This is a genomic window from Actinomadura chokoriensis (assembly GCF_041463665.1).
Lineage (GTDB): Bacteria > Actinomycetota > Actinomycetes > Streptosporangiales > Streptosporangiaceae > Spirillospora > Spirillospora chokoriensis_A.
This window is the reverse complement of sequence record NZ_JAXCEJ010000004.1, coordinates 112,377-168,688: the sequence shown is the minus strand read 5'-3', so window position 1 is coordinate 168,688 and position 56,312 is coordinate 112,377. Positions and strand designations below refer to the sequence as shown.

Below are 56,312 nucleotides of genomic sequence, written 5' to 3'. Positions count from 1 at the left end.
AAAGGTGGAAGCACGAGGAGTGAGGGCTGTGGAGACGGGTCGGGAAGCTGAGCGCCGCGGACGGCGACTGCAACACCTGCAGGAGTTGGGCGACTTCTTCGATAACTCGATCGCCGCCTGCGAGGAAGTGCGTAGGACGGGCAATCGCAACCGACAGGCGATCCGGGTCCGCAACGGGTACATCACCAGCGACGACAAGGCGCCCTCACCGCCGCCGATCACACGACTTCTTCCTCCCCGCGGCATCCCGCTCCAGGTGCATCTGCTGGCCTTGTACCAAGCTCAGTGCCGGTACCCGGACGGAAGGCAGGTGGGCCCGAACGAACGCCCCGTACATCCCAACGGCCGGGAAAGAGCCATAAGCTGGTCCGACCTCATCCTCTCCGGCTCTGCACCTTCTGTCCGCACCAACCTGGCACGTCAGTTCAACAGCGCAGTGCTATTTTTGGAGCGGAACCGCCTAGTCAGGCTTCTCCGGACGGGCAACGGCCGGTTCGGCGGATTCCAGCTGCTGTACGAGGACGGCCGGTCGCAGAGCGACGCAGAGGAAAGCATGTCATACACCACACCTATGGCCGACGAGCACGCGGTGAGGCTTCCCTGCGAATTCTTCACCAAAGGGTGGGTGCATGTGCTCTCGCCAGCGGAGATTTCTGTGTACCTCATGTTGAGGCACCTTAGGGGTCGCTATTGGAGGGAGCACGATGAGAACGGGGTTTACGCGACCGACTCAGTCAGGAGAGCGGCTTACGGTGTGCGTCCCGATAGCTACGAGCGACACCGCGAACTCGCCGCCTATGGGCTGATCGAGACCATCCGAGAGTCAAGGCGGCGACCTGACGGCAGGATCGCCGGGTTCGGGAAAGTGGATGGGGCCGACCGGCCCAAGCCTTATAGGTTCAAGCTTGCCTCAGACTCTTGCTTCAAGCGCAACGCCCGGGAGGTTGTGATGTCGGCTCTCATGAGTCTCAGCTCTGTCCGCTCGGTCTAAGGCGTCGAGTAGTGAGCCGCCGCCCGACCGCGGGCGTGCCTCCGATCCCCCGGCTCGGACGGCGTGCCCTCTCCTTTGGGGAATGAGGGTTAGTCAATCCTCCAAGCGAGCCAGTCTGTAGAAGCCGGGTGAGAGGGTGGGGTCGTCTTCGTGGGTGCGGATGAGCCAGCCCTCATCGATGAGTTCGCGGATGTCCTGACGCCACGTCGGCTGACCGGCCACGCGCTCGAGCTTCTGCGGGCTGACCGGCCATGGGCTGAGGTGGAGCAGGTACTCGAGGACCCGCTCCTTTGAAGTCTTGCCCTTAATGGCGTCGGCGACCTTGTCACCCTGCGCGGCCTCTTCGCCGAGCTGGTCGCTGACGAGCCGATATTGATCTTTCTGAATCTCGGCGGACCATGTACCGCTCTCGACCGCCCAGCCGAAGGGATCACGAAGCTCCCGGACACGGCGGGTCCAAGCCTGGATGGCGGCTACGCCCTCCAGTGCGTCGGCGGGCACCGGTTCCCCGACATGGGTACGCAGGTAAGCAAGCAGGGCTGTACGAGCCGACCCTAGAAGGGCCTGGCGAACTCTGGCCGCAGCCTCGCGCGCTTCGGCCTGCCGCTCACCCAACTCCGCGGCCGAATCCAGCCACCGCGCCGCGGTCAGGTCCTCGCGTGGAGTGTTCCGCACCACCTCGAGCGCTCGCTCCAAGGCCAGCTCGATGTCACGGAGTTCCCTCTCGTACGAGCGTGATGCAGAGGTCATCGGGCTCTCGACTCCTTGGCTTCGAGTGTTCAGGCGGTGTCGTGACATAAGCACGACGAGTTGGGATTCTCAACGATACCCGCGGAAATCCGTTCCAGCGGGGCACCCCGGCGCCTGCCGTGGATCGCGTACGGTTCGAGGTGTGACGGCACCCTTTGCTCACGAGCTCCTCGGCTGGCGGAAGCCAAGGCAAGCAGATGGGCGTTTTGTCCCCAACTGCGCGGATTCAGATTCCGTTCAGTCCATCGCCCTCGCGGGCGGCATGCTCGCCGCATTGGGGATCCAGGCCGATGCCGGCCAGAAGGTGCCCACCGATCCTGGGCCTCGTCTAGAGGAACTGGTCCGGAGCGACCTGGCCGACGTTCTGGGGAGTGGGGACCGGAACCGAACATGGGACATCGCACGTGGGCGAGTCATCGCGGATTTTTCGCAGTATGAGCACCTCAAGCGCGTCGATAAAATGGTTCAAGACCACGCCGAGCTGCGCGTCACGCTCGGGCAGGACTATTTGATCAAGCCGGACGTCACCGTCGGCGTCGTCGATACGGACAATCTGCTGGAGAGCACTCCGTTCCTCCACGCCGCGGTCTCCTGCAAATGGACCATTCGGTCGGACCGAGTCCAGAACATCCGTCACGAGTTCAACCAGATGATCAGGCACCGACGTGGCAGACAACCTCACCTGGTGACGGTCACGGCGGAACCTCTACCGAGCAGGATCGCATCCATCACGCGCGGCACTGGTGAGATCGATGCCGTGTATCACATCGCCTTTGACGCCCTCGACCAGTCCGTGCGCGACAACGGCAATCCAGCGCAGAAGGCTGCGTGGAATGAGTGCGTCCAGCAGCGCCGGCTGCTCAGCTACCGGACCTTGTCCGAGACCCTGCTTCGCTGGTGACAATCGTGTAGGGCCGGAGCCCCGCCCGACTTTCACCCATTGGACCGGAGCAGCCTCGCGCCCACTTTGCGGATGTCGGAACGGGGGACGAGCCACACGGACCCGAACCGGTCTCTGCTAGGGAGTTCGATCGTCTCGAAAGTGAACGACGGCGATGCTCCGCCCAAGATCTGCTCGGCGAGGGGCTTCCGGCCAGCGGCACCGACCTGCTTGTACTCCGGGTTGCCGATGTAGAGGCTGATCGCGGTGCGCTCGTACCAGGCATCGACTCGGAAGAGTGCATCTGCGAGGGGATGGAACCGAACATCGATGCCCTGTTCTCGCAACACGGCAATGACGTGGAGCTCCCGGAGAACCGAGTAGTAGTAGTTGCCCACCCGCCACCGCATCGCCTGGTAGGTCTGTACTCGGCTGTACTCTGCTTCCAACTCGTTCCGCAGCTCTTGGGCGGGGTCCCAGAGCATCGCTCTGGCTCTGAGGTCGAAGTAACAGTGCCTGCGGAACTCTTGCCACGTGGGGACGTGACCGGTCGTCTCCAGGATGTAGTGGAACGTGTGTACGAACGCGTAGTCGGGATCCCAGTCGACGATGCGCCGTACCGACTCACCAGCCGTTCTCTTGATCTCGCCGAGTGCGTGCTCGTCCTTGTCGTCCAAGTCGCGTATGCGTTCGATGTCTTCGGGGCGGATCTCATAGAGGAACCGCGTTCGGTGAGCCAAGACGTCAGGAACGACCGTGTCCTTGCGCTTGCTGCTGGTCGTCCAGCTCTCGAACTCCACTCGGGCTCGGTTCGTGACCTTGAACATGGACAGGACTTCTTCGGCGGTGGTCACCAGCGAGGTCACAGCGGACACCTCGATCGACGGGAGAGATCAGGACCGACTTCCGGCCAACATATGCGATCATTCCCGACATTTCCCGATGCCGCCTCGGCTAGGGATCAAGCAGTATCTCAGCCGCCCCCGCGCACCTCCTTGGCGATACGCGCAGCCGCCTCACGAGGATCCTCGTGCTCCCAGACACGAATCGTTCGCCAACCGGCCTCGTGTAGCATCCGGTCGGTCTCCGCGTCACGTTCTCGGTTGCGGCGGACCTTCTCCGCCCAGTAGTCGGCGTTCGTGGCGGACTTCGTGTGGTGCTCCGGACACCCGTGCCAGAAGCAGCCGTCCATGAAGACGGCCACACGAGCTCTCGTGAAGACCATGTCGGCCGTGCGCCGCACGGAGGGCAGAGGTCGCAGCGAGACGCGGTAGCGAAGTCCGAGGGCATGGACCGCGCGCCGTAGAGCTAGTTCGGGCTTGGTGTCCCGGCTCTTGTTGCTCTGCATGCTCTTGCGCACGCCCGGGCTGGACGCCTTCAGTGGGCGAGGGACGGACATGACACCACCGTACGAGTGGTCGCCAGGGTATGCGCGACGATCCCTCGAGCCGAGATCTTCGGAATGTAGTGCCGCCCGTGTGCCGTGCGGAGGCACGCGAGTGGGATTGACGAGTCGGACCGGGCTCGTGACACTGAACGAGTCGCTTGCTGCGCCTACCTTCTCGGAGGGCGGTCGATCCGATCGAGTCGAGAGTGCTCTCGATTCTGTCGCACCCCTGGTGTTGAGTGTTCAGACGGCTCCTGTCGGTCACCTCCACGGTGTCGGAAGTGAGACTCGTGAGGCACTGGTAGTTTCATGGATGTAATTCCGTCACGGAGGTGACTTTGGCCAGGGGGGTCATCCGCACCGTCGACCTGTTCGCAGGCGCAGGCGGACTGAGTCTGGGCTTCGAGCTCGCAGGCAAGGGCTATCGACCCGTGTTCGCCGTCGAGATCGATGAAGCGGCGGCCCGGACGTTCAAGCGGAACTTCGACTGTGACGTCTACTCGGGTCCCATCGAGGTCGTCGACACGTTTCCGAGCGCCGAGGTGATCATCGGCGGACCGCCCTGCCAGGGCTTCAGTCCACTCGGGCGGGACCGGGACGACGCAAGCCGAGCACAGCTCAACGAGCTGTGGCAGCAGTACCTCCGTGCTGTGCGCCAGGTCAAGCCGCAGGCGTTCGTGATTGAGAACGTCCCCGAATTTCAGAAGTCCGCCCAGTTCGGGAAACTTCTGCAGATGATGGACGAAGACCCTGTGCTCAAGGAGTACGGCTATGGGTACGGCGTCCTGAACGCAGCTGACTACGGCGTTCCGCAGAGGCGGCGTCGCGGTATCTTCATCGCGGTCAAGGGGATCCCCGAGGTCCCGTGGCCCCCACCGCCCACTCACGGTCCCGACTCTGAGGGGCAGCAACCGTACGCCACTCTCCGCGATGTCATCGCGGACCTGCCGGCGTACCCAGAGCTCACGGACATCGAGTTCAGCGACGACGGCAGCCAGCACCTGCACTTCCGCCGCAACCCGACGGAGAAATCCCTCGCGAGGTACCGGGCGATCCCCGAAGGGGGCAACCGCTTCGACCTACAGCGCAACAGGCCCGACCTACTGCCCGACTGCTGGAAGAACAAGCCGACCGGCACGACGGATGTCATGGGCCGGCTCTGGTGGGACAAACCCGGCTTCACGATCCGCACGGAGTTCTACAAGCCGGAGAAGGGGCGCTACCTACACCCCACCGCCGACCGGCCGATCACCCACCGTGAAGCCGCTCGCTTGCAGTCCTTTCCCGACGAGTTCGTATTCGAGGGCAGCAAGATCCAAGTTGGTCGGCAGATCGGAAATGCGGTGCCACCGGGCCTCGGGACGGCCATCGCTCAGTACGTTCACGAGCTGGCCTTCGCCCTAGACCGTACGAAAGTGGAGCGGAGTCGTCTCTTCTGACGCCGCCGCACGTTCGAGAGCACGTCTACGGCATGAATTTACCGAGTCCACACATTCAAGCATCGTCCTTGCCGGCCACGAGGCGTTGGAGGTCGGCGGTGACTACTCGGTAGGTGGCGCCTATGCGGATGACCTTGCAGGGGAAGCGGTTCTCGCGAGCGAGCTGGTAGGCGCGGGTTCGGCCAAGGCCGAGGGCTCGGGCGGCGGTCTCGATGGTCGTTGTGGTGGGGAGGGCGGCGAGTTCCTCGTGGGTCATCGGCTCCATGCTCAGGCCTCCGGAGTGTTCGTGCGGCGGGTACGGAGGAAGCGGCTTCGCTCGCCGGTAGGAGGCGGTGCGAGAAGCGTCGGATCGGTGATCGGTCTGGGGAAGTCGTTGGCCGCCGCTGCTACACCGGCGTCGTCCACGCGTGTTCTTCCATCGATCGTTGGGGGTGCTTCACGTCCGTGGGCTACGCGGGAGTGGACGGCGTTGATGGTCGATTGGGCTTCGCTGAGGGCCGCGCAGAGAGCTCGGGCGTGCTGCCTGGCTTCGGCTAGAGCTTGGCCGTGGCGGCTAAGGACGTCGGCGAGGTCTTCGGGCTGGTCGTGACCGAGACGGTCGGCTTGCAGTTCCCGGAGGAAGAAGCGGTTGATCTGGTCGAGCACCTGATCGAGGCCATAGGTGGCTGCACTGAGGTGGCCGAGGATGGTGTACGCGGTGCCGGGGAGGGTGAGGCTCGGAGGGCCAGCCGTGGCGTGGTTGAGCTGGCGGACGTGTTCGTAGAGGTTGCTCGCGAGGTCCGCCGTTTGGTCGTCGTTACGAGCGGCAGCGGGAGCCCGCCTGTAGTCGGTCATGTGAATGTGTCCTTGTAGATACGAGGCCCGCTTGGGGGCTGTGGTCGGTCATGGCTTTGCCTCTCTTGCGTGTTGGTCGTGAGGTGGTGCAGCTCTACCTGCGCGGACGCTGCACCGATGCACTGCTTGCGCATCGTTGGCGCTGTTTACGCTCCGTTAGTATGCAGAGGCGCTGATCTTTGCGCCACGACCATGACGGCGTGGCGCCAGGGTTTGGTGATCGGGTTACCGCGATGGGCCACGGCGGCGGTAAGGGCCAAGGGGCGTTGGTGTGGGCGCGCTGATTCGGTACGGGCTGTCTGCGAGCTGGTGGCTGAGGGGTATTGGAAAGCCCGTCGCAGCGAGGCGCGCCGCGTTCTGCTCCGCTGTGTAGTTCGGTGGTGTCGGTGGCAGCGTTGGAGAGGGTGGCCGCGGAGTTGGTCGGCTGAGTCTGCTGAGCTGAGCGGCGGCCTTGCGGGCAGCAGCTGCCTGGGCAGCGCGTTGCTGCAACTGCCGGTGCTCCGCGATCGCCTCGATCAGGGCGGCGAGCTGCACGACCAGGTGAGATAGGACGCCGGCGAGGCTGGGACGGTTACCGCGTTGTCCTCGGATACCGGATAGGGCCAGTGCTCTGGCAGCCGTGCGGAGGTTCGTGCCGTAGGGAGTCAGCGGTGGTTGGCGGCCGTAGGGTTCGCGAGCTGCACGATCGTAGAAGTCGGCGGCACGGGCAAGTTCCCGGTTGCCTGTGAGGGCCGCAGTCACGTGCAGGACGTCGGAGGTCGCGGCAGCCACGTCGGCGCGGACGGCCGGGTCCTGAATATGGCGCATCTGCCACGTGGCAGTCGCGGTGGCTCGGGCGGCCTGCTGGTAGGCAGCGGATCGCTCCTCGTGGGTCAGGCCCACCCCGCCGAAAGGCCGGCGGTCGAAGCGGTTGCCTTCCTGCGGCGCCGACCAGCGCTTGCGGAGTTTGGGGAGCGTGAGGTTGGCGGCGAGCTTTCCGCCAGAGAACCAGACCGGCTGGTTCTGTTCCTTGTTGTGATGCGGGAGCGCAACGGCGTAGCCGGTGATCTCCCCGGGTGTACGGGCACTATGGCGTACCTTCACCAGCACTCCTGCATGCTCGAGCGCGGCGAAGAAGTCGCCCTCGGTTTCGGCTCCGGCGGCTGCGGTGGCTACGTACCGGCGGAGGGTGGTGCGGGGCGGCTCTGGCCAGTTCTGGCGGTCGGCGAGTTCTGTCTCGGCTCGGGTCGGTCGGGGTGCTGCTGTGCGGTCGGCGGGCGCGGTTCTGGTGAGATCGAAGCCTTTCTCGGCAACGTGACAGGCGTCGGCGACCTTGTAGTAGTCGCGGTGGACGTTGGGGTTACGTCCGTCCTCGCGCGCCAGGACGGCGACGAGGTGGATGTGGTCATCGGCATGCCGCACTGCGATCCAGCGGCATGCTTCGTCATCGCCCCGCGGCGCGAACCCGGTCCGGTGCATCACCTCCTCTGCGATGTCAGCCCATTCATCGTCCGACAGGGTTCGGTCTGCGGGGGCTGCTCGGATCGAGCACTGCCAGATTGGCAACGCCAGGGGCGTGTGTCGGAGGGTGTCGAGCGGGGAGGTCAGGACACCGACCAGGTGGCGGAAGTCCCAGTCGCCTCTGGCGTCGGTGCCGGGTTCCAGTGCCATGGGGAGTCGGAAACCCGCGACGATGTGGGGATCGATGTGCTCGTTCCGGCGACCGGGGCCGTAAAGGTAGGACAGCAGCCTTGCGACGCCCTGGCCGCGGGTCACCTTGCCGATCAACGCAGGAGCCGACCGATCTCGACCGATGAGGCGTCCACTCTGCGGAGGACGCTCTCCAGATGCAACAATGCAGCAGTCAGTTCGCGAGGCGCCTGTCCTGTCGCGTTCGCGATGCGCGTCAGCTGATTAAGGTTCACTCCGATTCGGTTCAATTGCCGCGCGATGCCGCGTAGTTCTTCACACAATTCTTCGGTCGGCTGCTGTCCCAATCTGTTCTGCCGGGTGGCAGCCTGTAGGGTGTGGACGATGAAGGTTCCGTAGGCGGATCCTGCTCGTTGGGCTGCTGCACGGATTTCCGTGTACTCCTGGTCGCTAACTCGGAACCTCATCTCCCGGTCTCGTCGACGTCCTCCGCCAAGCTGCGAACGTCGCTGCAGCTTGCGAGGCTGGTTGAGCTGCTCGTCGCTCGTCGCTCCACCTCCGATCGGCTCGTTCAGGACCGCGCTCGGTCCCGCACCACTTGAGTGTGCGCGGTGGATTTCCATTAATCCACAACGTGTCGCGACACGGTCCTACCTTGCAGCCTCTAATCACTGCAGCGGCCAAAAGTGTCAGCGCGTGACTCTCGATCCCTTATGCTGTTGCGGCGGGCCAGGGCGCGCTGCAGAGTTATGGAGAATCCAGGTCCCCGAGATGCCGTCAACAGGCTAGACCTCCTCGAATACAAAAGCGCCGTTCAACTCGCCGACGTTTCTTCTCTGGTGAACAGCAAGCAGGCATTGCGTCCCCCGGATGCGGTATACCTCATCGCCAGGACGGTCGACGGAGACTGCGAGTAGTACGGATTCTGGTACCCGATGGAGGCAAGCGGAGTTGGAGGGTGTCACCCGCGATGCCCTCAACCTCAAGCCCGAAGGCGATCGAGTCACGCAAAGCCTTGAGAAGGCCGGGTTCCTGTTAGCCGTCATGGCCGTTCCTCATGGTCACGGCCCTCTACTTCACCCACAGCGGGTCAACCGTAGGTCTGGTCACGGCTGCGAGGGGAGAAGAAGGCTCCGCCTCGTGGCGGCGCTTCAACAGGGGTGAGGCGCCACTTTCGACTGTCCTGTCAGGATGCGATGGCAACTGACCAGGACGCGACGGAGGAGGCTGCTACGCCGGCGGCGCGATGCCGAGACGATGCGTCGGGGCTGACCTGCTGTGGAAGGCGCCTTCCTTTCCGGCATGGCCCAGGTCCCGTCCGCTGACATAGAGGCCGGTCTCTCGCGCTGGACATGGCGGTCTCCGACACTCCAGGCGTTGGAGCGTTCAAGGATCGCATCGAGGCGTCTGGCGAGGTCGAAGGCGGTCTTCGCCTCGACCAGCTGATCAGGCAGCAAGGCCCAAAGGGAGCCGGTGTACTCGCCCCAATAGATGCATAGGTCGGGGTAGCGCCGCCGTAGGAGCTCCACGGCCTGGTCGAGATCGGTTTCTGCTGCCAGAGTGCGGTTCCACGCAGCGACAGGCGCCACAGATAAGCCGCTGGGGCGGAGAGCGTGCTCACGGAAGGTCATGACGTCACCTCCAGAGCGAACGCGGCAAGCGCGCTCGTCGGGTGATGGATGGCTCATGGGTGTCGTGCGGCCGGTGAATTCCGGGGGGAATCAGCCACCGACCGCACGACGGGCCGGCCGGGGGGACGGCCGGCAAAGGACGCGCACCATGAGGGTGCGGCGCGCGTCCCGGTCTCAGCGGTTGATCAAGGCCCAGGCGGCGTGGCCGTCGGCGCAGTCGTACTGGCCGGTCTCGTCGGCGTAGGCATCCGCCAGGATCAGTCCGCGTCCGTGCTCGGCGGGGTCGGCTTCCTCATCGGTCCGAGCGGGGACTGGGCCGTCGTCCAACACCGTTAGGCGCGTCTGTCGGCGGCTGATGCACAGTTCGGCCCCGATCCGACCGCCGGGCTCTCCACTGGCCGAGTGCCACAGCGCGTTGGTGCCGTACTCGCTGACGATCAGTTCGAACGCCTCGGTCAGTTCCGCGTCGTCGGCCAAGAGCAGACGAACCCAACGACGCAGCAAGGGCACCGCATCGGTCACGCCCGGGACGTCAACACGCCAGAAGTGACCGTCCGTGTCAGCTTCGCTGTTCTCTCCGTCGGCGGTGGCCTGGCGCGGCGCTGGTGCCGTTGAGGCGACCAAGGCGCCGTCCAGGTCCGGCATAACGGAAAGGGTGCCGCCGCCCGTAGTTTCGAGTGTCTTGGAAGATCTCTCGGGACTCTGGAGATGGGGCGCTGCCAGCGCCCTCGAAGCTATCCTCATCCATACCTCCCTTGGGAGTGAGGCCGCGCGGCCGGGCGAGGGCTCCAATCCACAGCCCAGCCGCGCGGCGGTCTCTGATCAGCGACGACAGCCTCTGCGTCGACAAGATCAACGTCTGCTGAAGCAACTTCCGCCACATGCTGTGACTCGCCGCACACCGTCAGTGTGCTGGGTGGCATACTCGTGTGCAACTGCTCTCGTGAAATTTCTCCTGAGATGGAAGAGGTGGCGCGGTGACCTCTCCGACGGTCCGACGCCGACAACTCGGCATGGAACTCCGTCAGTTGCGTGAGGCGGCAGGGCTCACGGGTGACCAGGTCGCCGAGCGGCTGGGCTGGTATGGAGCGAAGGTCTCTCGGATCGAGAAGGGACGGATTTCCGTCCCTTGGTCGGACGTCATGGACCTCCTTGATCTCTACGAGGTTCACGATCCCGCCACTCGTGAGGCACTCGTCCAGTTGGCCAAGGCGGCGCGGCAGAAGGAGTGGTGGCAGCCCTACAGCGACATGCTGAGCAAGAACGCCCGGACCTATATCGGTCTGGAGTCAGCGGCCGAGTCGCTTCGGACGTATCAGCCGTCCTCCGTCCCGGGTCTCCTGCAGACCCCCGACTACGCGCGAGCGATCATCACTCGTGCCGGCCCGCTGACGCTGGGAGAGGACGAGATCGGACGCCGCCTCAGCCTCCGGCTGAAGAGACAAGCCGTCATCACCGAGGCAGGCGGCCTTCGGCTCTGGGCAGTGCTGGACGAGGCCGCGCTCTATCGCGAGATCGGAGGACTCGATGTCATGCATGAGCAACTCATGCACCTGGTGGAGATGGCGCACCACCCGGGGGTCGACATCCAGGTCATGCCGTTCAGCGCAGGTCCACACGCCTCACTGAGCGGCATGATCGGCGTCTTCAGCTTCCCTGGCCCGGATCCCGACGTCGCCTACGTCGACAGCGTCTCGGGCACCCTCTTTCTGGAACGTGCTGCCGACGTCCAGGCCACCGCCACTGCATTCCAGCACCTCAGCGCGACCGCCCTCAGCCCTGCGGCATCTGTGGACCTAATCAAAGCCATCGCCCGTCGCCACCAGACCGGGTAGACAAGTAGGCATGATTCCGGATTTCAGCCAAGCTTCTTGGATCAAGAGCACCCGCAGCCAGCAGACAACGGATCAGTGCGTCGAACTGGCCGGTGTCAGCGGCTACGCGGCCGTGCGGGACTCCAAGGATCCGGAAGGTCCCAAGCTTGTCCTCGAAGGCCGAGCCTGGCGGAATCTCAGGCATCAAATCAAGGCTGGCACTTTCGACCGGGGGTGAGCCGACGCAGAAGGCCGCTTCCACGCTCCCATACGCGACCAGATCGCACCCAGCGGGCAGGTTCGACCCCATACCGCCAACCGTAACCGCGTCGCGCTCGTCTCTGCCTCACACCACCGGGTAGCTGATTGGCAGGGCCCATCCTTCATGGGGTCGTCCCTCTACAGCACCAGTCGAGACTCGGGGAGCCCGACTGTAAGGAGCCCGCGCGATGATGGCAAGACTGATGGGCCGGAGCACCTCATTCTGCCTGGCATGGCACCGCCGGATTAGGCGCGGGGGCGGTCCGGGGCGCCTTCCAGCGGCCACGCCCGCTCACCGCGGGTGCGCAAGTCAGTGGCTATGCCCGCCAGGGCGTGCAGCGTCTTCGAGGCATGGGTGAGCCAGCCGCCGGTCTGGTAACCGACGGGCCCGGACCCGTAGTCGTGGATGAGGGCGGTGTGGGAGTCGAACAGCAGGAAGTCGAAGTAGCTGTGCACCGGAGACGGCGGCACGAAGAACTCGATGCGCTCTCCCAGCCGGCTCCGCACCTCATAATTGATCATTTCGTAGCGCAGGTAGTCGGTGAGGGGGTAGGAGAGAAGCCGCACCCGAGTGAACTCCAGGTTCCGTGACCTCACCTCGTCGCGAAGAGGCTGGTCCTCCATCGCCTCTTCCTCTAGGAGGCGGCGGGCCAGCACGACGTCACCTGCTTGGAAGGCCTCCTGCGATCGGACGCCGTCGGCCTCACGGTATGACTGCCAGCACTCCAACTTGAGGAAGCACCGCTCGGTGCGTGCCCAGGCTTCACCGAACGACTCCAGGAAGCCCTCCAAGGTGAGCCGCTCACTGCCGTCCAGCGCCCACGCAGGCGGTTGATGCATCATTCGTCCGGGATGAGCGCCTTCGTCAGCGCGATGATCTGATTTGACGGGAAGTAGATCTGGACGAAGGCGGCTGTCGTGAATCGCTCGCCTGTCCAGACGACGGGCGTGTGGAGTCGCCAGGAGCCTTGGGCCCATCGAGTGGTGACGAACTCGCGGAACTGGTCATCGGTCGCCAGAGCGCTGAGGAGGGCGAGCGCATCGCCGCGCGGCATCTTGAGCCAGGCCCACCCGCGGTAGTACTCGATGAAACCAGCGTTGCCCGTCGGCTCGCCGACAGGCTCTACGGCGTTGCGTTCGGCTTCGACCGCCTCACCTGTGTCCTGGCAGCAGGCAGCGGTTTGCCAGCGCCTCGCCCAGATGGCGCGGACGAGGTCGATCATGGCGTTGTCGATGAGGACCGCTTCCTCCTGGTGAGGAGGAACCAGTGTTGTCGAGGGATGGACCTGGAGGGCCATGTGTGTCCTTCCAGCGTTCTTGGCGCACCGGGTTGAGGGGTGCGTTAGGCGGTTCGGTGCTTGACCCAGCGAGTTGCTGCTGCGGCAAGCCCGGGGTGGGGTGCGTGGTCGCCGATGTCTTCCCACATCGCGACCTGCGCTTTGGCGAATGCCGTCACCGCGTCGGTGGGCGCGGCGGCGAAGAGCGGGATGTTGGACGCCCAGGTCTGTGCTTGCGCCGGGTGGTGTCCGCAGGCGATGAGCCAGACGATCCAGCAGGCAGGGTCGATCCAGCGGGCGCCTCTGGTGGGCCAGGCCCAATCGAGCATGTAGGCCCGCTTGTCACTGCCGATGAGGATGTTGGTGGGTGACCAGTCGGTGTGCGAGAGCCAGTCGCCGGCGAACATCTCGGAGTGGTCGCTGTAACTCGACCAGCGTTGCTCGGCTCGCTTGAGTTCGACACCGTCAGGGGCGGGTGGCCAGTGAGCCATCATGGCGATGATGAGTTCGAGGTCGAGGCTGGACGGCTCGTAGGATGCGGGACGGCCGTCGATGAAGCCGAACCCGTTGAGGTCCCAGCCACCTGTGATCTCCGTCCATCTAAGCGGAGCCGAGACGTTCTGGATGTGCGGGTTGATCCGGCGTTCGCGTTCCTGGGTCCAGGCGCGGGGGTGATCGGTGCGCAGCCCTTTGACGAAAGTGGTGTCGTTGATGATCACGGCGATCTCGGAGTTGAAGCCCTCGCTGACCGGGCGAGCAGTGATCACCGGCCCGGTGTGCTTCTCGATCAGTGCCTGCGTCTGGTGCCAGGGGAGCCGTTCGGTCACATCGGAACCGTACTGGAGGGGCCCCTCGCCTGCGGGGATGGGCGAGGGGCCGTGCTGCGGTGCCCTACGCGTCATCATTGATAGGGGTTGTCGTCGCCGCAGCCGAGGCCGATGGCGTAGTCGGCTGCGTCGTTGACATCCTCGACGATCTCGACGACGGCTTCCTCGGTCGCGGGGCCGTCCTGCACCTCGATCGTGATGCTCACTGGGGTACCTCCTCTCGGGGCTCTTGGTGCTGGCAGTAGGTGGCCAGCGGGGCTTTGGCTTTGCGGTAGAGCTGCACCAGCGGCATGCACGTCCCACATGTGCCTTGGAGCGTGCAGCCGGTGCATCCGCCCTGGCGGCGTAGCAGGTCGTCGCTGATGCTGCCCAGGCGTTGGAGCCCTTGTGGCCCCTCGCGTACCAGGTCGATGTTGGGGTCACGGCCGATCTTGCAGATGCTCGCGCGGCCGAACGGGTCGACGTGGAACGACGTGTGTCCGGCGTCGCAGCCGGTGAAGGGTGCCCGCTTGCTCAGGAACTGGGGTGACTGGGAGGGCAGGCTCTCAGCACCGCCGTGGATGGTCGGGGACATGTTGGCGTACTCGCGATGTCGTAGCCCGAACCGTTCGGCCAGTTGGCGCATGAGGTGGAGTTCATGGGCATTGCGGTTGGTGATGATCAGGCTCAGATCCAGTTGGAGGCCGGCCTCGTGCGCCGCCGACAGTCCGCGCATGAATTTGCGGAAGGAGCCTGGCCTTCGGGTGAGGCCGTCGTAGGTCTCCGCTGTAGCGCCATAGACGCTGAGGCTCATCTTGCTCGGCCTGTAGGTCCTCAACAGGTCGAGCATTTTGGGGTTGGCCAGCCGGGAGCCGTTGGTCAAGATCTCCACCATCATGCCCAGCTCGTAGGCCTTGGTGTGGACGGCGGCGAACAGCCGATCCACCATCGGCTCCCCACCTGTGAGCTGGAGCCAAAGGACGCCGGCATCCCGGATTGCCTCCAGCAACCGCTCACGCTCGGGCCAGCCCAGCCCATCGAAGGTCTTGAGGCCGAGGTAGCAGTGCTCACAGTCGTAGTTGCAGCCAAGATTCAGCTCATAGGTCGCCTTGCCGAACCCGTGGTCCGATTCGCGGCGGATGAGCAGGTGATCGCCGGGCGGCTGCCCGCGAAGGTCGATCCCCCAGGCGGTTCGGGCGGCTGCCGTCAGCCAATCAGGAAGCTCCTCGGCGTCGGCAAGTGCACGGTAGGCCTCCTGCGAAATCTTGATTCCTCGGGTCTCTCCTGGCTTCAGCACTAGGAAGCCGCCTAGGAATGGACTTGCGATTAATTGGTACATCTGGCCCGTCCCGTACATATCGCCTCGGCTTGAATCCGTCGGACGCGTTGCGGCGCGACGTCCAAGACGTTAAAACCGCAGGAGGGGTGCGACCCGGAAAGAAATTCCGGGGTCGCCTGACAGGGGGCTGTGATGTCCGATCACTTGCAGCACCTATCACCAGGGCAGCGCGTGGCCTGGCACCGCGTCCGGCGGGGCATGTCTCAAGAGGTCTTGGCCGGCCTGGTCGGACGGACCGAGGACTGGCTCAGCAAGATCGAGAATGATCGTGCGGCTTTGGACAGACTCTCGATCATCAGGGCACTCGCCGATGCCCTGCGCATCTCCGTCTTCGACATCATCGACCCGCACCCTGCCGAGTCGACGCGCCGTGAGCCGTCCCACCTGGACGTCAGCGCGGTCCGTTCTGCGCTCACCGACTACCGCAACTGTCCCCACTGCTGGCAGCGATCGAAGCAGAGCCCGAAGCGCCCCGGCTGGAGGTTCTTCGCCGCGATGTGGCAGAAGTGATGGCCGCCTATCAGCATTCACGCTACGGACAGTTGCTCGCCCGCCTGCCCGCGCTGCTCACCCAGACCCAGCTCGCTGCCAGGGAAGCCCGCGAGGAAGAGCGGCCGAACGCCGATCGGCTCGCCGCCCTTGCCAACCAGTCGGCCGCGATGCTGCTCACCAAGCTCGGTGAGGCCGACCTCGCCTGGATCGCTGCTCAGCGCGGACTGGCGGCGGCCGAACGCACCGCAGACCCCACGATCATTGGGTCGTTGTTCCGCTCGGTGATCCACGCACTGCACTCCCAAGGCCGCTTCGACGAGGCAGCGACAATGGCCCAGCACGCGTCGCGATACCTACAGGACCAGCATGCTGATCTCTCACCTACGCTGCTGTCGATCCACGGAACCCTGCTACTCCCCGGAGCCGTTGCCGCTGCCCGGGCCCACAACCGCGCCGATGCCATGGACTACCTGAGACGAGCCGAGCAGATGGCCGACGCACTCGGCGCGGACGCCAACCACCTGTGGACGGCGTTTGGCCCCACGAACGTGCGGATCCACCGCGTCACTGCAGCCATGGCGCTGGGTGATGTCCCCACCGCGCTCGACCTCATTCCAGGCATCACCGCCGTCCACCTACCTGTTGAACGTTCGGTCCGCCACAGCCTTGAAGTCGTCAACGCCTACCGGGCCCGTAACAAGGTCGATGAGGCCATCAGTGAACTGCTCACCGCTGAGCGCCGGGCCGCCGAACAGGTCCACGCCCACGTCATGAGCCGCCAACTCGTCCACCAACTCCGTGGCACTGCTACCGGCAAGAGAAGCCGCCTCCTGGCTGATCTCGCTCGCCGAATGAGCATCATCTAGCCCGATCTCCTACGCTCAACACCCGTGACCGATGACCCGGCAGCAACCTTCGCCCACGCCCGAGCGGCGGCAGGTGTCCTGTTCTTCAACGATCAGGACCACATCATGTTGGTCGACCCGTCCTATAAGGACTACCGCGACGTCCCTGGCGGCTACGTCGAGCGCGGTGAGACCCCCTACCAAGCCGCGGAGCGCGAAGTCGCTGAAGAACTAGGCATCCGCCCGGAGATCGGGCGACTCCTGGTCGCCGACTGGGCCCCTAACGAAGCCGAAGGTGACAAAATCCTCTTCCTCTTCGACGGCGGCACCCTCAGCACCGACCACCTCAATGCCATCCGCCTTGAACCCAGCGAACTGGTCGGCTGCCATTTCCACGACATCGCCCAGATCAACGACCTGACCATCCCGCGTCTCGCTCGCCGTCTTCTCCACGCCCACGCCGCACACCGCGACGGCAGCACCCGCTACCTTGAACACGGGGAACGTACTTGAGCAAGCAAGACTGACCCTGTAGTGACCAGCGCGGCGGAGTCCAAGGTCAGGGAAGGACGCCAGCGTGTCCACGCCGGCGGCGTGATGGTCATGACCGTGCCGCGAGTAGGGCGGCGCGGTCGAAGCGGGCGATGAGGCCCGTTTTCCGGTGGTGCTTTCGGCGCAGGTGCGTGAGCCGTGCGGTGAACTCCTGGCGGAGGCCTACACGCTCGGCGATGGCCCGCAGGTCTTTGAGGAGCTCGACGGCCACGTCATAGTCGGATGGTTTGCGGGCATCGATCAGTTCGTCGACCCGTGCCCAGGTGATTTCCGGGTCGCGGGCGATGGCGTCGAGTCTCTTCTCGCGGGCCGCCGCGCGTTGTTGCTCGCGGCGGGCCTCCTGCTCCGCACGTGCCGCCTCGGCCTTGCGTTCACGCTCGTGGCGAAGTGCGGCGGCGGTGTCCAGCAGTTCGGACACCGTGCGCCGGGAACGGTCGTCTCTCACGGCGTCGGGTTCGCCGCGGAAACGGCGGAGTAGCTCCATCTGGACCTGGGGCCCTTGACCTTGCGCGACCCGGAGGAGGAGAGCCCGCCCCTCCTTCGGGGGTAGTTCTTCGATCCACTTGGCGAGTCGGCCAGGGTCGTCCTTGGTCTCGGCCAGGGGCGGGCTCGTCTGGGCGGCGACCCGGAGCAGGTCGGAGTCGAGGCGGAGAAAGTCGGCGAGAGCGCGCTGGGGGGCGGTCAGGGCACGCAGCCCCGCGGGTACCGGCGGCTCGAGTTCATCGTCCTCGTCCTGGTCGAAGGCGTCCTCGTCGCGTTCCCAGGTTCCATAGGCCGCGAGCCAGGCGAGGTAGAGCGGACGCAGGTCCCCGGCCGCGAGTTCGGTGCGGACTCCGATGATGGCCGAGAGGGAGTCATCGGCGCCCTCGATCCAGTCGCCGCCCTCGTCCTGGCTGGTCAGGTCCAGGATGAGGTGCTTGCCGGAAACCTCTGCGGTGACATAGGGGTCGATGCAGTACCGCTCGGCGACCTTGAGGGGTAGCAGCGTGCGGGGAAGGCGAAGCATCACCTGGTGGGTGCCCCAGTTGGTGACGTACAGGTGGGCGTCGTAGTAGCGCCGCATCATCGTCCGCGGACTACCCCGAAAATCGCCCCAGTGGTATTCGTTCGTGAAACTGGTGGCGGTGATCCGTGCCCGAGTGGACAGAGCGCGGACTTCGACCTGCTGCCGCTCGTCCAGGGGCTGGTCGACGGCCAGGAACTCGTAGTACTGGTATTCGCTCATCTTCGCTCGTCGTCAGCAGGCCCAGTGTCGGTAAGCGTCGATCCATTCGGCGCCCGCCGGGCGTGGGGTTGGAAGCGGCAGATCTAGGATCCCGATGGCCTGCCGGTGCTTGCCGCGGGTGCAGATCCCAACGATCTCGCCACCAGGCGAAAGATCGATCTTCGTGATGGTCACCTCGACCCCCAGGACAGTGGTCTGGAAGGGCACGCTCAAATGCTCGTCCAGCAGGCAATGGAACGCGGCGTGTTGCTCGTGCTCGTCGTAAGCGTCGACGATTGCCTGCTCAACCAGGGCGTCCAGTTCGGCATCGCTCAGGCTTGTCACTCTGGTCAGAGTAGTGAGGCCGGACTGAGGATGTGAGGCTTCGCCCGACCCGACGATCAATGGGTGGCGCTGGTCCTCGGCTCGGAACCCTGGATGCGCGGGATGTCGGCGCTCAGCGGGTTCCGCCGTTCGGCTTGAATGGTTCTGTGACGGACACGCAGGTCAACGAGGTGCGGCGGTTGATCGACGGATTGCGGTGGGACCGCCGCCGGGACCCTTATCGGGGACGCCGGGAGTACGCGGCTCGGGCCGACGAGGTGGCAGCGGAGATCGACCACCTGATCAGACACGAGGCGGCGGCTCAGGCGGTTCCCTTGGCGCGCCGGGCGGTGGAGCGAGTCACCTCGGCGTTGCTGTATCTGGACGACTCGTCGGGGATCGTGGGCGACCGATTGCGCGAGCTGATGCTCCTGTACGCCCGGGCGTGCACGGTGGCGCCGCCGGATGCCAAGCGGCTGGCTGCTTGGCTGGTGAGGACGCGACTGGACGGGCCGGGCTGGCCGGACATCCGGCTGGCGGAGTTCAAGGCCGCGCTGGGAGAACGAGGCCTGAGCGAACTCGCCCGCCTCGTGAAGGAACGTCGTGCCACCGGTGATCCGGACTCATGGGCGGTGACCGTGGGCGTGCGGGACCTGCGGGAGCAACTGGCGGCGGTCTCGGGGGACGTGGACGCGCATGTCGCCGTGCTGGCCGAGGACCTGCGCGGCACCTACCGCTACACCGAGATCGTGAACGCCTTGCGGGCGGCCGGACGGGACGGTGACGCAGAACGGTGGGCTCGCGAGGGGCTGGCGCGTGACGGAGCGGGCCACCAGGCCGACGAACTGCGCAACCGGCTGGTGGATCTGCTGCTGGACAACGGCCGCGGTGACGAGGCCATCGCGCTGCGGCAGACGGCACTGGAGCACCGGACTATGCACATCGACTACGTAGCGCTCCGCAAGACCGCCGAACGAGCCGGCCAGTGGCCCGACCTGCGCAACCCGTCGCTGAGCGTGATCCGCGGCCGGGCCCAGGTCGACCACCGCTACGTCACCGAACTACTCAACGTCTTGATCGATGAGAACCTTCTGGACGAGGCATGGCACCTCGCGGTCGCGCATCCGAACGATCTACACGAGTCGCAGTGGTTCCGGCTGATCGATCTCTGGGAGATCGGGCACCCCACCGACGTGATCGTGCCCTACCAGGACCTGATCGAGCTGCGGTTGGCGATGACCGGCGACAAGTACCGCTACAGCAAGCCGGTCAAGACGATCGCCCGACTCGGTGAGGCGTACCGGCGATCAGGTGACGAAGACGGCTTCGCCGGCTACCTGGCCGACCTCCGGATCCGCCACAAGCGCAAGACGTCGTTCACAGCCAGGCCCTGGACCGGGCAGGGCTGCGTTCGTGACCAGCACTCTTGAGGAGGAACGGACGACCATGCCAATTGGCATGCTAGCTAGCGTGGTCGTGAGCAAGAGCGGAATCCGAGGCAGGTCGGGATGTAAGTGGTGCCCCCGCCCCGGCTTCACATCGTTGACGGGAGCGGGAAGGGTTGGCTGACCCTTCCCGCCGACTCCTCTCGGCTATCGCGCGGTTGAGCGGTTGCGGGTCCTGGCTAGGGCTTCGAGGGCGGTTTCGTCGGCGTCGGGGAGGGTGTGTAGGTAGCGCTCTGTGGTGGCGATGGAGGCGTGGCCGAGGCGTTCTTTGACTATCTGGAGGTCGGCGCCGCCGTTGAGGAGCCAGGAGGCGTGGGCGTGGCGTAGGTCGCGCATGGTCGGCCTGAAGTCGAGGCCGGCGGCGGCGATGGCTGGGTTCCAGATGTTGCGGCGGAACCAGTCGTTGGGGATGTGGCCGTCCGTCATGCGCGTGCGGAGGGGGCGTGGGTTGTCTTTGCCGTTGGCGCGGCGGGCGGCTCGGTAGAGGGAGAAGGCGCCTCGGCAGTAGTCGCAGCGGCAGCGGCCGGCGGTGTAGCCGCTGAGAGTGCCGTGGTTGTAGGTGCGGCCCTTCTCGTTCGGTTCGGTGCGGCCGAGGGTCTCCGGGGCGGGGATCTCGGTGATGCGTGCTCGGGGCTTGTCCTGGGGCGGCATGTGGAAGAAGAGGTCGTCTCGGTTGAGGCGCGCAGCCCTGATGTGCTCTTCGAGCTTCTCGGTCATCTGGGCGCTGAGCTTGAAGCGGCGGTACTCCTTGTCCTTCGGGTAGTCCTTGACGAGGAAGTGGCCGCCTTCCGGGTGGAACTTCGGGTTGAGCTCCACAACCGTGCGGCTGACCGTGAGGATGCGCGTCTTGAGGTTGAGGTCCTTGGGACGCAGCTCGCTGAGTTCGCCCCAGCGGAGGCCGCTCTCGATCTCGGTTTCGGCGAGGAGGCGGAAGGTGCCTTCGGGAAGGGCGTTGTAGACGTCGTCGAACTGCTCGGGAGTGACGATCTGGAGCGGCTTACGCGCTATGGGCGGAGACTTCACGCCACGGCAGGGGTGTAGGTAGGTGACCTGGTCGTCCAGTGCCGTGGTGAAGATGGCACTGAGGATGATCTTGTTGCACTGGATGGTCACGGGCTTCATGCCCTGGTTCTTGAGCTTGGCGATCCAGGCTCGGACGTGCTCAGGGAGGATGTCGACCATCCTCATGCCGCCGAACTCCGGCATGAGGTGCTTGTGGATGGCGTAGGTGTAGCCCTCCCGGGTGCTCGCCTCCATCTCATGGTTCGGAAGCCAGGTGTTTTCGACGTAGTCTCTGAATCGCTGCCTTCCGCGGGCGGGTTCTCCGGTTCTACCTTCCGAGACTTTCACTTCGGCACGCTGCCATGCTTTGTCCGCTTCTTTCTTGCTCGCAAAGGTTCCAGCAGACCTTCGCTGGCCGCGAATGTCGTCGTAGTAGGCCGTGTAACGTGGCTTGCCGTCCTTACCCATTCTCTTGCGTGTCTGCCCCATGAGCTTCCCGCCTCCCAGGCTTGATCATCTGACCCTCGTTTGACCCCGGACTGCGAGTGATGGCGTGACCCTGAAGATCACGCGCTGGCAGCCGAACAGGCCATCTACCTGGGATTTTATCGAGATCCAGCGTTTTCTGCGAGCCGCAGAAAACGTACAATATGCCCTTCGGGATGAAGAGGTTGCGGGTTCAAATCTCGCCACCCCGACGCAAAAGAGCGGGTCTGAGAGCGGTTCTCCATCACGGAGACCTGCCTCGAGATCTTTAGTAGCGGCACGACGGAGTCAGGCGGCGCCGTGGCGGGTCGATTTCAGCGACGGTGACCGTGGCTGCGGCCTCGTCGCCGATCTGGACTTCTTCTTCTGGTGTCTCGATTGGCGAGGTGGAGAGTTCGCTGAGGGGGAATCAGGCCCTCGATGCCATCCCGGACGCGAACGAAGGCACCAAAGGGCACCAGTTTGCTCACCGGTCCACGCAAGATCTGGCCCACGTGCGTGTCACGAGCGAACTGCTGGAACGGATCAGGTTGGGTGGCACGCAGCGACAGCCGGCCCTCACGGTTGTGGGTGTCGAAAGCGAGGAATTCGCAGGTGACCCGCCATCCCGGGGAGTAAATATCAGACGGGTCATCGAATCTGTGCCAGGACAACTCGGGCATGGCGATGAAGCCGACGCCAGGGAAAACGGGATGTTGCGGCCCCTCGTCCAGATCCACGAAGACGCCGAAGCTCTCGATGGCCGCCGCAGCACCGAACAAGCGTGCGCCCTCCGTAGGGGCATCGATTCAGCCGAAATACGCATTAATTATGTACATAAAAAGGATGAATCACGACTAATTGCAATTAGAGACCGGAGCGTTGACAGCCATTCATGTGCGCTGCGAGAATTGCGGTTATCGACGGGGGTATTGGCTCAACGATTGGATGGAGTCAGCGCATGGGACAGCAGCGCCGGGGATCCGCGGCAGGTCTGAAGAGGAAGCTGGTCGCCGTGGGCGCCGTGACCGTCATGGCTGTCGTCGGCAACGCGGCTACGGCGGCGGCGAGGGCGGGGGCAGATGCGGTGACGACCGCGCGTCCCCCGGTCCCGGCCAAGTCAAAGGTCGACTTCTCGGCTCATTCCAAGACCCACGCCGCCAGAGTCATCCACTGTGAGATCCGGTTCATCGGTGCCCACGGCGGCATCCCGCACAAGTCCGGTCACGTGCACGGCACCGTCAACGTCCGCACCGGTGTGACCTGCACCCAGCCGATCCGGATGATCCGCGGGAAGGTCGGCCTCTTCAGCAACCACGGAAGCAAGATCAAGGCATTCGGCAGTACGGGAGCCCGGACGGCCAAGGGCAACGCGGCGCTCGTCTGCAGAACCGGCAGGTACCACGGCGAAGCGGTCGCAACCCTCTACGCGCCCGCGGGATATTCCCCCAGGGTCGTCAACGTAGGGAAGAAGACCCCGACGGTCTCCATCCGTTGCTGACCCACATCACCGGTTGACCTCGTCACTGTCCGCCCACACCGGGTCGGTCACATCGACCGGGACGGCCTCCAGGCGCTCGTCCGCCAGTATCTCGGCGATGAGCGCCGCGGTCCCCCCCAAGTAGGTGGAGTCCAGATCGGTTTCCGTGGTGACGCACCATGCCCGATCGTCGGGCCAGAACAGGTTGGGTGACTGCGGAAGGAGCGGCGTCGCGAGTTCCCCGACGGCATCGAGAGGGCCCTCGAGCAGGAGATATGCGCGTTCCGGCAGCTCCACTCGAGGGCCTTCGGCGATCTCTGGCGGGATCGCCGGCGCAAGGACGTCGGGCTCCCGCTCCTCACCCGAGCCCGCGTCCGCGTCCGCGTCCGCCGTGAACGTGGCGGTCGCCCCTTCCTGCGCCGGTCCGTACCCGTCCGAGACGCAGAACCAGCAGTGACCGGCTGTTCTGGTGTACCTGGCGAGGACGTCGCACAGCGCAGCCAAGAGCGTCGGAGTCAGCGACCCCGGGTCGGGTTCCTCTACCCAAGGCTGTACCGGGCTCGAACGCGGTACTCTCCCGGCCAGTGCTCGGAACTGCACCCGGGGATGCACCACGCCGCCTGACCACGCGGCCACCTGCGCCCACGTCACCGTGCTCCCGTCGGCCGCGTAGGCCGGGTGCAGTATCCGCGCGTACGCCTCGAAGCCGTGCGGCACCAGACCGCCCACCCCGGACCCGAACGGCCCGACGCCTGCGATCACCCAATCGGCGGGTCGCACATCGCCGCACGGAGAAAGCCTTGAACGACGAGCCATCACGCGGTCCTCCCATCAAGCATCTCCTCGCCTCCGTACCAGGCAGATCGCTGGTCCCACGAACCGGGCACCAGGGCGACCATCTTCCGAGCACTTGGCTCCACCTATTCAGCCCCAGTGCTGTTCTCGATATCTGATGAGGTCTTCACCGTGAAGCTGCTTGGTCGCGTTGCCCACTCGTACCCAGAAATCCGTGGGGCCGGTACCCGCCTTGGCGGTTTTGGCGAAAACCGGGTTTCCGGACGCCGCCACGCTGAGCTGGCAGATCGTCTTCTCATCCACTTCAGGGAACCGGATGCGTACGGTCGATGCCGTCGGGGACGACAGGTTGTCGTCGAGGAGCTGCCTGAGGAACAGTTCATAGCCGTCCGTGTTCTGCTTCGAGCCGAAGGTGACGAAGTCTTCTTCGATGCCCAGGATCTTGCCGTCATCGTCGACGCCTATGAAAAGAACACCACCCTCGGCGTTGAGGAATCCGCACACGGCCTTGACCAGAATCTGGCCGAGCTTCGGGTCGTGCTGCTCGGTATGGACGTTCCATCGCCCGCTGGACTTGAACTCCGTGGTCTGTGACTCCCCGGCCTCGATCAGCTCGCCGGCGGTCATCTGCGGATGCCTCTTGCGCCCGTCGGTGAGGGCGTCGAAGCCCTCCCGGACGACACGGGCGATGAGCTGGCGGCGCCGCTCCAGGAAGGTTGGGTAGTCCAGCTGCTCCCAGCCGACCGGAAGCGCGTGCCACCGGGACTGGCGGGCCAGGGCCTGTGGGGCGACCTTCTCGGTTATGCGGGGCCAGTAGTCGCCGGGGGCATCGGCGTTGTTGCGCACGTTGGGCGGCCAGTCGACGTATGCCATGTTCGCGATCGCGTTGGCCTGGCGGGTGCCGGAGATGCCGAGCGACTCGAGATATTTGCGGGGGAACAGCCGGTCGCGTTCCAGGGGGCGCGGTGCCGCGCCCGAGGGGTCGAAGAGGTCCCTGATCCGCAGGTCCCCGAACAGCACCTCGGCGTCCAGGATGTTCAGCGTGGCCAAGTAGGCGAACAGGGCGGGGGAACGAGACGAGGACGTGTCGAGCCGATTCGGTAGCGATATCTCCCAGTAGTCACCGGTGAAGTTCGCGGCGACGATGCGGCCCAGTTCCGCGAGGAAGGCGGATCCGTCGCCGGCGGGCAGGCTCGCGATGCGTCCGAGGTCGGATTCCAGCTGGGACTCCGGCGAGCTGCTGTAACGGCCGGTGGTGTGCGCCATGAAGAACCACCGCGCGATGGCGGGACGCAGGGCGGGAGCCTGCAGCCCGAAGTCGTGACGGCCGATCAGCCACAGCGTGTAGCCGAACAGGAGGGCGTTGTCCGAAGTGATCATCTTGCGGCTACGGAAGCCGGCCGTGGCCACACATTTGAGGAACTCGTGCCAGCTGGCCAGGTCGAGCACCTTCTCCTGGGCCGCGGCGAGCAGCGTGAACTGCTCCTGGCGGCGTTCCGGGCTGACCCGCCCGCTTTCGAGGTCCTTGCCGCGCAGGATGCTGTAGACGTGCTGGAGCCGGGCGCGGCGGAAGGCGACCGCGACGGCGACGCGCAGGAGCTGGTCCGGGCTCGGGTCCAGGAACGGGTTCCGGGGGCTGGTGCCGGTCACCGCGGGGTCGACGGCGGCGCGGCTGAAGTCCTCGAGCTGGCGGCGTCCTTCCTCCCAGTGCACGGACATGAGCGTGAGGATGAAGTCGGACTGGTTGAGCTTGACGCCTTCGGAGTTGATCCGGACGAAGATCTCGGCGACTTGCTCCTCGTCGGTGGTGTCGTCCAGCTCGACCACCTGGAACCGGAAGTCGCGTAGATCGCGGACGCGGTCGATGCGCTCCTCGAGTTCATCCTTCTGGGCGTCCGGCATCTTCTCATCAAGCGTGGCGCTGAGCCGTTCGAAGAACTGGCGCACCGTGGTCTTGTATCCGCTCGACCAGAGCACCGTGATGTCGGGAATGAAATGCGCATCGCGCTCGATGGCGGCGTCGGTCACCTCGAAGGTCTGGTCCTCGGGGCGGAAACCGATCCGTATGCGACGCTCCTCGAAGGACTTGGTCAGCACGTGGCGACCGGTGAGCACGGCGAAGAGGGAGGTCAGGCGCTGCTGACCGTCGACGATCAGGAGCTGGGGCGATCGGGCGGCGGATTCCATGCCGATCTGCCGGGTGCCGACCTCCGCGCCGGTTTCCCAGAACATCAGCGTGCCGATGGGATATCCGCGGTACATCGAGTCCAGCAGGTCCCGGGTTTTCGCCGCCGACCAGACGAAAGGACGTTGCATGTCCGGGAGGCCGATCCGCCCTGTCTTGATGTCTTCGATCAGGTGGCTCAGCGAGTAGCCGGTGTCGCGATAGAGAGTGGGTGGCACGACTGCTGCTCCTCAGGCATTCGTACGGCTTGTTCGGACTGCACTCCTCGGCAGTACATTACTTCCACTCCTCACTCCCCAACCCGCAAGTCCAATTTGCCACGAAAGCCCGATTCCTCAATGGCGGGTTGACCCAGGTGTTCGATGGCGGCGATCATGCGGCTTCGAGCGGGTGGGCGCGCTCGGTGACGCCGAGGAGAGGCGTCCGGCCGTAGCTTTACGGGCCGAGGCGGCTACGGCGTGACGGTGTCGGTGGACGCCGCGTCCACCTCGGCCGTGAAGGTGTCCTCGGCATCGTCACCGTCGGTGATGGAGACGCGGGACTGGCGGCTTCGGGACCAGAAGGCGCGCGAGTCGGTGGCGATGCCCGCCAGGGCGTGCAGCGTCTTCGGCGCATGGGTGAGCCAGCCGCCGGTTTGGTAGCCGACGGGCCCGGACCCGTAGTCGTGGACATCCGAATGCCCGAACGCGTTCAGTCGCGTCTCGGACCACGTGTGCCATCCGGACGTCGGCGATGCCGTGCTGCCCCTGAGACCTGGGCGGCCCGCGTTCGTCACGGGTCTACGGCTGCGCGGCACGTCGGTGACGTGCCGAACCGCCACGACCACGATCAGGCTTCATGCAACGCTCCCCAGAAGGGACCACCTGTCAGGTGGTGATGGAGGTCCGGCAATGGCTGATCATCGATGCCACGATCGACAATGAGGTCAGCACGGAGGTTGCAGACGGCGATCCGAGGGACGTGGTGGAGTTCGGTAGGAGCATCCGCAAGGCCGGGTGAAGGCAGAACCCGGGTTGGCCGCGCGACGCGAAGGGATTCGACATCTGGCCGGCGCCCGGCCAGGGGACGACGATGACCTTGAACGCGGCCCAATGGGGACTGGTTCTTTCCGCGTTGACGCGCTGGTCGGCTGTCTCGGAGGGACTCGGGGATGAGGAGACTGTCGCAGGTGCCGAACGGGATCGTGCCCTCGCGGCGCTGATCCGCACGCAGCTTGCCGAACAAGGCTGGTCCGCTGCCTAGCCTCGCCAGGCCCTCCTCCATTCCCCTGAACGGATGGAATCTGCCAGCTTCATGAGGCGATCCAGTCCCGGATTGCCCGAGCGGTCTCGGCAGTGAGATCGGAGTCGGCCAGGTCGGCGGGGTTGAGCCATCGGTAGGCGCTGTGCTCGGTGCTCAGACAGGTTAGCCCCGCCGGGGAGCGGGCGAGGGCGTTCAGGTCTCGGTACCAGCAGCAGCATGCTCCTCGGCTGCTCGAACGGGTGTTGCAGCACGGCCTCGCCGGGGGCACCGCGCTCGACCCGCTCAATCGATGACGAGAGGGGTCGCTGGTCCCTCACACGGATCCCGCATCGTGATCAAGCCAGAGGGCCAGGTGCCCCATCGTTCCGCAAGCGTCATCCAAAACGCACGGCCACTGATCGTGTATCGGCCTCACTGCTGAAGGCCAGAGAGCTGCACGCGACAGACCCAGCACGGGCTGATCGATGACATGTTCGACAGATGTCTGCGACATCACCATCGGATCAATTTGGTTACACTGCGCATCTTCCTCCACATTACCTCGTTCTTGTCATTTGTTGTCACATCGGAGCACCAGACTTGACTTGAGAATCACCACAGGTAATCATGTAATTTCGATGCCCCCTACGTGTCCAGAGAAGTGATCAGAGACTACGGCGCCACCGGATTACCTCGCGGTCACGTCAATGAGATGGACGGCTCTGTCGTAGGGCCCGTCGTGCAGGCTCGAGACGTGCTCGGTGGCGTCCATTTCCACTGGTCCCGGGAGACGCCGCCGATACCGCGCCAGCTTCCCTCAGCCGGGCTCCTGGTGGACCGCGCTGGGCCCTTGGACGTCCTTGGTCGAATCCCGGCACAGGATGGTGTCGTCGTCGTTAGCGGCCCTGCGGGAATCGGAAAAACGGCTCTGGCACTCCACTGGGCGCACAACATGCTCGAGAACTTCCCTGACGGCCAGCTGTTCCTCGACTTACAGGGGCATACTACTGCCGGCCCTCTCCTCCCTGGAGAGGCACTTGGGCGCTTGATCCGTGCATTCGGGCTCTCAGATGAGATGGTCCCGGTGGATTTGCCGGAACGCGCCACGCTGTACCGCTCGCTCGCAGCAGAACGTCGGCTTCTGATCGTCCTCGACGATGCGTACTCGGCGGCACAGGTGCGGCCGCTTCTGCCCGGGACGGCGGCCAGCACCACCGTGGTGACGAGCCGGTGGCGCCTGGCCGGTCTCGTAGTGCGCGGTGCTCGGGGTCTTCAACTTGGTCCTCTTTCCGCCGACGCAGCACTGGAACTTCTGGGTGCCACGCTGGGCGACGAGCGGGTCCGGATTGAAACCGCCATGGCGGAAGAACTCGTGGAGCAGTGTGGACGATCACCGCTCGCGTTGAGCATCGCAGCGGCGAGGCTCGCCACAAGGCCTCACTGGTCGCTGGCGGCGATGGTCCGGGATCTGGCCCATGAACGCCGACGGCTGGAAGTGCTGGCGACACACGACGCAGAGGACAAAGTGACGATCAGAGCTGCGTTGGCGCTTTCCTACGGAAACCTCCCTCCCCCGGTACAGAGTCTGTATCGGCGCCTGGGACTGCACCCTGGGCAAACGTTTGACAGCCGGATGGCGGCTGCCTTGGCCGATGTCTCCGTCGCGGTGGCTGAGGAGGGTCTTGACCTGCTCGCCGAGGCCAATCTGGTTGAGGACCTTCCGGACGGCCGGTACCGCTTCCACAATCTTGTGCGCCTGCACGCACGGGAACTGGCCGAGGAGAACGAGCCGGAAGCCCAGCGATGTGAGGCTGTGCGGCGGTTGACCGAATGGGCCGTCGTCGCAGCTTTCAGCGCAAGCCAGGCCATAGCCTCCTATCGGAGGCTCGCTGACCCCGGTTTCCGTACGCCGGATCCACCGGACTTCGGCGATGCGACCGAAGCCATCGACTGGCTCGACGCCGAGTTCGGCAACTTGCGAGCGCTTGCCCGTCGTGCTTTTGAATGCGGTCTTCACCGTCAGGCCTGGCTCCTGGTCGACGCAAGCTGGCCCCTGTTCCTGCACCGCGGCCACCACGTCGAACGGCTGGACTTCGACCGCGTCGGGCTGGCCGCGGCGCGCGCCGCAGGTGATCTCCATGCCGAGGCCAAAATGCTCAATCGTACCGGGTTGGCATTGCGTCAACTCGGCCGCGTGGATCAGGCGGCGGACGACTTCAACGCCGCACTGCGCTTGTGGCAGCGACTAGGGGCCACGACTCGAGCCGCCGGCACTTGTCGCAGACTGGGGCTGCTGGAACTCGATCGTGGAGCCACCGTTGCCGCGGCCGCCCAGTTCCAGGCCGCGCTCGACTTCTTTCGTTCCGTCAACGAGGATCGCCGCGCGGCAATCACGCTCTGCGACCTGGGTGTCACCATGATCAAGGCCGGACGCCCAGCCGAGGCCAGAAGCTTTCTCACTGAGGCAGTAGGGCGCCTGGAATCCTCATCCGACCCGTACAACCATGCACGCTCGCTGCTGCTCCTCGGGCAGGCTCACGCGCAAGGCGCCGATCCGGCTATGGCGAGGGACCCCGTAGAACGGGGCTTGACGATCATGCGCGAGATCGGATCGGCGATCGGCGAGGCCGACGCTTTGCACGTGCTGGGCGACCTGGCTCGGCAAGACGGCCGACGCAGTGAGGCTCGGCAGCTCTACATCCGCGCCCAAGAGATCCTGGCCGGGACAGGGGCACCGACCAGGATCCTTGAGGAGCGGCTGCTGGAACTGGACGGCAGGGACTGATCAACGGTCCCAGCGGCCCACCCTGGTCGCTGGGGGTCGGGTCTGGCGAAGCTCGGCGAGCTGCCCCGCGGACAACGCCACCGCAGAAGGCAATCGATGCCCGATCTTCCACCCGGCGTGCAGTACTCCGCTTTGCAGCGCCGCGGCGGGGTCGGCGCCTCTCAGCCACTCCGCCAGGAACGTCGCGAACAGCGCGTCACCGGCACCCGACGTGTTGATCAGGTGGGGGGGCGGCGCCGCTGCGACCCTGATGAGCGTCCCGTCCGGGAGGCCGAGCATCGCACCTCCGGCCCCCAGGCCAATACCGACGATCTCGCAGCCATACCGGGCGAACACCCCGGCCATCCATGCCCTCGGGTCGGGAAGCCGCTCATGACTGCAAAAGACGATCTTGGCTTGCTCGAGCCAGGGCCGGTCGTACTCGCTGTCCAGTCCGTTGATCAAGTGGACGTCCACCGCGATCGGGATGTCCAGTGCCATGGCAGGTTCGACTAGCGGCCGGACGAACCGGGCGTTGGTCATCACCAGCAGGCGGGCACCGTCCGCCTGCTTCCGGAGCACATCGAACGGGTAAGGGAAGCTGTTCACCGGTGCGAGGTGCGGGAGCCCCATGCGCCGTCCCTCGCGATCGATCAGCACGACTCCCGAGGAGGATGCCTCGGACGCAAGGACTCCAGCCCCGAGCAGGCCTTCCCGGTCGAGTTCTGAGCGAATCACGGCGCCGGCGACGTCTCTGCCGACGACGCTGCACAGGCGCACGTCGCGACCGAGCCGGCGTTGCACCTTCGCGATGTGTACACCCGCTCCGGAGACGCTGACGTCCGCCCAGTCCGCGGGGGACGTCGGCTCGTACTGCAGTGGGAACGCATCGACGCGAATCGTCGTGTAGCAACTGGCTACGCCGACGACGACGATCTCGGCACTCATGAGGCCACCTTCCGAACGTCCGAAGTGGCCGATGCCTCGGTGATGTGTATCCGGCCGACGGTTGTCAGGCGCCCCTGGTCGGCATCGTTCGGTGCGGTGTACCTGCCGACGATGAGCACTGCCTGGGCCAGCTCCGCCAGCGGAAGCCCTGCCGCCGACCAGCAGTACAAGAAGGACCCGGAGATCGGATTCCACATCTCCTCGGCTCCAGAGGAGTCACAGGTCATCACGAGTGCGGCCCCGTCCCGCGCCACGGCCAGGTGGCCGTCGCTCCAGCGGGCCACGGCCACCTCGCACCCCGGGTAGCGCTCCAACCTTCTGCGAAGGTGGCTCTCGCTGGCGGGCGGCATACAGAGACGCTGGTCCATGAGGACGTCGGCGATCTCCCGCCGCCCCCCGCTGGCGTGACCGTCGCAGTGCGCGACCACGTGTGAATCGGTGAGCACGAGAGCTCCCAGTCGGGTGGCGTCTCGCGTGTCGTGGTCACCGAACAGCATCAGCCGCGGCTCGTACGGACGTCCACCGCGGGAGATGGTGAGCACCGCGGGGGCGCCCTGTCCGGGAGCGCCGGCAGCGGCCTCGGTGCGGGCCAGGCAGAGCATGCGCTCTACCCTGAGCAAGCGGGTGATCACAAGATCCTCTGTCATGCCTCCTCCTTCATGTGACGAGGTACGGCGGTATGGCGGGAAGAGTGACGGGCAGGGTGGCGGGCTGGCGCATGCGCAGTCGCCTATAGATCAACTGCCGCATGTTGCGGTTGAACCGGCCCGGTTCGGAGCTGAGCCGGTTGATCACGGCGCGGTGCTGTTCCGGCGTGAAATCCTGGGCAGCGTTGAGGAGGTGTCGACGCAGCGATCCGCGCTGGGGAATCCGTGGCGCCACCGCACCCAGCAGGGACTGCGCGGAACCCGGCTGGCAGTCGCCGGCGGGGAAGCTGCCGAGCAGGATGGGAACTCCGGTGACCGCCGCGTAGGCTGTGGCCGAACCGTGGTCGCCGATGACCCAGTCGGCGGCGGCCAGGACGGCCCGCCAGTCGGCTTCGGGCGGGATGAGGCTCAGACCGCGCCGCAAACAGTCCGCGAGCCACGCCCTGACCTGCCAAGTTCCGTGGCCGTACCAGACGTTCGGATGCAGCAGGGCGACGACCTGGAACTCGTCCTTGGGGAGCTCGCCCAAAAGGCGTGACCACAGGTCCGCCCGCCGGCCCAGCAACGACTTCGGTCCCCAGGTCGAGGTGACCACGACGATCTTGCGGCCGTCGCCCGCACCGAGCGCCACCTGGTAGGAGGGCCGACACTCCAGGCTGGCCACGAGCGTGTCGTAGCAGGGATCGCCGCAGACGACAGCGGCGGTGACGGCCTCTGGGCATGACTTGCCTAGGTGGCCGAGGTCTTCTTCGTGCGCGAGGACGATGGAGGAGGGGACCAGCGCACCGTCGTACACGAGCCGTTGCGAGTCCAGGTCGTAAGCGACGCGGCCGCCGGCCGCTCGGCCCTCCCGCCGGATGACGAGCTTGTTGTACCCGGCCCCGTGAGGCATGACGATCAGTGGGGCGTGAATGTCGTTGAGCCCTCGCAGGCTCGCCGCCAGCGCCAGGTCGAACCTGGTCTGCTTCGCCTGTTCCCAGGGCACCTGTACGGCTCCGATACTTGCGAGGAACTCACCGACCCCGTCTCCGAACACGTCGGGGGCCTGCGTGAAGACGACCTGAATGCGCATGTCGTTCTCGACGAGACGAGCGGCCTCCAGCACCCGCTGGCCTGATGTGACGGTGTGGACGATGATCAACACGGTCTTGCATTCTCGTCGGGTGGTCCACTGTTCGGCTCCGAGCCCGATCGGGACCGGGCGCCATTGACTCTCGGACATCGTCGTTCACTGCCCCTCTGCTCAGTGCTTTCCGACCTTGCGACCCCACACTGAGCATCGGAGCGTCCCCTTGCGGCGGGCCTTGCGGGACTCCTTGCGGAAGCCTTGTCGTTTTCGCATGCCGACCGACCTATAATGGCCAGGCCATAATGTACTTGCCGGTGGCAATTCTCACTTGACAATGCCAGAGTGATCTACGTCAAGGTCGACTTCCTTAGGGAGTGCGGATGGAATTCCGCATCCTCGGCCCGATAGAAGTGTGGTCGAGTGAGCAGCGCCTGCACCTGGGCTGGGCAAAAGAACGCTGCGTACTCGCCGTGCTTCTGATGAACCCCGGGCGACCAGTGACTTCGGACGTACTGATCGACCGCGTGTGGGACGCCGACGCGCCGGCAAGAGCGCGAGACCTCCTCTATCCGCACGTGGCCCGGCTCCGGCGCAGCCTCCACGCGCTGGGAGGAGCGGTCCGGCTCGAACACAGGTCAGGCGCCTACGTGTTAGAGGTGGATCCAGATTCGATCGATTATCAGCGCTTCCGCTCGTTACGCGATCAAGCCCGCGCCATTGCCGACAGCGGGCACGCCGACGAGGCGGTGCGGCTTCTGACCGAGGCGCTGCGGTTGTGGCGCGGCGATCCGCTCGGCGGTGTGGCGGGACGCTGGGCGGCGCAGCGGCGCCGGGGGATGCAAGAAGAACTGCTGGAGGCCGCATCCATGCGGGCGAAGCTCGAACTGGAGCAGGGAGAGCATTCGAGAATCGTCCCGGAGTTGAAAGACCTGGTCGAACGGTTCCCGGGTGATGAAAAGCCCGTCGAACTGCTGATGCTGGCCCTGCACCGGGATGGGCGGACCGGCGAGGCGCTGCGGGTGTACGAAAGGGCGCGCCAACGCCTTGCTGCGGAACTGGGCGCTTCTCCCAACACCGAGCTGCGTGAACTGCACCGCCGGATCCTGACCGGAGACCCCGGGCTCATGACGCCCTCCAGGACGACTCGCCCCGCCCCACCCAGCGATCTACCGCGTGATCTGCACACTTTCACGGGGCGTGAGCCGGAACTCGATCGCCTGACGGCGCTGGCCGAAGGAAGCGACACCGCTGTCACCGTCCTGGCCATCGATGGAATGCCCGGCGTGGGCAAGTCCACGTTGGCGATACATCTGGCTCACCGCCTCGCGCCACGCTATCCGGAGGGACAGATCTTCATCGATCTGTGCGCGCACGACCCCGAACGGGAGCCGCTCGGACCGGCGTTCGCACTCGACCGGCTGCTGCGGACGGTCGGTGTGGCAGCGGATCGCATCCCGCCGGACCTCGACGGCAGAGCCGCGCTGTGGCGGTCCGAACTGGCGCAACGCCGGACCATGCTCGTGCTCGACAACGCGCTGGGGCACGATCAGATCCGGCTGCTGCTGCCCGGCGCACCCGGCTGCCTCGTACTGATCACGAGCCGGCGTCGACTGGCAGGGCTGGACGCGGCTCGAACCTTGTCCCTGAACGTGCTCACCCCCGAGAAGGCGGCCCTTCTTCTGATCAAATCGGCCGGGCTCGCCCCGGACGCCGATCCCGACGCCGTTCGCACGGTGGTCCGGCTCTGCGGTCATCTGCCGCTGGCCGTCCAACTGATCGGCAACCGCCTACGGCATCGGAAGAGCTGGACCGTGGCGGACCTGGCTGAGAGGCTGGGCGGCGAAGGTCGGCTCCTGACCGAAATCCGGGCCGAGAACCGCGAGCTCAGCCTCGCCTTCGAACTCTCCTACCTCGGCCTCGACTCGGCGATGCGCCACGCCTTCCGGATACTGAGCCTGCACCCCGGCATGGATCTGACCGCTCCCGACGCGGCCGAGTTGCTGAACACCGACAAGGCGACCGCGGAGACGCTGCTGGATACCCTGCACGACCATCATCTGATCGACGAGCCTCAGCGAGGTCGTTACCGGTTCCACGACCTCATCCGGGAGTACGCACGGCAACTGGTGGCCAGCCAGGATGCGCCGTCCGTCCGTGACGATGCCCTGGATCGTCTACTGGGCCGCCATATCTCTGTGACAGCGGACGCTGCCCACTTGCTGTTCCCGCATCGCTCACGATCGGTGCCCGAACCCACGGGTTCGTCGTTCTTCTCCCAAGAGGGAGAGGCACGCGAATGGCTGCAAGCGAACCTCGACAATGCCCTGCGGCTCGCCCACCACGCGGCGGAGACCGGTCGCCACCGGGCCGTCGGCCTGCTTGCGGCGGCGTTAGGGGGCTATCTCGAAACCCAGGGCTATTGGTTGGAGGCGGCTGAACTGCACGAACGCGCCGTCCGAGCGTGGCAGCGCCTGGACGAAGGCGAGGGGGCGGCTCGCGCTCTGGCCGACAAGAGCCGGCTTCTCCTGCGTACCGGTCGCCACGAGGAGGCGCTCCACGCTGCCAACGAGGGACTGGAGATCGCGTACACAGCCGACGCCACCGGGTCGGTCGCCGCGCTCTTCGATCAGCTCGGCCTGATCCACTGGCAGCGATCCGAGTTCGACGTCGCGGTCGGCTATGACGAGCGGGCGCTCGAGATATACCGGTCGAACGGGAACCGGACCGGCGAGGCCGAGGTCCTCAATCATCTGTCCATCGTCCTGTGGCATCTAGGACGGTATTCCGAGGCAGCCGAGAAGATGCGCCTGGCCCTTTCTCTGTACGAGGAGACGGGGAATCACCAAGGACAGCAGATGATGCTCAACAATCTAGGAGACCTTGATCTACGGCTTGGCCGCCACGCCTCCGCTCTCCTTTTCTATGAAGAAGCAGGCGCGGTCATGGAGATGAGTCGCCAGCACAGGGCGACCTGGCTGAACAATATCGCGACTGCGCGCCTGAAGAGTGGCGAGCCCGACAACTACCTTGCCCAGTATCGAGAAGCTCTTTCAATTTATCGAGAGATCGGCGACAAGCGTGGCGAGGCCGCATGCTTGAACAACATCGGCCGCTGGTACAGCGAAACAGGCCGACCGGGCGAGGCCTTGATCCATTTCCAGAAGGCCCTGTCAATATCCCAGGATATATCAGAGCGTTTCGAAGCGACCTCGGCATTGTTGAATATTGCGGACTTGCATTACCGGGCGGAGCGTTATGGGATTGCTCTGGACAATTATGGAGAGTCACTGACGGTCGCGCGGTCGATCGGGGACGCCTACCAGGAGGCACGCGCCCTGGAGGGCACCGCGCAGGTGATCGCCCGCACTCGCGGCCAGGCGCACGCCGACCACTACTACCTGGAAGCTCTTCGACTTTATGAGCATCTGGGCGTCCCTGAGGCGGGATCGGTACGCGCGCGGATCATACGTCACGACGACGCGTCCGGCACCTGAGTTTCTTTACCTGGGAACGATGCAACGTGTGATCTCGTCCCTCTGCTCTGATAACCTCAGCAACACCCTGCCGACATACCGGCACATCTAGGGCCATATCCTCAACACTCGCATGGAAGGGCAACGACGCCTTGATCACGCGCTTCTGGAATATATTCATGTGGTCCGTTCCCGTCGGGAACGCGGTTTAGAAGCCCTGCAGGAGTTCCCGCAGGGACCATCAGGGGCGGTCGGGCCGAGAGTTCGCGCCCGGCCGTCCCTGACCGACGAAGGCAACCACGAAGAGACCTTCCAGGTCCTGCGAGAAATTCTCACTCAGCACGACTTGCGATAGAGTGCAGACTAATCCGGTCCCGCATCAACTCAGGTTCAGATCTCCGCGGATATCGCGCAGTTGCACGATTCTATCAGCGTCTCCGCTGAATACATTGACGACACCTTCGTCGGAGGCCTCTGCTGGGCTCTGTGTCCGGTCCTTCAGCGCCCTCGACCCAGTCGCCGCCCTCGTCCTCGCTGGTGAGGTCGAGGATGAGGTGCTCGCCGTAAACCTCGGCGGTGACATGGGGTCGATGCACTACTGATCGGCGGTCTTGAAGGGGAGCAGCGTACGGGGAAGGCGGAGCATCACCTGATGGATACCCCAGTTGGCGATCAGGTGGCGAAGACGGCTTCGCCGGTTATTGGCCGACCTCCGGGAGCGCGACAAGCGCAAGGCGTCGTTCATGGCGAGGCTCACCGCAGGACTGTGTCCCCTGACCAGCCTTCTTGAGCGGGGGCCGGTGATCCCGCCCGGACAGATCGTGGCCTTGCTCTTGGAATCACCTCAATCTTGTTTGAGCCATGTGTGCAGGTGGGCGTCTGGTCGAGAGAGTGTGCGGTGTCCGCGGCTTCCTGTGTCTTGGTTGGCGGAGGGCAGGTTGGGTAAAGGCGGGTCTTGCGGTGGCTTGGAGCCCTGTTCACCGGTTCGGGGCGAAGAGCGCCGATGGTACGCCTAGGCTTTTCGGTCACGTTGCGATCCGTTTGGAGGCCGGCCGTGGACATCATCAGCCGGAAGGAGTGGGGCGCCCGCGAACCGCGGTCCCGCTCGACGGTCACCTGGGGAGACCGCACCGAGTTCGTCGTCCACTACTCGGAAGGGCCCACCACGCAGTCGGTGCGGTCCATTCAGGATTTTCACATGGACGGGAACGGCTGGTCCGATATCGGCTACAACTTTTTGGTCGACGTCCAGGGCCGGATCTACGAGGGACGCGGGTGGCTGACGGTGGGCGCGCACGCGCCGGGCCACAACGCGTCCGGGATCGGCGTCTGCATGATCGGGCGGAACGGGGACGCGACCGCGGCGGCCACGCGGTCCATCCGGGCCGTGTACGACGAGGCCTGCCGGCGTGCGGGCCGGAACCTGGCGAAGCTCGGGCATCGGGACGTGTACGCCACGAGTTGTCCGGGCGACCAGCTGTACGCGTGGGTGCGGGCCGGGATGCCCGCCGAGATCGAGGAGGACGATATGCCGGATTACGTGTCCGTCGGGATGACCGAGGCCCAGGACCTCCCGTCCGGCCAGTGGGTCACGGTCAACTGGGGCAAGGAGTACTCCGACTCGGCGCACCACCACTGGGACGAGGGCGGGCCCTCGCTCATCATCGGCTCCGCCCGCTACGCGTTCACCGCGAACGTCCGGGTCGAGGGGTTGGCGCCGGGGACGGAGTTGCAGGCGCGCCTGATCGAGCGCGCCGAGTCCGGCGGCAATGTCGAGAACGGTCCGATCGCCGAGTACGTCGCCAGTGATGGTTCGACGTTCCTTCATTACAACGTCTCGGCGGACACGGTGCGCAAGGGTTACCGGGTGCGGTTCCAGGTCGTCCAGTACGGCTCCGGGACGGGACGGATCACGGACGGGAGCGCCAAGGGCCTGGTCTGGTCCACCTAGCCCCCGTCCACCTGGGGTGGTGCGCGCGCAGGCTCGGAGGCCGGTGATTTCGCCGATGCGTACGGGGATCCGAGGGTTCACAGTTCAGGGCGTTGGTTCACCCCCACCCCTGGAGGCTTCATGAAACGGATCCTCGGATCGCTCGTGGCGCTGTGCGCGGCGCTCGCGACGTTCGGGCTCGGTCTGGCGCCGGCGAACGCCGCGGGGCCGCGGCCCGTCGTCTTCGTGCACGGGTACACGGGCAGTGCGTCCAACTGGGTCACCGCCATGTCGGTGTTCCGTGCCGCGGGGTACGGCAGCGACCAGTTGTTCGCGTACGAGTACAACTCCTACGGCGACAACACGCAGAACGCCGCCGGTCTCGCGTCCTACGTGAGCCAGGTGAAGTCGCGGACCGGCGCGTCCCAGGTCGACATCGTCAACCACTCCATGGGCGGGCTGGTCAGCCAGTACTACCTGAAGGTCCTGAACGGTAACGGCAACGTGGCGCACCTGGCGTCGATCGCGGGCGCCAACCATGGGACGACGTACGCCAGCGCGTGCACCATCTACGAGACGTGCCGCCAGATGCTCCCCGGCTCGTCCTTCATACAGCAGATCACCGCGGGCGACGAGACGCCTGGCAGCACCCAGTACGCCACCTGGTACTCGCCCTGCGACGGCATCATCATCCCCTACACCAGCACCCGTCTGGACGGCGCGAACAACCACTATGTGGCGTGCCAGACCCACATCGGCTACCTGACGGACACGGCGACGCTCAGCGCGATCGCCCAGTTCACGAAGAGCTGACCCCGCCAAGCGCATCGGGTGGGACGTCCCCTGCGGGCGTCCCACCCGATGCGCGTCCGGCCCTCGTTCGAGCAGCGATGAGGGACCGGAGGCGCGTTTTGGCTGACTACCCTGGGTGAGGTCCTGGATTGAGCTTCGGGGGAGGCGGGCTTGTGCGGAGGCTTTCGGTAGGTCCGGTGGCTGGTGCGATGCTGTGCCTTGGCCTGCTGGTCGCGTGTGGCGGGTCGCCCGGCGGGGGCGGGAACGGGAGCGCGACGCCTTCCCCTGGCAAGCCGTCGCCTGGCGGGACCGTCACCAAGAGCGCGTCCGCGCTGAACGGGAAGGTGATCGTGCTTGATCCCGGTCACAACGGCGGCAGCGCGGCCCATCCCGAGAAGATCAACAAGCAGGTCTTCGTCGGGAACGGTCACAAGCCTTGCAACACGACCGGCACCAGCACGCCCGCGGGTTACAGCGAGCACGCCTTCACCTGGGACGTCGCGAACCGGCTCGCGAAGACGCTGAGGGCCGAGGGCGCCACAGTGACGTTGACGCGTAAGAACGACAGCGGGGTCGGGCCGTGCATCACGGAGCGGGCGGCAGTCGCCAACCAGACTCACGCCGACGCCGCACTGTCGATTCACGCGGACGGCGCCGCCGCGTCCGGGCACGGGTTCCACGTGATCCTGCCGCAGCCCGTCGGCAAGAACAAAGGCATCGTGGGCGCATCACGCCGGCTTGGCGTGGACATCCGCGACGCCTACCACGCGGGGACGGGCATGCCCTTCGCCAACTACATCGGGAAGGACGGCCTGGACGCGCGTGACGATCTCGGCGGGCTGAACCTGTCCATGGTGCCGGCCGTGTTCATCGAGTGCGGCAACATGGCGAACCCGGGGGACGCGGCGAAGTTGTCCAGTGCGTCGTTCCGGCAGCGCATGGCCGAGTCCATGGCACAGGGGTTCGAGAAGTACTTCCAGTAAGTGGCCTGTTTGCCGTTCGCTGAGGTTAAGGGCAGATAGTCCGGCTACAGGGGAAGCGACGAGGCCGACGCACGAGAACGGACGATGGGCATGGCTCGTAAACGGGGGCACAGCGCGCCGCTCAACTGGGAAATGCTGCTCGGGCTGGTGGCGACCGCGTTCATCATCTACGTGTGGGTGTGGGCGGCGACGCAGGGCGGGCCGCCCTGGTAGGTTCGCGGCCCCTTCGCCCAGGGGCGCCCTCGAGCGGCGGATCCCTGGGGACCGGCTGCGCGCCGCCCGTCCCGGTACGTCCTAGCGGGTCAGCAGCGTCCGGAGTGACTTCGTGATCTCGGCGGGCGCCTCTTCGGCCATGAAGTGGCCGCAGGTCACGGTGCCGTGGTCCAGGTCGGACGCCCAGGCGCGCCAGAGTGCGGCGGCGTCGTAGCCGAGGGCGGCGCCCCAGTCCTGCTGGAGGACGGTGACGGGCATCCGCAGCCGGTTTCCGGCGTCACGGTCGGCCGTGTCGTGCTCGACGTCGATGCCCGCAGAGGCGCGGTAGTCGGCGACGATCGACGGGATCGCGTCGCGGCAGGCGGAGAGGTAGGCGGCGCGGACGCCGGGCGGGATCGCGGACGGGTCGTTCGCCCACAGGTCGAGGAAGTGGCCGAAGAACGCGTCCGGCGCACCGGCGATCATCTGCTCGGGCAGTCCGGGCGGCTGGGCCATCAGGTAGAGGTGGAAGCCGACGGCGGCGGTGGTGCCGTGCATGACGTCCCACATGTCCAGGGTGGGCAGGACGTCGAGGCAGGCAAGGTGGGTGATGGTGTCGGGGTGGTCGAGGCCGGCGCGGAAGGCGACAAGGGCACCGCGGTCATGGCCGGCCAGGGCCAAGCGGTCATGGCCGAGCGCGCGCGCCAACGCGACTATGTCCGCGGCCATGGTGCGCTTGGAGTAGTCGCCGTCTGGCTTGTCGCTCGCTCCGTACCCACGGAGGTCTGGGCAGATGACGGTGTGGTCGGCGGCAAGGGCCTCGGCGACGTGCCGCCACATCAGGTGGGTCTGCGGGAAGCCGTGCAGGAGGACGATCGGCGAACCGGAGCCGCCGACGGCCACATTGAGGGAGACCCCCTCGGCGACAGGGACGCGCTTGTACTCGAATCCAGTGATGGTTGGCATGGCTTCAGGTTGCCGCTCGCGAATGAGCAACCGATGAGCGCGCTATACCGTGGCTGGGGTGGACGTCCTGTTCGGGGTGCTGGGACCGGTGACGGCCTGGGACGGCTCCGGGAACACGATCGCATTGAAGGGGCCACGGCACCGCGCCGTCCTGGCCCGGCTGATCATCGCGCGTGGACGGGTCGTCCCGGTGTCCCTGCTGGTGGACGGTCTGTGGGTCGATCCGCCGCTGGACGGTGTCGGGGCGGTACGCACGTTCGTGGCGGCGTTGCGGCGCGTCCTGGAGCCCGATCGTCCGCCGAGGACGCCGTCCCGGCTGCTGGTCACCGAGGGGCCGGGGTACGCGCTCCGGGCCGGGCCGGACGAGGTGGACGCCTGGCGTTTCGAGCAGGCCGTGGCCGCGGTCCATCCGCCGTCCGAGTTGCTCGCAACGCTGGACGAAGCGCTTGGCCGGTGGCGCGGGCCCGCCTACGCCGACTTCGCGGACGAGCCGTGGGCGCGCGGGGAACGGTCCCGGCTGGCGGAGCTGCGGCTGCATGCGGTCGAGCGGCGGGCCGAGGCGCGGCTGGCGCTGGGCCTCGCCGCCGAAGCGGTGCCGGACCTTGACGCGCATGTCGCCGGGCATCCGTGGCGCGAGGACGCCTGGCGGCTGCTCGCGCTCGCCCTCTACCGCGCCGGCCGCCAAGGAGACGCTCTGGCGGTGCTTCGCCGAGCACGCGGCCTCCTCGTAGAGCAACTGGGGGTCGACCCAGGGCCGGAACTGCGTCGCCTAGAGGAAGACATCCTCCGCCAAGCCGACCACCTGGACGCGACGTCGCGGCTGTGGGCTCGCGCTGCTGAGACCTATGACCGCACCGTGGCGACCGGCGCGCGGTCGCGGCTGGAGTCGACGGTCGGCATCCTGCGCAACCTCGCGGTGACCGGCGGCGGGGGCCTGGAGGCGGCCCGGGAGCAGCGCATGCCGGCGATCGTCGCGGCCGAGGAGCTGGGCGACGCCGGACTCACCGCGCGGGTCATCGGCGCGTACGACGTCCCGGCGATCTGGACCCGGTCGGACGACCCGCGGCAGGCGGCCGAGGTCGTGGCGGCGGCCGAGCGCACTCTCGCCGCGCTCCCGGCCGGGCACGCGGCGGCGCGGGCGAGGCTGCTGGCCACGATCGCCGTGGAGTCGCGCGGCGCCGGCACGCGGCGGGCACGCGAGGCGGCCCGGGAGGCGGAGGCGATCGCCCGCGGCCTGGACGATCCGGCGCTGCTGGCGTTCGCGCTGAACGGCGCCTTCATGCAGTCCTTCCAGCGGGCGGGGCTCGCTCCGCGGCGGGACGAGATCGGCGCCGAGCTGGTCGAGCTGTCGGCCCGGCATGAGCTGGCGAGCCACGAGGTGCTCGGGCATCTGATCCGGTTGCAGGCGCGCAGCGCGCTCGCCGATTTCGCCCGAGCCGACGAGCACGCGGCCGCCGCCGACCGTCTGGCCGACCGTCACGAACGTCCGCTGGTGGGCGTTTTCACGGCGTGGTACCGGGCGCTGCGGCTCGCCGCGTCAGGGGCCCGGATGGCCGACGCGGAGGCCGCGTACCGGGACGCGGCCGAGCGCATGCAGGGCTCCGGCATGCCGGGCCTCACGGACGGGTTGCTGCCTTTCGCCCTGCTCTGCCTGCGCGTCCAGCACCGGCGGCCCGCGCAGACCGGCCCGGACCCCGGCTGGGGGCCTTACGAGCCGTGGGCCCGTCCCCTGGTGCTGCTGGCGCGCGGCCGTCCCGGCGAGGCAGCCGCCGCGCTGCGGGACGTCCCCGAACCGCCGCGCGACCTGCTGTTCGAGGCTCTCTGGTGCCTGACCGCCCGTGCTGCTGTGGAGGTGGACGACCGTGCCACGATGCGGCGGGCGCACGACGCGCTCGCCCCGGCCGCCGCTGAGCTGGCCGGTGCGGGCAGCGGCCTCCTCACCCTCGGCCCGGTCTCCCGCTACCTGGACGAACTCACCGCCGCCCTCGGCTCGTAACGGTCCGCCACCACTCGGTAATGGCGAACTTCCGCCGACCTCACCCCTGCTAGCCTGAATGCATGAGGACGTCCGGTTTCCAGGTGATGATGCCCCGCTCGTGGGGTCGCTGACGCTGGACGTTTCCAAGGCCCTGTTCGCGGGGCCTTTTCTCGTTTGGGGCCCCGGTCTTCTGGAGGTTCCCATGGGTGTTTACATCACGACGACGATCCCTTATGTCAACGCGCGCCCGCATCTCGGGTTCGCGCTGGAACTCGTGCAGGCGGACGTCCTCGCGCGGCATCTGCGCCGCCACGACGACGTCAGATTCCAGGCGGGGACCGACGACAACTCGTTGAAGAACGTCCTCGCCGCCGAGGCCGCGGGCGTCGGCGTGCAGGAGTTCGTGGACGGCCTGGCCGACGAGTTCGTCGGGCTGGCCGGGCCGCTCTCCCTCTCGGTCGACGACGTCATCCGCACCAGCCGCGACCCCCGGCACCGGGTCGGGGTGGAGCGGTTGTGGCGGGCGTGCGCGGCGTCCGGAGATCTGTACCGGCGCCATTACGAGGGCCTGTACTGCGTCGGATGCGAGCAGTTCTACGGCGAGACGGAACTTGCCGACAGGTTGTGTCCCGAGCATGGGACGGCGCCGCAGCGGGTAGCCGAGGAGAACTGGTTCTTCCGCCTGTCCCAATACGCCGACCGGCTGCACGATCTGATCGGTTCCGGCGAGCTGCGGATCGAGCCCGCCGAACGGCGTAACGAGGTCCTCTCGTTCGTCGCGGGCGGGCTTGCGGACTTCTCCGTTTCACGGTCGACCGCGCGGGCGCGCGGCTGGGGGATTCCGGTGCCGGGCGACCCGGGGCAGGTCGTCTACGTGTGGTGGGACGCGCTCGGCAACTACATCACCGCGCTCGACTACGGGAACGAGGGCGCGGAGTTCCGGCGCTGGTGGACGGGCGGCGGGCGGCGCGTCCACCTCGTCGGGAAGGGCGTGCTGCGGTTCCACGCGGTGTACTGGCCGGCGATGCTGCTGTCGGCCGGGCTCCCCCTCCCGGACGAAGTGCTGGTGCACGGCTACCTCACCGCCGGCGGACGGAAGATCAGCAAGTCGGGTGGAGTGACCGTCGACCCCGTGGAACTCGCGGGAACGTACGGGACGGACGCCGTCCGCTGGTGGCTGCTGCGCGAGGCGCCCCGCCTCGGGGACGTCGACTTCACGGCCGAGCGGCTCGTCCAGCGCGCGAACGACGAACTCGCCAACGGGCTCGGCAACCTGGTCAACCGCGTCGTGTCCATGGTGCACCGGTACCGGGACGGGGTCGTGCCGGTCAGCGACGGTTCCGGCGAGTTGGACGAGGTCTGCCGCGAGGCGGGCGGACGCGTCGACGCCGCCCTGCACGACTTCGACTTCCGGCGGGCGACCGCCGCGGTGTGGGAGATCGTGGACGAGGCGAACCGCTACATCAACCGGGTCCGTCCCTGGGAGCTGGCCAAGGCCCGGGACGAGCGGCTGGACGCCGTCCTCGCCGAACTCGTCCTGGCCTGCCGGACCGTGGCCACGCAGCTCGCGCCCTTCCTGCCGGACCTCGCGGACCGGGTCCGGCGGCAGTGCGCCGGGGACCGCCTGCCGAGCCCCACCCCCGTCTTCGAGCGGCTCCCCTGCGCCCTCCCGTCCGGACGATTTACCTGATCCAGACCAATGCCTTGCCCCTTTTCGGGTAGTGCCGCACTCGAAGCAGCGAGAGGGGGAGGCGTCGTGACGGACGTTTCGAGCAGGGGGCCGGAGCCGGGGGACGACCGTCCGGTGCTGACCAACCGGCAGGGCCACCCGGTGTACGACAACCAGAACCAGCGGACGGTCGGGGCCAGGGGCCCGGCCACGCTGGAGAACTACCAGTTCCTGGAGAAGATCAGCCACTTCGACCGGGAGCGCATCCCGGAAAGGGTCGTCCACGCGCGGGGCACGACTTCGTACGGGTTCTTCGAGTCGTACGGGAAATGGGGCGACGAGCCCGTCGCGAACTACACCCGGGCCAAACTGTTCCAGGGCGAGGGGAAGCGCACCCCCATCGCGCTGCGCTTCTCCACGGTCATCGGCGGGCGGGACTCCGCGGAAACGGCCCGTGACCCGCGCGGATTCGCCATCAAGTTCTACACCGAGGAAGGCAACTGGGACCTCGTCGGGAACAACCTGGCGGTCTTCTTCATCAGGGACGCCATCAAGTTCCCGGACGTCATCCACGCCCTCAAGCCGGACCCGGTGACGTTCCGGCAGGAGCCGGCGCGCATCTTCGACTTCATGTCGCAGACCCCCGAGTCCATGCACATGCTCGTCAACCTGTTCAGCCCGCGCGGCATCCCGGCCGACTACCGGCACCAGCAGGGATTCGGCGTGAACACCTACAAGTGGGTGAACGGGTCGGGCGAGACGAAGCTCGTCAAATACCACTGGATGCCGAAGCAGGGCGTGCGGAGCATGACCGCGGAGGACGCGGCCAACGTGCAGGCGGGCGACCTCGGGCACGCCACGAGGGACCTGCGCGAGGCCATCGCGCGCGGCGACTTCCCGGAGTGGGAGCTGCTCGTCCAGATGATGGACGACCACGACCATCCGGAACTCGACTTCGACCCGCTCGACGACACCAAGGTGTGGCCCGAGAACGATTTCCCGGCGAAGCCCGTCGGACGGATCGTCCTGGACCGGAGCGTCGACGACAACTTCGCCGAGAACGAGCAGATCTCGTTCGGCACCGGCGTCCTCGTGGACGGCCTCGACTTCTCCGACGACAAGATGCTCGTCGGACGGACGTTCTCCTACAGCGACACCCAGCGCCACCGGGTGGGTCCCAACTATCTGCAGTTGCCCGTCAACCGGGCCCAGGGCACGAACGTGCGGACGAACCAGCGCGACGGCCAGATGGTTTACCACGTGGACGCCGGCGGCGCGAACCCGCACGTCAACTACGAGCCGTCCATCACGGGCGGTCTGCGCGAGGGCGAATACCCGACGCACGACGAACAGGGCCCGGAGATCCGGGGACGGCTGACCCGCAAGCGCATTGCGCGCACGAACGACTACAAGCAGGCCGGCCAGCGCTACCTCCTCATGCACGACTGGGAGCGCGACGATCTCGTGCACAATTTCGTCCAGCTCATCTCCGAGTGCGCGCGTCCCGTCCAGGAACGGATGGTGTGGCATTTCCTGCTGGTCGAGGACGATCTCGGGCTGCGCGTCGGCGAGGGTCTCGGGATCGGGCCGGAGGATGTCAAGCACCTGGATCCGCTGCCCGGTCAGAGCCTCACCGACGAGGACAGGCAGCGGCTCGCGAACCTCGGCAAGAACGGGTCCCGGGACGTCGGCGGCCTGCAGATGACGCACTGCGTCCCGAACGAGAGGGCCGTCCAGCAGCGCTGACATCCCGTCGAGCAGTACCGGGACCGCCCGGCAGGTGGCTAGTTGTCGCTCAGCAGGGGGTGGAGGCGGCGCGCCACGGCGGGGCGCGCCGCCCGGCGGTAGCTGTCGACCGCGGCTCCGACGATCTCGCTCTCGGCGGTGAACGCGGTCTCCATGACCGCGATGAACTCCGCCGTCGGCGGGTAGAGGCGGGCCGCGGCGCCGGCCGTCCGGCGGACGAGGACGCGGGCGGCGGTGCGCAGCGCGGACTCGAAGTGCCCGACGTCGTGCCCGGCGCACGCCTCGCTGGCACCCAGGGCGCGGAAAACCGGCAGGACGGCGCGCGCCTCGCACGCGCCCGAGTAGGCGGCGATGGCCTCCCGGACGAGGTTGGAGATCTCGCCGGGGCGCAGGTGCGTGTAGGCGGGGACGCGGGCGGTGACCTCGCCGGCGACCTCGGCGGTGATCTCGTCGATGCGGTCGGCGAGGAACCGCTGCAGATCGGGCCTCATGGCAGGTCCCGGGTCTCGTTGGCGGCACCGCCCGCGCCGACGAGGCGGGTGGATCCGCCGGCGGCGAGCCAGCGGTCCTCGGCGCCCGCGAGGCGCCGGCGCGCGTGCCGGGTCAGCACAGCGGGGACGAAACCGCGCACGGCCTGCAGGAACGGCAGCCAGGGCTGGCCGTACACGTGGGCGTGGCGGCGGACGATGCCGGCCACCAGCCGATCGACCGTCGGTTCGAGCGGATACGTGCGGTTGGACGGGAACGGTAGTTTCGCCCGCATCTCGGCGAGCGCGGCGTCCTGGTCGGCGCCCCGCACCATGTCGGTGTCCGTCCAGCTCAGGTAGCCGACGCCCACCCGGACACCGTGGTGGGCGACCTCCGCGCGCAGGCTGTGCGCGAACGCCTCGACGCCCGACTTGCTGGCGCAGTACGCGGCCATCATCGGCGCCGGGCACAGCGCGGCGAGCGACGCGACCTGGAAGAAGTAGCCCCTGCTCTCGCGGAGCGCGGGCAGGAACGCGCGGGCGGTGGCGACGCTGCCGAGCAGGTTGACCTCGATGACGCGGTTGAACGTGCGCGGGTCGGAGTACTCGACCGGTCCGCCGGTGGCGATGCCCGCGTTCGCGATCACGATGTCCACGCGTCCGTAGGCGGCCCTGATGTCGGATGCCGCCTGGGCGAGGGCCGCGTCGTCGGTGACGTCGACCTCCCAGTGCCGGGCGTCCGGGCCGCACGCGGCGGCGGCCTTCGCGAGTTCCTCGGGCTCCAGGCCGAGCAGCGCGACCTTCATGCCGCGGTCGGCCAGCTTGCGGGCGAGCAGCGCGCCGAGCCCGCGGGCGGCGCCCGTCACCACCGCCACCTGGCGATCGTCCGTCCCTGCCACCGTGCGACCCCCTCGCGACTAGTTCCCAGTTCTGACTGGGATAGTTTGCCGAGAGTAACCAATTCCGCGCGGATGCGGTAGGGGTATGTTACCGGCGCGTAGGCCGAATTCGCTGTCTGATCTCCGAAATGTCCTTGGTGAGGCGGCGATCCATCGCGCGGGCGAAATGCTCGTCGGCGACCGTCCGCGCGATGGGCCGCAGCCGGCCGACCAGCTCGGCCAGCCGGTCCAGCCCCTCCGGGGTGGGATCGCCGGCGCCGCGGTCCAGCAGCTCGCCCCTGACCAGCTGGACGAAGCCGAACGCCATCCGGTCGAACGCGGCCTCCAGCTCCCAGCTCATCGCCAGGATCGAGCGCAGCGGAATCCCCGCCCGGGCGAGCTGGACCGCCGCGTCGAGCAGCCGCGGGCTGTGGATCACGACCCGCCCGCCGTCGCGCACGGTGATGTATCCCAGCTCGGCGGCCTCCGCGATGATCTCCGGGGTGAGCCGCCCGTCGAACATCGCGGCCAGCTCCGCCGCGCTCACCTCGGCCGACGCCCGCTCCGCCCAGGGCGTGGCGGCCGCCCACTCGTAGCCGAGCAGCTCGGTGACGTCGCGCCCCTCGCCCGCGGCGGCGAGCAGCTCCTCGATGCCGTCCAGCCGGTAGCCGCGGTCGAGCAGCTCGGCGATCAGCCGCAGCCGCCCGAGATGGGACGCGTTGTAGAGGGCGACCCTCCCCTGCCGGCGCGGCGCGGGCAGCAGGCGCCGCTCCTGGTAGTAGCGCAGCGTGCGGACCGGCACCCCGGCCTCGGCCGCCAGCTCCTCGACCCGGTACTCGCGGCCCTCGTCGGCCATGGCGCTCACCCTAACAATCCGGACTGTAATCATCAGCTCCGCTCGGGCGGCAAACCTATAACCGATCGGCGATCCGGGCATCGCCCGCGTGGCCGCTGATCAGGGGAGGGAGCGGGCCGGCCGCGTGGTCATCGCGTCCCGCGACACCGCGGTTGCGGGTTTTCCCGTATGGCGATCGGTCCGTCAGGCGGGCAGAGTCGTATCCGGCAGCAGGGGACGAGGCCCCTCCGCAGGAAGAAGGCACACGATGTCGAACACGCCGGCCCCCACCTCGATGACCGCCTCCGACCTGGCCGAGATCCTGTTCTGCAGCGGGCTGCAGCAGTCCGACCGTCCCTCCGCCGAGCAGGTCCGGGCGGCGATCGACGCCCGGATCGGGGCCTGCGGCGGAGACAGCTCCGTGTGCGTCGCACTCGTCGCGCAGGAGGCGGGCGACCACCCCGAGACCTACAGCGCCCGGATGCGCTGGGCGCTCGGCATCGTCGCCGCGGCCTACCCCGACGTCCGGACAGCCGCCTGATCAGGGAGAATCCGATGCGTTCAGCATTCACCGACCGGCGCGGGGACATCCTTCCCCGCTCGCTCCGCGAACTGCTCGCGGCCGAGCTCGCCGCTGAGGCGGCACAGGTCCCGAACGGCGAGCCCCGGCGCCGGCAGCGCCGGACCAGGGCCGCCGGCGCGCCCCGTAGTCCTCAGTAGTCGTCGTCCTCAGTGACTCGACTTGGTCTTGCTCTTGGTGGTCTTCTTGTGCTTCGTCTTGTGACCGTGGCCGCTGTCCGTCTCCCACTCGTAGCCGGGCGTGTCGTTCTTGCAGTAGCCGTCGCTGACCTTCGTGTCGGTCGCGTCGTGCTCGCACCACCTGTTCTGACCGCACGCGGTCAACCCGAACGCGGCGACCAGGACGGTCAACGCGAGGGCGGTGGAACGGGGTTTCGGCATGGCGGGCCCTTCTCTGCTTACGGCAACGCAGGTCCGACGTCCGCGGCACGGTTCGCGTTCCGTTGCCGGACGGCGGGCGTGGCGGGCCCAGGCCGCGAACTATGCTGGCGCCCGTGAGCGAAGAGCCGACGGATCATCGTCCCGGCGGCGGTGGCCGCGAGTACCGCATCGGCGAACTCGCCTCGGCGGCCGGCGTCCCCGTGCGGACACTGCGCTACTACCAGGAGCGCAAGCTGCTGCCGCCGCCGCGCCGCGAGGGACGCATCGGCCTCTACTGCGAGGACCACCTCGCCCGCCTCCGCATGATCGGGAACCTGCTCGAACGCGGGCACACCCTGGAGGGCATCCGCGAGCTGCTGTCGGCATGGGAGCAGGGACGCGACATCGGCACCGTCCTCGGCGTCGAGAAGGCGGTCACGACGCCGTGGTCGAACGAGGTCCCGGTCACCATGACGCTGGACGAGCTCGCCGCGCTGTTCCCCGGCGAGGTCGGCCCCGATTCGCTCGAGCGGGCCGTCGCCCTCGGCCACATCGAGGTCGACGGCGACCGCGTCACCCACTGGAGCCGCCGCCAGCTGGACGCGACCGTCGCGCTCGTCCGCGCCGGGGTGCCGCTGGACGAGGTGCTGTCGGCCGGGCAGCAGCTCCAGCGCAGCATGGACGACCTCGCCGCCATGTTCGTCCGGCTGATCGCCGCGCACGTCGTCAACGGCGTCGACGACCAGGACCTCGGCGAGCTCACCGACACCCTCGCCCGGCTGCGTCCCGGCGCCCAGGTCACGGTCGAGGCCGGTTTCGCCCGCGCCATGGACCGCCAGGTCCGCGCCGCGATCGACCAGCTGCTCGACCGCCTGACCACCTCCTGAGCACCCCGAGCGGGCATCCCCGTGTGCGGGCGTCGGCCGGGATACTGGGGGCATGGTCGACGACGAGCGTTGGAAGGCGCGTTTCCGCGCTGCCCGGATGAGCCTGCCCCGATGGGCGCGTGACGCCCCGAACCGCAGCATCTACCGGTCGAACGTGACCGGGACTTGGGAGATCTACACGTGGGACCGGGAAACCGGTGCGCAGCATCAGATGACCGATCGTCCCAACGGCACGTGGATGGGAACCGTCGACCCGTCCGGCGAATGGGTGTGGTGGTTCGCGGACACGGACGGAGACGAGTTCGGCGTATGGAACCGCATCCCTTTCGGGGGGACGGAGAGTGTCCCGGCCGTTCCCGGCCTGGAGCCGTCGTATCCGTCTGGGCTGTCCCTGGGCCGCAGTGGCCTCGCCGTCGTCGGACGGACGACCGAGCAGGGCAACACCATTCACCTGTGCCCGCCAGAGGCGTCGCCAGAGGTGCTCTACCACCATGCGGAGGACGCGCACGTCGCCGCCCTTTCGCGCGATGAAACCCTCGTCGCGATAGGGCACAGCGAGCACGGCGACAGCCGGCACATGGCGTTGCGGGTGCTGCGCCCCGACGGGTCCACGGTCGCCGACCTGTGGGACGGGCCCGGCAAGGGCGTCTACGGCGCCGGATTCGCCCCAGTGGAGGGCGACTCGCGGCTCCTCGTCAACCATGAGCGGCGCGGCCGCGACGAGATGCTGATCTGGGACCCGGTCGCCGGCACCGAGCATGAGATCGTCCTCGACCTGCCCGGCGAGATCGGCGCCGGCTGGTACCCGGACGGGACGGCGCTGCTGATCTCCCATTCGCATGAGGCGCGCGACGAGCTGTACCGGTACGACCTGGCGGGCGACACCCTGACCAGGATCGACACCCCGCGCGGGGTGATCGGCGGCGCCGATGTCCGGCCGGACGGGACGGTCGAGTTCTCCTGGTCGTCCGCCGCCGAGCCGCCGGTGATCCGCTCCACGTCCGGGGCAGTCGTCCTCACCCCGCCCGGCCCGCCCGCGCCGCCGTCCGTCCCGGTCGAGGACGTGTGGGTGGACGGCCCCGGCGGCCGCATCCACGCGCTGGTCAGCAGGCCGGACGGCGACCGCCCCTACCCGACCGTCTTCGACGTGCACGGCGGGCCGACCGCGCAGGACGACGACTCGTTCGTGCCGACGGCGGCCGCCTGGGTCGACCACGGGTTCGCGGTCGTCCGCGTCAACTACCGGGGCTCCACCGGATACGGCTCGCAGTGGCGGGACGCCATCGAGAGGCGCGTCGGGACCACCGAGCTGGAGGACGTCAAGGCCGTCCGCGACTGGGCCGTCGAGTCGGGCCTCGCCGACCCGGCGCGGCTCGTGCTGACGGGCGGCTCGTGGGGCGGGTTCCTCACGCTGCTCGGCATCGGCACGCAGCCGGACGACTGGAGCGTCGCCGTCGCCGCCGTCCCCGTCGCCGACTATGTCGCCGCGTACGAGGACGAGATGGAGGGCCTGCAGGCGTTCGACCGCTCCCTGTTCGGCGGCTCGCCGGACGAGGTCCCGGACCGCTACCGCGAGTCGTCCCCGATCACCTACGTCTCGCGGGTGAAGGCGCCGGTGCTGATCCTGGCCGGGGAGAACGACCCGCGCTGTCCCATCCGGCAGATCGACAACTACCTCGGCCGCCTCGCCGAGCTGGGCCTCCCGCACGAGGTGTACCGCTACGACGCCGGGCACGGCTCGCTCGTCGTCGAGGAGCGGATCACGCAGATGGCCGCTGAGATCGGCTTCGCCCGGAAGCATCTCGGTATGTCGTGATCTTTCCGGGGGACGGGCGGGCGGCCGCCCGTCCCCCGGGGTTTACAAGATCGAGGCCCCGGGCATTCTCGGGTCGGCCGTTGATCAGGACGGCCGGCCGGCCCCCCGTAATCGAAGATCACCGATCGGGGGACCGCATGACAGGTCTTCGGCACGCCCCTGCACCCGTCCGGCACGCCTTCGCGGACCGAATACCGAGGCCGCACCGCCCGGGCTTCCGCCTGACCGCCCTGGCGACGGTCATGACCCTCGCTGCCACGCCCCTCGCCTCCCCACCCGGACGCGCCGCTGCCACCCGCGATGACCGTCCTGCCGCCGACGCGGCCCCCGCCCGGCTGATTTCGGCGCAAACCCGCCACACGACTTCGGCCGCAGACACCGGCCCGGCCGCCGGCACCGAAGCCGGGCACAGCATTCCGGAACGGTTCCGCTTCCCGGCCCCCGATGTATCTGCCCGCCTGGTGAGCACGGGCCGACTCCCGGAGTTCGCACCGGCGCTGAAGCCCAGTCGCGCAACGCCGTTCCGTCCGGCATGGCCTGCGCGCGGTGCGGCCCGGCGCTCCGCGCCCGGCGGAGAGCCGAGCCTTTCGGCCTCGCGCGCCCATGGCGCGCTGGGAAGGCCGCTGTCCGCGCGAAAGCAGGACGCCACAGCACCGGAGCAGCCGCATGAGCTGCGTCTGAAGCAGGAGTCCGCCGCGTACATGCTGCGCGACAACGGGATCGGCCGGCGGTCGACCGGCGGCTGCTCTGACCGGACGGTCACGACCTGCACCTCGCTCAAGGGCGTCCGCCGGGGGACGGTCAAGGGCCTGATCGGCTTCGCCGGGTCGAGCGGCTGCAAGATCACCGTCACGGGCGGTACCGAGCGCGGTCACGCGAGCGGCGACTACAGCCACGCGAACGGCTACAAACTCGACATCGCCCCCGGGCGGTGCGTGGACGCCGCGATCAGGCGCTACCCGTCCACCGGCAGGCGCGGTGACGGCGCCCGGCTTTACCGCTCACCGGACGGCGCCGTCTTCGCCCGCGAGAAGGATCACTGGGACATCACCTTCCGCTGACGACCCGGGACGATCGGCCCGCGGAACCCCGGCATTGGCCCACGGAGTCCCGGCATCGCGAAAGCGGCGACGGCCACCAGCCGGGCCCCGGACAGGGGGGAGCGCCGCGGTTCAGGCGCGGACCTCGCGGATGATCCCCACCAGCTCCCGCGTCACCGACTTGAAGCCCGGCAGCCGCGACATCGCCACCATGCGGTTGACGAGCGGGACCGTCCGCTCGACGAGGAGGTAGGTCTTGCGGCAGCCCGGCGAGCTGTCGTGGACCCAGTAGAGGACGATGCCCATCGAGTAGATCCACAGGAGCTCGGGCAGCTCCGCGCGGAACTCCTTGTCGATCTTCAGGTCGGAGCCCTCGACGACCTCGCGGTAGATCGCGACCGCCGAGTCGCGGGCCGGCCCGGACTCGGCGCTGAACGGGTTGAGCGGGCTGGTCGGCTCCGCGGCGAACTTGAAGAACTTCCCGGCGAACTCGTGGTAGGGGACCATCGTGTCGACGCGGGCCCGCAGAACGCCCAGCAGCCGCGGCGCGAACTCCGTCTCGGTGTCGAGGACGGCCCGGCAGGCGGCGAGGTGCTCGTCCTGCAACTCGTCGTAGTAGGCCTGGATCAGCTCTTCCTTGGAGCCGAAGTAGTAGTAGGCGTTGCCGACCGAGACGCCCGCCTCCTTGGCGATCGCCCGCATCGTCGTCGCCTCGTATCCGCGCTCCCGGAACAGGCGCAGCGCCGTCTCGACGATCGCGGCCCGCGTCTGCTCGGACTTCACGGCCTTCGTCTCGGTCACGCATGCCACCCTAAGCCCGCATGCGACGTCCCGCTCATGCCACGAACCGCCGTCCACCGCAACCTCGTTCCCTGAACCGGCCTTCGCCAGGCGCGACCGAACCGTCCGAAGAGCACGGGCCGCCTCCACGGGCAGGCAGGCCGGGCGCCGTCAGGCGGTCACGTCGCGGGCTATCAGTTCGGCGATCTGGACGGTGTTGAGCGCGGCGCCCTTGCGCAGGTTGTCGCCGGAGAGGAACAGGTCGAGGGCCCGCGGGTCGTCGAGCGAGCGGCGGACGCGTCCCGCCCAGGTCGGGTCGGTGCCCGCGACGTCGGACGGCGTGGGGAACTCGTGCGTCTCCGGGATGTCGCACAGGACCACGCCGGGCGAGCGGGCGAGGATCTCCTGCGCCTCGCGCTGACCGGTGCGCTCCTCGAAGACGGCGTGCACGGCCATCGAATGCCCGGTGATCACCGGGACGCGGACGCACGTCGCCGACACCTTCAGGCCGGGCAGGCCGAGGATCCTGCGGGTCTCGTCCCGCAGGCCGACCTCGTCGGACGTCCAGCCGCCGTCCTCGCCCGTCCCCGTCCAGGGGATCACGTTGAGCGCGAGCGGCGCCGGGAACGGGCCGAGGTCGCCGACCACGCCGCGGACGTCGCCCGAGCGGTTGCCGAGCGCCCGGTCGCCGCCCACCTTCTCCAGCTGCGCGTACAGGGTGTCGATGCCGTGCCGCCCCTCGCCGGACGCCGCCTGGTAGGACGCGATGACCAGCTCCCGCAGCCCGTACCGCGCGTGCAGCGCGCCGACCGCCACGATCATCGAGAGGGTCGCGCAGCCGGGACCCGCGACGATGCCTCTCGGGCGGTCCCGCACCCGCTCGGGGTTCACCTCGGGGACGACGAGCGGGACGTCGCCCGCGGCCCGGAACGCGCGCGACCCGTCGACCGCCACGGCGCCGTGCCGGACCGCGACCGGCGCCCATGCGGCGGCCACCCCGTCCGGCACCGCGAACATCGCCACGTCGACGTCCTCGAAGACCTCCGGCGCGAGCGCCAGCGCCTCGACCGGATCGCCGCGCACCTGGAGCGTCCGCCCGGCGGAGCGTTCCGATCCGACGAGGCGGATCTCCCCGTACACGTCCCGGCGGGTGGACAGCAGGTCGAGCATCACCGTGCCGACCGCCCCGGTGGCGCCGACGACCGCGAGGGTCGGCAGCCCGGAGCCTGAGCCCCTCGTCGCACTCACATCCTCAGAACTACCGCCGTCCGCGCCCGGTTCCCGAAGGACCGCGCGGGCGCGGGAAGTTCCCTGCCGGCGCGGCTCTCGGCCGGCGCGGCCCTCGCGAGCTCAGCGGCCGGTGCCGCCGTAGACGACGGCCTCGACCTGCTCGGCGTCGAGGTCGAAGGCGTGGTGCGCGGCGGCGACCGAGGTGTCGACGTCGTCCTGCGCGACGACGACCGAGATCCGGATCTCCGAGGTGGAGATCATCTCGATGTTCACCCCGGCGTCGGCGATCGCGCTGAACAGCTTGGCGGTGACGCCCGGGTGCGAGCGCATCCCGGCGCCGATCAGCGAGACCTTGCCGATCCGGTCGTCGTAGCGGAGCGCCTCGAAGCCGATCCGCTCCTTCAGCTTGTTGAGGGCGGTGAGCGCGCTCTGCCCGTCGGTGGCCGGCAGGGTGAACGAGATGTCGGTCCGCCCGGTGGACGCCGCCGACACGTTCTGCACGATCATGTCGATGTTGATCTCGGCGTCGGACAGCACGGTGAAGATCGCGGCGGCCTCACCGACCTTGTCCGGCACCCCCACCACGGTGATCTTGGCCTCGCTCCGGTCGTGCGCGACGCCGGAGATGATCGCCTGCTCCATGTCCTGTCCTTCGATCTCGCTGCTGTCGACGACCCACGTGCCCTCCTTCTGACTGAACGAGGACCGCACATGGATCGGAATGTTGTAGCGGCGCGCGTACTCCACGCAGCGCAGATGCAGGATCTTCGCCCCGTTCGCCGCCATCTCCAGCATCTCCTCGTAGGAGATCTTCGGGATCTTGTGCGCGGCGGGGACGATGCGCGGGTCGGCGGTGAAGACGCCGTCGACGTCGGAGTAGATCTCGCAGACATCGGCGTCCAGCGCGGCGGCGAGCGCGACCGCGGTGGTGTCGGACCCGCCGCGGCCGAGCGTCGTGATGTCCCTGGTGCCCTGCGAGACGCCCTGGAACCCGGCCACGATGCAGATCGAACCCTCGTCCAGCGCGGTCCGGATCCGGCCCGGCGTCACATCGATGATCTTCGCTCTGCCGTGCGAGCCGTCGGTGATCACACCCGCCTGCGAGCCGGTGAACGAGCGGGCCTCGTGGCCCAGGTTCGCGATGGCCATGGCCAGCAGCGCCATCGAGATCCGCTCGCCCGCGGTGAGCAGCATGTCCAGCTCGCGGGCCGGCGGCAGGGGGCTGACCTGCTTGG

57 protein-coding genes (1 of these 57 only partly in view) are annotated in these 56,312 nt (G+C 67.3%); 25 read left to right on the top strand and 32 right to left on the bottom strand.

Annotated elements, in window-relative coordinates; genetic code table 11:
• Nucleotides 1-19 precede the first annotated feature (19 nt).
• Complete coding sequence (locus tag SM418_RS09430) at nt 20-991, top strand: hypothetical protein (RefSeq protein ID WP_371940322.1); 972 nt, start codon at nt 20-22, stop codon at nt 989-991.
• A 93-nt stretch (nt 992-1,084) separates the two neighbouring features.
• Here SM418_RS09430 and SM418_RS09425 read toward each other — a convergent pair whose 3' ends face one another.
• Nucleotides 1,085-1,741: a KpnI family restriction enzyme N-terminal domain-containing protein gene (locus tag SM418_RS09425; protein WP_371940323.1), complete on the bottom strand. Its 657-nt coding sequence runs from the start codon at nt 1,739-1,741 to the stop codon at nt 1,085-1,087.
• Nucleotides 1,742-1,883: 142 nt separating this feature from the next.
• Here SM418_RS09425 and SM418_RS09420 point away from each other — a divergent pair, with 142 nt between their 5' ends.
• Complete coding sequence (locus SM418_RS09420; protein WP_371940324.1) at nt 1,884-2,642, top strand: NgoMIV family type II restriction endonuclease; 759 nt, start codon at nt 1,884-1,886, stop codon at nt 2,640-2,642.
• Between the two features lie 32 nt (nt 2,643-2,674).
• Here the strand turns inward: SM418_RS09420 and SM418_RS09415 are convergent, their stop codons facing one another.
• Both SM418_RS09415 and SM418_RS09410 read right to left on the bottom strand, forming a co-directional pair.
• Nucleotides 2,675-3,487: a hypothetical protein gene (locus SM418_RS09415; RefSeq protein WP_371940325.1), complete on the bottom strand. Its 813-nt coding sequence runs from the start codon at nt 3,485-3,487 to the stop codon at nt 2,675-2,677.
• A 107-nt stretch (nt 3,488-3,594) separates the two neighbouring features.
• Complete coding sequence (locus SM418_RS09410; protein ID WP_371940326.1) at nt 3,595-4,020, bottom strand: very short patch repair endonuclease; 426 nt, start codon at nt 4,018-4,020, stop codon at nt 3,595-3,597.
• A gap of 326 nt (nt 4,021-4,346) precedes the next feature.
• Here SM418_RS09410 and SM418_RS09405 point away from each other — a divergent pair, with 326 nt between their 5' ends.
• Nucleotides 4,347-5,447, top strand: a complete 1,101-nt coding sequence (locus SM418_RS09405) for a DNA cytosine methyltransferase (RefSeq protein WP_371940327.1) — start codon at nt 4,347-4,349, stop codon at nt 5,445-5,447.
• A 55-nt stretch (nt 5,448-5,502) separates the two neighbouring features.
• Here the strand turns inward: SM418_RS09405 and SM418_RS09400 are convergent, their stop codons facing one another.
• From SM418_RS09400 to SM418_RS09375, 6 genes are all read right to left on the bottom strand, one after another.
• Complete coding sequence (locus tag SM418_RS09400) at nt 5,503-5,703, bottom strand: helix-turn-helix domain-containing protein (protein WP_371940328.1); 201 nt, start codon at nt 5,701-5,703, stop codon at nt 5,503-5,505.
• Nucleotides 5,704-5,714: 11 nt separating this feature from the next.
• Nucleotides 5,715-6,281, bottom strand: coding sequence for a hypothetical protein (locus SM418_RS09395; protein WP_371940329.1), 567 nt, complete (start codon nt 6,279-6,281; stop codon nt 5,715-5,717).
• A 225-nt stretch (nt 6,282-6,506) separates the two neighbouring features.
• A complete protein-coding gene (locus tag SM418_RS09390) occupies nt 6,507-8,048 on the bottom strand; it encodes a hypothetical protein (RefSeq protein ID WP_371940330.1) in 1,542 nt (513 codons plus the stop codon).
• The gene (locus tag SM418_RS09385; protein WP_371940331.1) at nt 8,045-8,533 is read right to left on the bottom strand and encodes a plasmid mobilization protein; all 489 of its coding nucleotides are present in this window, start codon (nt 8,531-8,533) and stop codon (nt 8,045-8,047) included. Before SM418_RS09385 ends, SM418_RS09390 begins: the two co-directional genes overlap by 4 nt.
• A 528-nt stretch (nt 8,534-9,061) precedes the next feature.
• On the bottom strand, nt 9,062-9,541 hold the full coding sequence (locus SM418_RS09380) for a hypothetical protein (protein ID WP_371940332.1): 480 nt from the start codon (nt 9,539-9,541) through the stop codon (nt 9,062-9,064).
• A gap of 174 nt (nt 9,542-9,715) precedes the next feature.
• On the bottom strand, nt 9,716-10,186 hold the full coding sequence (locus tag SM418_RS09375; protein ID WP_371940333.1) for an ATP-binding protein: 471 nt from the start codon (nt 10,184-10,186) through the stop codon (nt 9,716-9,718).
• Between the two features lie 332 nt (nt 10,187-10,518).
• Between SM418_RS09375 and SM418_RS09370 the strand changes: the two genes are divergently transcribed.
• Together SM418_RS09370 and SM418_RS09365 are read left to right on the top strand one after the other, a co-directional pair.
• The gene (locus tag SM418_RS09370; RefSeq protein WP_371940334.1) at nt 10,519-11,376 is read left to right on the top strand and encodes a helix-turn-helix domain-containing protein; all 858 of its coding nucleotides are present in this window, start codon (nt 10,519-10,521) and stop codon (nt 11,374-11,376) included.
• A gap of 10 nt (nt 11,377-11,386) precedes the next feature.
• Nucleotides 11,387-11,593: a DUF397 domain-containing protein gene (locus SM418_RS09365; RefSeq protein WP_371940335.1), complete on the top strand. Its 207-nt coding sequence runs from the start codon at nt 11,387-11,389 to the stop codon at nt 11,591-11,593.
• Between the two features lie 269 nt (nt 11,594-11,862).
• Here SM418_RS09365 and SM418_RS09360 read toward each other — a convergent pair whose 3' ends face one another.
• The 5 genes from SM418_RS09360 to SM418_RS09340 all read right to left on the bottom strand — a co-directional run bounded on the left by SM418_RS09360 (nt 11,863) and on the right by SM418_RS09340 (nt 14,996).
• The gene (locus SM418_RS09360) at nt 11,863-12,459 is read right to left on the bottom strand and encodes a DUF6879 family protein (RefSeq protein ID WP_371940336.1); all 597 of its coding nucleotides are present in this window, start codon (nt 12,457-12,459) and stop codon (nt 11,863-11,865) included.
• On the bottom strand, nt 12,456-12,914 hold the full coding sequence (locus tag SM418_RS09355; protein ID WP_371940337.1) for a hypothetical protein: 459 nt from the start codon (nt 12,912-12,914) through the stop codon (nt 12,456-12,458). Before SM418_RS09355 ends, SM418_RS09360 begins: the two co-directional genes overlap by 4 nt.
• Nucleotides 12,915-12,958: 44 nt before the next feature.
• Complete coding sequence (locus SM418_RS09350) at nt 12,959-13,720, bottom strand: hypothetical protein (RefSeq protein WP_371940338.1); 762 nt, start codon at nt 13,718-13,720, stop codon at nt 12,959-12,961.
• Between the two features lie 74 nt (nt 13,721-13,794).
• Nucleotides 13,795-13,926, bottom strand: coding sequence for a hypothetical protein (locus SM418_RS09345; RefSeq protein WP_371940339.1), 132 nt, complete (start codon nt 13,924-13,926; stop codon nt 13,795-13,797).
• On the bottom strand, nt 13,923-14,996 hold the full coding sequence (locus tag SM418_RS09340; protein ID WP_371940340.1) for a radical SAM protein: 1,074 nt from the start codon (nt 14,994-14,996) through the stop codon (nt 13,923-13,925). The genes SM418_RS09345 and SM418_RS09340 overlap by 4 nt, the downstream gene beginning before the upstream one ends.
• 174 nt (nt 14,997-15,170) lie before the next feature.
• Here SM418_RS09340 and SM418_RS09335 point away from each other — a divergent pair, with 174 nt between their 5' ends.
• The 3 genes from SM418_RS09335 to SM418_RS09325 are packed head-to-tail and all read left to right on the top strand — an operon-like array spanning nt 15,171 to nt 16,888.
• On the top strand, nt 15,171-15,548 hold the full coding sequence (locus SM418_RS09335; RefSeq protein ID WP_371940341.1) for a helix-turn-helix domain-containing protein: 378 nt from the start codon (nt 15,171-15,173) through the stop codon (nt 15,546-15,548).
• A complete protein-coding gene (locus tag SM418_RS09330; RefSeq protein WP_371940342.1) occupies nt 15,548-16,396 on the top strand; it encodes a tetratricopeptide repeat protein in 849 nt (282 codons plus the stop codon). Before SM418_RS09335 ends, SM418_RS09330 begins: the two co-directional genes overlap by 1 nt.
• Nucleotides 16,397-16,420: 24 nt before the next feature.
• A complete protein-coding gene (locus tag SM418_RS09325) occupies nt 16,421-16,888 on the top strand; it encodes an NUDIX domain-containing protein (protein ID WP_371940343.1) in 468 nt (155 codons plus the stop codon).
• 88 nt (nt 16,889-16,976) lie between these two features.
• Here the strand turns inward: SM418_RS09325 and SM418_RS09320 are convergent, their stop codons facing one another.
• Together SM418_RS09320 and SM418_RS09315 are read right to left on the bottom strand one after the other, a co-directional pair.
• On the bottom strand, nt 16,977-18,152 hold the full coding sequence (locus tag SM418_RS09320) for a hypothetical protein (RefSeq protein WP_371940344.1): 1,176 nt from the start codon (nt 18,150-18,152) through the stop codon (nt 16,977-16,979).
• Nucleotides 18,153-18,164: 12 nt separating this feature from the next.
• Entirely contained in the window at nt 18,165-18,476 is a 312-nt protein-coding gene (locus SM418_RS09315; protein ID WP_371940345.1) for a calcium-binding protein, read from the bottom strand.
• 146 nt (nt 18,477-18,622) lie between these two features.
• Here SM418_RS09315 and SM418_RS09310 point away from each other — a divergent pair, with 146 nt between their 5' ends.
• On the top strand, nt 18,623-19,885 hold the full coding sequence (locus SM418_RS09310) for a hypothetical protein (RefSeq protein ID WP_371940346.1): 1,263 nt from the start codon (nt 18,623-18,625) through the stop codon (nt 19,883-19,885).
• A gap of 162 nt (nt 19,886-20,047) precedes the next feature.
• Here SM418_RS09310 and SM418_RS09305 read toward each other — a convergent pair whose 3' ends face one another.
• Nucleotides 20,048-21,391 (bottom strand): tyrosine-type recombinase/integrase, encoded by a 1,344-nt coding sequence (locus SM418_RS09305; RefSeq protein ID WP_371940347.1) that lies wholly within the window; start codon nt 21,389-21,391, stop codon nt 20,048-20,050.
• 311 nt (nt 21,392-21,702) lie between these two features.
• Nucleotides 21,703-22,149 carry a S1 RNA-binding domain-containing protein gene (locus SM418_RS09300; RefSeq protein ID WP_371940348.1) on the bottom strand — a complete coding sequence of 149 codons (447 nt, stop codon included), beginning with the start codon at nt 22,147-22,149 and terminating at the stop codon, nt 21,703-21,705.
• Nucleotides 22,150-22,328: 179 nt separating this feature from the next.
• Between SM418_RS09300 and SM418_RS09295 the strand changes: the two genes are divergently transcribed.
• Entirely contained in the window at nt 22,329-22,868 is a 540-nt protein-coding gene (locus SM418_RS09295) for a hypothetical protein (RefSeq protein WP_371940349.1), read from the top strand.
• A 6-nt stretch (nt 22,869-22,874) separates the two neighbouring features.
• Here SM418_RS09295 and SM418_RS09290 read toward each other — a convergent pair whose 3' ends face one another.
• From SM418_RS09290 to SM418_RS09280, 3 genes are all read right to left on the bottom strand, one after another.
• Complete coding sequence (locus tag SM418_RS09290; protein ID WP_371940350.1) at nt 22,875-23,609, bottom strand: hypothetical protein; 735 nt, start codon at nt 23,607-23,609, stop codon at nt 22,875-22,877.
• 162 nt (nt 23,610-23,771) lie between these two features.
• Entirely contained in the window at nt 23,772-26,045 is a 2,274-nt protein-coding gene (locus tag SM418_RS09285; RefSeq protein WP_371940351.1) for a GmrSD restriction endonuclease domain-containing protein, read from the bottom strand.
• Nucleotides 26,046-26,278: 233 nt separating this feature from the next.
• Nucleotides 26,279-26,653 carry a hypothetical protein gene (locus SM418_RS09280; RefSeq protein WP_371940352.1) on the bottom strand — a complete coding sequence of 125 codons (375 nt, stop codon included), beginning with the start codon at nt 26,651-26,653 and terminating at the stop codon, nt 26,279-26,281.
• A 44-nt stretch (nt 26,654-26,697) separates the two neighbouring features.
• Between SM418_RS09280 and SM418_RS09275 the strand changes: the two genes are divergently transcribed.
• The gene (locus SM418_RS09275) at nt 26,698-26,826 is read left to right on the top strand and encodes a hypothetical protein (RefSeq protein WP_371940353.1); all 129 of its coding nucleotides are present in this window, start codon (nt 26,698-26,700) and stop codon (nt 26,824-26,826) included.
• Nucleotides 26,827-28,000: 1,174 nt separating this feature from the next.
• The gene (locus SM418_RS09270) at nt 28,001-29,833 is read left to right on the top strand and encodes a tetratricopeptide repeat protein (RefSeq protein WP_504230342.1); all 1,833 of its coding nucleotides are present in this window, start codon (nt 28,001-28,003) and stop codon (nt 29,831-29,833) included.
• Here SM418_RS09270 and SM418_RS09265 read toward each other — a convergent pair whose 3' ends face one another.
• The 3 genes from SM418_RS09265 to SM418_RS09255 are packed head-to-tail and all read right to left on the bottom strand — an operon-like array spanning nt 29,834 to nt 32,551.
• Complete coding sequence (locus SM418_RS09265; protein WP_371940355.1) at nt 29,834-30,760, bottom strand: carbohydrate kinase family protein; 927 nt, start codon at nt 30,758-30,760, stop codon at nt 29,834-29,836.
• Complete coding sequence (locus SM418_RS09260) at nt 30,757-31,407, bottom strand: hypothetical protein (RefSeq protein WP_371940356.1); 651 nt, start codon at nt 31,405-31,407, stop codon at nt 30,757-30,759. Before SM418_RS09260 ends, SM418_RS09265 begins: the two co-directional genes overlap by 4 nt.
• A 10-nt stretch (nt 31,408-31,417) precedes the next feature.
• Nucleotides 31,418-32,551, bottom strand: a complete 1,134-nt coding sequence (locus SM418_RS09255) for a hypothetical protein (RefSeq protein ID WP_371940357.1) — start codon at nt 32,549-32,551, stop codon at nt 31,418-31,420.
• A 305-nt stretch (nt 32,552-32,856) separates the two neighbouring features.
• Between SM418_RS09255 and SM418_RS09250 the strand changes: the two genes are divergently transcribed.
• The 5 genes from SM418_RS09250 (at nt 32,857) to SM418_RS09230 (ending at nt 39,867) form a co-directional block, all read left to right on the top strand.
• Nucleotides 32,857-35,970, top strand: coding sequence for an AfsR/SARP family transcriptional regulator (locus SM418_RS09250; RefSeq protein ID WP_371940358.1), 3,114 nt, complete (start codon nt 32,857-32,859; stop codon nt 35,968-35,970).
• A 1,033-nt stretch (nt 35,971-37,003) separates the two neighbouring features.
• The gene (locus SM418_RS09245; protein WP_371940359.1) at nt 37,004-37,900 is read left to right on the top strand and encodes an N-acetylmuramoyl-L-alanine amidase; all 897 of its coding nucleotides are present in this window, start codon (nt 37,004-37,006) and stop codon (nt 37,898-37,900) included.
• A 120-nt stretch (nt 37,901-38,020) separates the two neighbouring features.
• Nucleotides 38,021-38,692, top strand: a complete 672-nt coding sequence (locus tag SM418_RS09240; RefSeq protein WP_371940360.1) for an esterase/lipase family protein — start codon at nt 38,021-38,023, stop codon at nt 38,690-38,692.
• Nucleotides 38,693-39,021: 329 nt separating this feature from the next.
• A complete protein-coding gene (locus SM418_RS09235) occupies nt 39,022-39,654 on the top strand; it encodes an N-acetylmuramoyl-L-alanine amidase (protein ID WP_371940361.1) in 633 nt (210 codons plus the stop codon).
• A gap of 90 nt (nt 39,655-39,744) precedes the next feature.
• On the top strand, nt 39,745-39,867 hold the full coding sequence (locus SM418_RS09230) for a hypothetical protein (RefSeq protein WP_371940362.1): 123 nt from the start codon (nt 39,745-39,747) through the stop codon (nt 39,865-39,867).
• 81 nt (nt 39,868-39,948) lie between these two features.
• Here SM418_RS09230 and SM418_RS09225 read toward each other — a convergent pair whose 3' ends face one another.
• A complete protein-coding gene (locus SM418_RS09225) occupies nt 39,949-40,812 on the bottom strand; it encodes an alpha/beta fold hydrolase (RefSeq protein ID WP_371940363.1) in 864 nt (287 codons plus the stop codon).
• A gap of 58 nt (nt 40,813-40,870) precedes the next feature.
• On the opposite strand from SM418_RS09225, the gene SM418_RS09220 reads away from it, so the two are divergent.
• From SM418_RS09220 to SM418_RS09210, 3 genes are all read left to right on the top strand, one after another.
• Entirely contained in the window at nt 40,871-42,808 is a 1,938-nt protein-coding gene (locus tag SM418_RS09220) for an AfsR/SARP family transcriptional regulator (protein WP_371940364.1), read from the top strand.
• 184 nt (nt 42,809-42,992) lie between these two features.
• Nucleotides 42,993-44,480, top strand: a complete 1,488-nt coding sequence (locus SM418_RS09215; protein WP_371940365.1) for a methionine--tRNA ligase — start codon at nt 42,993-42,995, stop codon at nt 44,478-44,480.
• Nucleotides 44,481-44,546: 66 nt separating this feature from the next.
• Complete coding sequence (locus tag SM418_RS09210; protein WP_371940366.1) at nt 44,547-46,205, top strand: catalase; 1,659 nt, start codon at nt 44,547-44,549, stop codon at nt 46,203-46,205.
• 38 nt (nt 46,206-46,243) lie between these two features.
• On the opposite strand, the gene SM418_RS09205 is transcribed toward SM418_RS09210, so the two are convergent.
• The 3 genes from SM418_RS09205 to SM418_RS09195 form a co-directional block, all read right to left on the bottom strand.
• The gene (locus tag SM418_RS09205; RefSeq protein ID WP_371940367.1) at nt 46,244-46,696 is read right to left on the bottom strand and encodes a PucR-like N-terminal domain-containing protein; all 453 of its coding nucleotides are present in this window, start codon (nt 46,694-46,696) and stop codon (nt 46,244-46,246) included.
• Nucleotides 46,693-47,547, bottom strand: a complete 855-nt coding sequence (locus SM418_RS09200; RefSeq protein ID WP_371940368.1) for an SDR family oxidoreductase — start codon at nt 47,545-47,547, stop codon at nt 46,693-46,695. The genes SM418_RS09205 and SM418_RS09200 overlap by 4 nt, the downstream gene beginning before the upstream one ends.
• A gap of 112 nt (nt 47,548-47,659) precedes the next feature.
• Complete coding sequence (locus SM418_RS09195; protein ID WP_371940369.1) at nt 47,660-48,406, bottom strand: MerR family transcriptional regulator; 747 nt, start codon at nt 48,404-48,406, stop codon at nt 47,660-47,662.
• Between the two features lie 247 nt (nt 48,407-48,653).
• Here SM418_RS09195 and SM418_RS09190 point away from each other — a divergent pair, with 247 nt between their 5' ends.
• A complete protein-coding gene (locus tag SM418_RS09190) occupies nt 48,654-48,926 on the top strand; it encodes a hypothetical protein (protein ID WP_371940370.1) in 273 nt (90 codons plus the stop codon).
• A 14-nt stretch (nt 48,927-48,940) separates the two neighbouring features.
• Entirely contained in the window at nt 48,941-49,105 is a 165-nt protein-coding gene (locus tag SM418_RS09185; RefSeq protein ID WP_371940371.1) for a hypothetical protein, read from the top strand.
• 9 nt (nt 49,106-49,114) lie between these two features.
• Here SM418_RS09185 and SM418_RS09180 read toward each other — a convergent pair whose 3' ends face one another.
• Nucleotides 49,115-49,345: a hypothetical protein gene (locus SM418_RS09180; RefSeq protein ID WP_371940372.1), complete on the bottom strand. Its 231-nt coding sequence runs from the start codon at nt 49,343-49,345 to the stop codon at nt 49,115-49,117.
• A 113-nt stretch (nt 49,346-49,458) separates the two neighbouring features.
• Here SM418_RS09180 and SM418_RS09175 point away from each other — a divergent pair, with 113 nt between their 5' ends.
• The 3 genes from SM418_RS09175 (at nt 49,459) to SM418_RS09165 (ending at nt 53,088) form a co-directional block, all read left to right on the top strand.
• Nucleotides 49,459-50,211, top strand: coding sequence for a MerR family transcriptional regulator (locus SM418_RS09175; RefSeq protein WP_371940373.1), 753 nt, complete (start codon nt 49,459-49,461; stop codon nt 50,209-50,211).
• Nucleotides 50,212-50,263: 52 nt separating this feature from the next.
• Nucleotides 50,264-52,027, top strand: a complete 1,764-nt coding sequence (locus SM418_RS09170; protein WP_371940374.1) for a S9 family peptidase — start codon at nt 50,264-50,266, stop codon at nt 52,025-52,027.
• 701 nt (nt 52,028-52,728) lie between these two features.
• Nucleotides 52,729-53,088 carry a hypothetical protein gene (locus SM418_RS09165; protein WP_371940375.1) on the top strand — a complete coding sequence of 120 codons (360 nt, stop codon included), beginning with the start codon at nt 52,729-52,731 and terminating at the stop codon, nt 53,086-53,088.
• A 111-nt stretch (nt 53,089-53,199) separates the two neighbouring features.
• Here SM418_RS09165 and SM418_RS09160 read toward each other — a convergent pair whose 3' ends face one another.
• The 3 genes from SM418_RS09160 to SM418_RS09150 all read right to left on the bottom strand — a co-directional run.
• A complete protein-coding gene (locus tag SM418_RS09160) occupies nt 53,200-53,868 on the bottom strand; it encodes a TetR/AcrR family transcriptional regulator (protein ID WP_371940376.1) in 669 nt (222 codons plus the stop codon).
• 150 nt (nt 53,869-54,018) lie between these two features.
• Nucleotides 54,019-55,095 (bottom strand): aspartate-semialdehyde dehydrogenase, encoded by a 1,077-nt coding sequence (locus tag SM418_RS09155; RefSeq protein ID WP_371940377.1) that lies wholly within the window; start codon nt 55,093-55,095, stop codon nt 54,019-54,021.
• A 102-nt stretch (nt 55,096-55,197) separates the two neighbouring features.
• Nucleotides 55,198-56,312 carry the 3' portion of an aspartate kinase gene (locus SM418_RS09150; protein WP_371940378.1) on the bottom strand. It continues 160 nt past the right edge of the window, so 1,115 of the gene's 1,275 nt are visible here — the last part of the coding sequence; its start codon lies beyond the right edge, outside the window; the stop codon is at nt 55,198-55,200.

What these genes read in the sequence shown, in the direction of transcription:
- SM418_RS09170 (WP_371940374.1), top strand. Translation starts at nt 50,264, where the DNA reads ATGGTCGACGACGAGCGTTGGAAGGCGCGTTTCCGCGCTGCCCGGATG.
- SM418_RS09185 (WP_371940371.1), top strand. Translation starts at nt 48,941, where the DNA reads ATGCGTTCAGCATTCACCGACCGGCGCGGGGACATCCTTCCCCGCTCG.
- SM418_RS09335 (WP_371940341.1), top strand. Translation starts at nt 15,171, where the DNA reads ATGTCCGATCACTTGCAGCACCTATCACCAGGGCAGCGCGTGGCCTGG.
- SM418_RS09215 (WP_371940365.1), top strand. Translation starts at nt 42,993, where the DNA reads ATGGGTGTTTACATCACGACGACGATCCCTTATGTCAACGCGCGCCCG.
- SM418_RS09400 (WP_371940328.1), bottom strand. Translation starts at nt 5,703, where the DNA reads ATGACCCACGAGGAACTCGCCGCCCTCCCCACCACAACGACCATCGAG.
- SM418_RS09180 (WP_371940372.1), bottom strand. Translation starts at nt 49,345, where the DNA reads ATGCCGAAACCCCGTTCCACCGCCCTCGCGTTGACCGTCCTGGTCGCC.
- SM418_RS09270 (WP_504230342.1), top strand. Translation starts at nt 28,001, where the DNA reads ATGCTCGAGAACTTCCCTGACGGCCAGCTGTTCCTCGACTTACAGGGG.
- SM418_RS09355 (WP_371940337.1), bottom strand. Translation starts at nt 12,914, where the DNA reads ATGGCCCTCCAGGTCCATCCCTCGACAACACTGGTTCCTCCTCACCAG.
- SM418_RS09380 (WP_371940332.1), bottom strand. Translation starts at nt 9,541, where the DNA reads ATGACCTTCCGTGAGCACGCTCTCCGCCCCAGCGGCTTATCTGTGGCG.
- SM418_RS09295 (WP_371940349.1), top strand. Translation starts at nt 22,329, where the DNA reads ATGGGACAGCAGCGCCGGGGATCCGCGGCAGGTCTGAAGAGGAAGCTG.
- SM418_RS09265 (WP_371940355.1), bottom strand. Translation starts at nt 30,760, where the DNA reads ATGAGTGCCGAGATCGTCGTCGTCGGCGTAGCCAGTTGCTACACGACG.
- SM418_RS09410 (WP_371940326.1), bottom strand. Translation starts at nt 4,020, where the DNA reads ATGTCCGTCCCTCGCCCACTGAAGGCGTCCAGCCCGGGCGTGCGCAAG.
- SM418_RS09230 (WP_371940362.1), top strand. Translation starts at nt 39,745, where the DNA reads ATGGCTCGTAAACGGGGGCACAGCGCGCCGCTCAACTGGGAAATGCTG.
- SM418_RS09165 (WP_371940375.1), top strand. Translation starts at nt 52,729, where the DNA reads ATGCTGCGCGACAACGGGATCGGCCGGCGGTCGACCGGCGGCTGCTCT.
- SM418_RS09320 (WP_371940344.1), bottom strand. Translation starts at nt 18,152, where the DNA reads ATGAGCGAATACCAGTACTACGAGTTCCTGGCCGTCGACCAGCCCCTG.
- SM418_RS09240 (WP_371940360.1), top strand. Translation starts at nt 38,021, where the DNA reads ATGAAACGGATCCTCGGATCGCTCGTGGCGCTGTGCGCGGCGCTCGCG.
- SM418_RS09250 (WP_371940358.1), top strand. Translation starts at nt 32,857, where the DNA reads ATGGAATTCCGCATCCTCGGCCCGATAGAAGTGTGGTCGAGTGAGCAG.
- SM418_RS09360 (WP_371940336.1), bottom strand. Translation starts at nt 12,459, where the DNA reads ATGATGCATCAACCGCCTGCGTGGGCGCTGGACGGCAGTGAGCGGCTC.
- SM418_RS09395 (WP_371940329.1), bottom strand. Translation starts at nt 6,281, where the DNA reads ATGACCGACTACAGGCGGGCTCCCGCTGCCGCTCGTAACGACGACCAA.
- SM418_RS09375 (WP_371940333.1), bottom strand. Translation starts at nt 10,186, where the DNA reads ATGCCGGACCTGGACGGCGCCTTGGTCGCCTCAACGGCACCAGCGCCG.
- SM418_RS09225 (WP_371940363.1), bottom strand. Translation starts at nt 40,812, where the DNA reads ATGCCAACCATCACTGGATTCGAGTACAAGCGCGTCCCTGTCGCCGAG.
- SM418_RS09385 (WP_371940331.1), bottom strand. Translation starts at nt 8,533, where the DNA reads ATGGAAATCCACCGCGCACACTCAAGTGGTGCGGGACCGAGCGCGGTC.
- SM418_RS09195 (WP_371940369.1), bottom strand. Translation starts at nt 48,406, where the DNA reads ATGGCCGACGAGGGCCGCGAGTACCGGGTCGAGGAGCTGGCGGCCGAG.
- SM418_RS09425 (WP_371940323.1), bottom strand. Translation starts at nt 1,741, where the DNA reads ATGACCTCTGCATCACGCTCGTACGAGAGGGAACTCCGTGACATCGAG.
- SM418_RS09205 (WP_371940367.1), bottom strand. Translation starts at nt 46,696, where the DNA reads ATGAGGCCCGATCTGCAGCGGTTCCTCGCCGACCGCATCGACGAGATC.
- SM418_RS09190 (WP_371940370.1), top strand. Translation starts at nt 48,654, where the DNA reads ATGTCGAACACGCCGGCCCCCACCTCGATGACCGCCTCCGACCTGGCC.
- SM418_RS09260 (WP_371940356.1), bottom strand. Translation starts at nt 31,407, where the DNA reads ATGACAGAGGATCTTGTGATCACCCGCTTGCTCAGGGTAGAGCGCATG.
- SM418_RS09305 (WP_371940347.1), bottom strand. Translation starts at nt 21,391, where the DNA reads ATGGGGCAGACACGCAAGAGAATGGGTAAGGACGGCAAGCCACGTTAC.
- SM418_RS09365 (WP_371940335.1), top strand. Translation starts at nt 11,387, where the DNA reads ATGATTCCGGATTTCAGCCAAGCTTCTTGGATCAAGAGCACCCGCAGC.
- SM418_RS09330 (WP_371940342.1), top strand. Translation starts at nt 15,548, where the DNA reads ATGGCCGCCTATCAGCATTCACGCTACGGACAGTTGCTCGCCCGCCTG.